Genomic DNA, 55,885 nt, shown 5'->3' with positions numbered 1-55,885 from the left:
ATGCGTCCCGTCGGGTCACGCGCCGTCACCCGGTCATTGCCTCGCCGGCCCGTTGCTGCAGCGCGCGGAGCACGACCATCGCCTCGTCGGCCGCCGCCGCCGGTACGAACACATGATCGTGATGGAACGCCGCGACCATGTTGCACGGAATATCGCGCGCGGCGAGCGCCGACGCGACGGCCGCCGTCAGGCCCACCCCGTCCAGGGCCGAATAGACCCTCAACGAGATGCAGCGCATCGGCTGGTCGATCGCAAAACCCAGGTCGCTCGCTGCATCCGCCGTCAGGATGAAGGAGCACCCCTCCGGCTCCATGAACATGCCGATAGCGACGGGGGCGGCTCGCGCGCTCAAGCCGGGATCGGTCGAGGTCGCAAAGACGAACACGCGTTCATCGAGCCACGGGTCCATGCCCGCGACCATTGCTGCGGCGTCGCGTACCACCTCGATCATGCCGGGTCCCGTCAGCGCGCCGGATAGCGCAGCCGGCCGATGAAGCGCGACAGGCTGGGCCGGTATTCGGCCTGCGCCAGCCATTTCGCCTTGGCCTTTTCAAAACGCATGATCCCGTCGATCCGCCGCGCCAGGAAGGCGCGGGTGTCGGCCTGCCCCTCGCTTTCGTCGTCGAGGAACACGGTGATCGTCGCGGCATAGACGCCGCCCAGGATCGCGCGCTTGGTATAGTGGTTGTAATCGGTCGCGGTGTCCCCGGCGCGCCGCCACATCATGTCGGCCGACCGCCAGCCGAGCTTCGCCGCGGTCGCCAGATTGGTCGGCAGCGCCAGGATGGCGAGCGCGCGGCGCAACGCCTCGCGCTCGGGGGCGAGCAGATCGAGTCGCGCCTCGACCAGCGCTGCGATCCGCGCGCGGATCTTCATCGCCGCCAGCGTCTCGGCGGGCAGGCGCGCGGTCATCTCGGCATCGATCCACGCGAACCAGGCGTCGATCATGTCGACCGCGCCGCCGGGAAAGGCCAGCCGGGCGACGTCCGGATCGATCCCGAGCCCTTCGGCCGCCGCGGTCACCGCCTGCGGCGTCCAGCCGTCGAACGCGGCATTGCCCGGCAGCGCGGGCGCCAGCGCGGCGCGAATCTCGTCGAGCGTGGCGTCGGGGGACAGGGTGGGTGCCATCGGGTGCTGCTCCATGAATGACGTCGAGACTTAGGGGCTGTGCGAACGAGCGCAAGCCGCACCTTGGCCGTGGCGCGCGATCACCGCTCGCGCCGGACGAGCACGAGCGCGGCGGCGACCAGCGTCGCACCGACCAGGTCGAGTGCACCCAGCCGCTCGCCATAGGCCAGCCAGCCGATCGTCGCGCCGACCGCGGGCTGAATTAGCAGGCCGATGCCGATGACCAGCGGGCTGAGATGACCGAGCGCATAGATCATCAGGCCCTGGCCGACGATCTGGCTGCACAGCGCCAGCAGGATCAGGGGCGTCCAGTCGCCAGGCAGGATACGCTCGCCGAGCACGAGCGCGAAGGCGAGAAGCGGGACGACGCTGGCAACGCCGGACAGCGCCAGCGCCGGCACCGCGTCGAGCCGCGCGCGCACCCCCGACATGGCGATGAAATAGACGGCGTAGAGCACCCCGGCCAGCACGCACAGCAGGTCGCCGATCAGATTGTCCGGCGACAATTCCGCCGACCGACCCATCAGCAGCGCGCCCCCCGCCAGGGCGAGGCCAAGCGCGATCGCCTGGCCCCGCGCGGGCAAGGCGCGCGCGACGACGAATCCATAGATGGGAAAGATCAGCGAGGCCGAATTGCCGAACAGCGTGGCGTTGGCGATCGTCGTGCGCAGGATGCCGACATGCCAGGCAGCAAGGTCGGCGGCAAAGGCCACGCCCGACACCAGCAGCGTGAGCCAGAGCATCGCCGGCAGGCGCAGGATCGCCGCGCGGTGCCGCCCGATCGCCACCGCGAGCAGCAGCGGAGTCGCGATCGCGATCCGCCAGAACGCCGACGCCACTGGCCCGGTGTCGGCGAGGCGGACGAGCCACGGACCGAACGCCAGCGCGCCGTTCGCGACGACGAGCGCGAGGACGGCGCCGAACACCGGATTGCGGCTTGGCGGTGAAACAGTATTTCTTGGCGGCGGCGGCGGATGCATCGCGGCCCTTAGTCGACTATCTCCCGCAGCGTGCAACGGGAAATCGAAAGGACGATTTAAGATGCCCAGCCTGTTTGACCCGATCGATCTCGGCGCGGTGCGCGCACCCAACCGGGTGCTGATGGCGCCGCTGACCCGCGGCCGCGCGACGCGCGAACACGTGCCCACCGCGATCATGGGCGACTATTATGCCCAGCGCGCCGGTGCCGGCCTGATCATCACCGAAGCGACCGGCATCAGCCGCGAAGGGCTCGGCTGGGCCTATGCGCCGGGCCTGTGGACCGACGCGCAGACCGAAGGATGGAAGCCGGTGGTCGAACAGGTCCACCGCGCCGGCGGGCGCATCTTCGCGCAATTGTGGCACATGGGCCGGCTGGTCCATCCCGATTTTCTCGATGGCGCGGCGCCCTTGTCCTCGTCCGCGACCCAGGCGCCCGGCGCGGTGCGCACCTATCTCAGCCTCGAGGAAAGCGAGAAGGCGAAGCGCGGCTATGGCATGGCGCGCGCCGCGACGCTGGACGACATCGCCCGCGTCCTCGACGATTATGCGCGCGCGGCGCGCAACGCGCGTGCCGCCGGGTTCGACGGAGTCCAGCTCCATGCCGCGAATGGCTATCTGATCGACCAGTTCCTGCGCGACGGCGCCAACCTGCGCGACGACGATTATGGCGGCAGCCCGGAAAACCGCGCACGCCTGTTGCGCGAGGCGGTCGCGCGGCTGATCGACGCGGTCGGCGCGGACCGGGTGGCGGTGCGCTTCAGCCCCAATGGCGATACGCAGGGCGTGATCGACAGCGACCCCGAATCGGTGTTCGTCCCCGCCGCCAAATGGCTCGACGATCAGGGCATCGCGTTCCTCGAGCTGCGCGAGGTCGGCCAGGAGGGCACGTTCGGCAGCACCGACCAGCCCAAGGTCGGCCCGGCGATCCGCCGCGTCTTCACGCGCCCGCTGATCCTCAATCAGGATTATCGCGGCGACAACGCGCAGGCCGCGCTCGACGCCGGGCTGGCGGACGGCATCGCGTTCGGACGGCCCTTCATTTCCAACCCCGATCTGGTCGATCGGCTGCGCACGGGCGCGGCACTGACGCCCGACGTGATGGCGCACTGGTACAGCCGCGGCACCGAAGGCTATACCGACTATCCGGTGCTGGCGGAGGCGGCTTGAGCGCTCGGAAGTTGCTGATCCGGTCTCTCCGATCCAGTTTCTGCACCGCCCGTTCGTTTCGAGCGAAGTCGAGAAACGCGAGCCTGATCCACCCTATCTCTCGTCACCCCGGCCTTGCGCCGGGGTCCCGCTCTCGCTCGTTTGCGCGTGAAGGCGCGGGGCCCCGGTCGAGCCCGGGGCGACAATCTGGCTGAGATCGAGGCTATGCCCGCCCGTCACGCATCGGGGCGCGACCAGATCCACAACCCGCTGATCACCGCCACGCTGATCGGCACGAATCGCCAATATCCGGGCAGCAGGAAAAGGCCGATGACCCCGCTGCCCCCAAGCATCGCGGTCGACATCCATTTGCCATAGCGCGGGATGGCGCCGTTGCGCCGCCACGCATGAATGGGCGGGCCGAAATGGCGGTGGTCGAGCAGCCACGCCTCGAAGCGGGGGCTCGACCGCGCGAAGCAAAAGGCCGCCAGGATGACGAACGGCACCGTCGGCAGCAGTGGCAGGAACACGCCGATAAAGCCCAGGGTCAGCGCGATGATGCCCGCAGTCAGGTAAAGGATGCGAACCATTCGCAACCCGTGCCACGAAGCGCGGGGCAAAGCGAGCGTTTAGCGCCCCGGGGTCATGCCGCGCGGCGGGCCCGCCACTGCGCCGCGCTCTGCCCCCACGCATCGACGCGGAACCGGTCAAGCGGCGGCGGCAGCGTCACCGGGCCGCCATTCTCGGACCCAAGGCGCCGCGCGAGCGCGATCGACCGCGCATTGTCGGGATCGATAGTGTGGATGATGTGATCCCACCCGAGGATGTCGACCGCATAATCCATGCACGCGACCGCCGCCTCATGCGCATAGCCGCGCCCGGCGACCTCCGGAGTTACGCCCCAGCCGACTTCGGTGCCCGGCCACCCCTCGGGCTGCCACGGCCCGATCCGGCCGATCCAGCGCCCGGTCGCCCGCTCGACGACCGAAAACATCGCAAAGCCGCGGATCGACCAAGCGCCACGCATTGCCGCCAGCTCGCGCCATGCCTCCGCGCGCGACTTGGTGCCGCCCAGGAAGCGCATCGTCGCCTCGTCCGCCGCGAACGCGGCCCAGCCGTCCAGGTCGGATGCTTGCGGCAGGCGCAGCACCAGCCGCTGCGTGAACAGGATCGGCTCGCTCACGCGAACCGCTGGCGCAGTTCCAGCATCGCCAGCGCGGCCTTGGCGGCCTCGCCGCCCTTGTCCTTCTGGTCGGGGCGGGCGCGGACCAGCGCCTGTGCCTCGTTCTCGACGGTCAGGATGCCGTTGCCGATCGCGACGCCGTCCATGCTGAGCGCCATCAGCCCGCGCGCGCTTTCACCCGCGACGATCTCGAAATGATAGGTCTCGCCGCGGATGACGACGCCGAGCGCGACGAACGCGTCGTAGCGCCCGCTTTCGACCGCCAGCGCCACCGCGCCGGGCACTTCCAGCGCGCCGGGCACCGTCACCGTCTCATGCGCGTGCCCCGCCCCGTCGATCGCGGCGCGCGCGCCCGCAAGCAGCAGGTCGTTCAGATGGTCGTAGAATCGCGCCTCAACGATCAGCAGCCTCGCCATTTACCTCACTCCCCCGTGCCGCAATCGATCGGCCGTTCGCCGACGATCGACAGGCCATAACCGTCCAGCCCGACCATCGTGTGGTGCGTATTGGTCAGCAGGATCATCTCGCGCACGCCCAGTTCGGTCAGGATGGTCGCGCCGACGCCATAGTCGCGCAGCTCCTCCATGTCGCGCGGCGCGAGCGCCCCTATGCGGGCCTGAAGCGCGACCGAGAAGGAATCGACCCGGGTCGGGCTGATGACGACGACGATGCCCGCACCGGCTTCGCCGATCATCTCCATCGACCGGCGCAAAAGGCCGGCGCGGTCGCCTTCCTCGCCAAAAATGTCGCCGAACGGGTTGAGCGCGTGCATGCGGACCAGCACCGGCTGCGACGGATCGATCCGCCCCTTGACCAGCGCGACCTGTTCGCTGCCGGTCGCCTTGTTCCAGAAGGTCATCGCGGTCCATTCGCCGCCCCACTGGCTGACGAACCTGGCCTCCGCGCGGCGCTCGACCAGATGGTCGTGGCGGCGACGATAGGCGATCAGGTCGCGGATCGTTCCGATCTTGAGGTTGTGGAGCTGGGCGAAGGCGACCAGGTCGTCCATCCGCGCCATCGTGCCGTCGTCCTTCATGATCTCGCAGATCACGCCCGCCGGGTTGAGCCCGGCCAGCCGCGACACGTCGACGGCGGCTTCGGTATGGCCGGCGCGCACCAGCACCCCGCCCTCGCGCGCGACCAGCGGAAAGACATGGCCGGGCGTCACTATCTCGTCCCGGCCCTTCGACGCGTCGATCGCGACCGAGATGGTGCGCGCGCGGTCGCCCGCCGAAATGCCGGTCGTGACGCCGTCGCGCGCCTCGATCGACACGGTGAAGGCGGTTTCGTGCCGCGTGCCGTTGTTGCGGCTCATCAGGTCGAGGCCGAGCTCGTCGATCCGCGACTTGGTCATCGCCAGGCAGATCAGGCCGCGGCCGTAGCGCGCCATGAAATTGATCGCATCGGGCGTCGCCATCTGCGCCGGGATGACCAGGTCGCCCTCATTCTCGCGATCCTCGTCATCGACCAGGATGAACATGCGTCCGTTGCGCGCCTCGTCGATGATTTCCTCGGGCGTCGAAAGAAAGGCGTGGCGCAGCCGCGACAGTTCAGCCTCTTGCACGATAATGCTCCATGCGTTGCAGGTAGCGGGCGAGCACGTCGATCTCCAGGTTGACGGGCCGGCCGGCTGCGAAATCCCCGATCGTGGTGACGGCGGCGGTGTGCGGGATGATGTTCAGGCCAAAGCGCGTGCCGTCGGCCACATCCTCGACCGCATTGACGGTCAGCGACACGCCGTCGACGGTAATCGATCCCTTCGCGGCGATGAACGGGGCGAGTTCGGCGGGCGCATGGATGACGATGCGGTGCGATCCGCCCTCGGGCGTGACCGACACGATCTCGCCCACGCCGTCGACATGGCCCGTGACGATATGCCCGCCCAGCTCGTCGCCCAGCTTCATCGCGCGCTCCAGGTTGAGCCGCGCGCCCGCGCGCCACTGGTGCGCGGCAGTGCGCGACACCGTTTCGCCCGACACGTCGACCGCGAACCAGCCGCCGATGCCCTGCGCCCCCGTCGCCGGCGCGCCCTTGTCGACGACGGTCAGGCACACGCCCGAACATGCGATCGACGCGCCCAGATCGACCGACGACATATCGTAGCCGGTGTCGATGACGAGGCGCAGGTCGCCGCGATCCTCCGCCGTGCGGACCGTGCCGATATCGGTGATGATGCCGGTGAACATCGCTTCCCTCAATTCCTGACGCGCTCGTAGACCTCGACCCGGTCGCTGCCAAGCATCCGCGTGTCGTGCGCCTGCCAGCAGCCGTGCGCGGCATTCAGGTCGGTCAGGCCGATGTCGGGCAGGCCGCGTGCTCCGCCGATCACGATCGGCGCGCGATAGATCAGCAGCCGGTCGACCCGGTCGGCGGCGAGGAACGCCGCCGCCGTCACCGCGCCGCCCTCGACCATCAGATGATTGCCGGGCAATGCGTCGATCCGCTCGACCGCGTCGATCGCGGTCCAGCCAGCCGCATCATCGGGCAAGGGATGGCGGGTCAGCACGATGCGCGCCGGCGATCGCGACGCCAGCCCGGGCAGCCGTACGTCGAGGCGCGGGCGATCGGCGTCAAAGGTGCCGCGCCCGACCAGGATGGCGTCATGGCGGCTGCGCTCGACCTGCGCGTGCGCGCGCGCCGCCTCGCCGGTGATCCACTGGCTGCGTCCGTCCGCCATCGCCACCCCGCCATCGAGCGACAGCGCGAGCTTGAGCGTGACGTGCGGACGACCCAGCTGCTGGCGGGTGAGAAACCCGGCCAGCGAGCGCCGCGAGGCGGAATCGTCAAACAGGACGACGTCGACCCCGGCGTCGCGCAGCCGCGCCGCCCCCCTGCCGTCGGTGCGCGGATCGGGGTCGCGGACACCGATGACGACGCGGACGATGCCCGCCGCGGGGATCAGGTCGGCGCAGGCCGGACCGCGCGGCGACGCATGCGCGCACGGCTCCAGCGTCGTGTAAAGCGTCGCCCCCCTCGCCCGTGCGCCCGCCCGCTCGATCGCCCGCGCTTCGGCATGGGGGCGACCGCCCGGTTGGGTCCAGCCGCGCCCGACGACCACGCCGTCGCGCACGATCACACAGCCGACCGCCGGGTTGGGTGCGCTTCGCACCCGCGCGCGTTCGGCCAGCGCCGCCGCTGCGGCCAGCCAGCGCCGATCGTCGCCTGCGTTCAGATGCCGAGCCGCTCGAGCCGGTCGTCGAGCCGCTTGAACTCGGCCTGGCGCTTCAGCTGGCGGGCGCGCAGCTCGGCCGCTCGCTTCTTCTCGGCGATCAGATCGGCCTTCTGCTGGTCGATGATCTCGCGGTCGGTGCGGCTGAGCGGCCAGCTTTCGACATACAGCACGTCGCGCTTGTACGTCGGCGGGATCGCCGCATCCTTGTAGAGGGCGAACAGGATCGTGCCGGTCACCGCGAAAGAGATCACCATGAACCCGATTTCGTGCGGCTTGCGCAACGCCAGGAAGCGACGAAGGTCGCGCCAGGCGCGCAACGGCGAAAGGGAGCGGAGAAACGACATCGCGCACCAAGATAGGGTGGCGGAGCCGGTGAGGCCAGCCCCGCGCAACTGCACCCCCGGCAAGCTCAGCTTTCGAGCTGGAAACGCACGGTCATCTCGCGCCACGCCTCCACCGCGACGCCGTCGCGTGTCGCCGGGCGGAACCGCCAGTATCTGAGCGCGCGGTCGCGCGTCGCGTCGAAGAACGCATCGCTGGTCGCAAAGCTGCGCTCCACCGCCTTGACCCGTCCGTCGGTGCCGATCAGCACGCGCACCGTGACCCGTCCCTCGTTTTCCGCGAAGCGTTCGCGCGACGGATAGATCGGCTGGAAGGCGTCGGCATAGCGGGGATCCACCCGCGCATCGACGAACACCGGCGCCGGCTTGACCGGTTCGATCGCGGTGCCCGCGCCGGTGCCGGTGCCGCCTTCGATCCCGCTGCCCGGAAAGACATCGCCCGTCGGCGTCACCACGTCGGTGTCGAGCAGATTGGGGCTGGGCTCGATTGGCTTGACGATTGGCTCGCGGACCATCGGTTTGGCGGGCGGCGCGGGCGTCTCGATCTTGCGCTCCACCGGCTTGGGCAGCGGTTCGGGCGGCACCGGGTCGAGCGGCACGAAGATCGTCTTCGTTGTGCGATCGATGATCTTCGTCGCGTCGACTGCACCGATCGCGATCATCACCATGACCATGCCGCTACTCAGCGCGAACGCGCCGGCCAGCGCGACCGGATCGATCCGCTTCCTGCCCAGATAGCCTGCACCCATCTTGCATCTCCCACGCCTCAAGGAAGTGCAATGTTACATCATCTCGTCATCCGATGATATAGAATTACATGACGCACTGCAGCGTGGCAGTGGCGGTGCCCCCGGTTCGACCAGGGTTACGCGGTGCGCGGCCGTACGCCGGGTCTAGCCGGCAGCGGCGGCGAGCCGCGCGATCGCGCGGTCACGACCGATCAGCGGCAGCAATTCGGCCATGTCCGGGCCGTGCTCGCGCCCGGTCAGCGCCAGTCGCAGCGGCAGGAACAGTGCGCGCCCCTTGCGCTCGGTTGCCGCCTTCAGCCCGGCGGTGAGCGCCGCCCAGGGCGCATTCGACCAGTCGATCTCCCCCGCCATTTCGGCGGCGCGGCGAAGAAAGTCGCGGTCTGCGTCAGCCACCGCGCCGATCGCCGGCGCCGATTCGATCACGCGCCACCAGTCGGCGGCGTCGGCCACCCTTTCCAGATTGGGGCGGATCGCCTGCCACGCGGCTGCGTCCATCCCGTCGGGCAACCGATGGCGGACGGCGGCATAGTCGAGCTGATGGATCAGCCGGGCGTTGAGCTGCGCCAGCTCCGCCTCGTCGAAGCGCGCGGGTGCACGTCCGAAGTGCGACAGGTCGAACTGCTCCGCCAGCGCCTCTGCACTGGCAAAGGGCCTGACCGGATCGCTGGTGCCAATCCGCGCGAGCAGCGACAGGATCGCCATCGGTTCGATGCCGTCCAGCCGGAACTGGTCGCAGCCCAGCGAGCCCAGCCGCTTGGACAATTTGCCCTCCGCGCCGGTCAGCAGCGCGACATGCGCAAAGCGCGGGGGCGCGGTGCCCAGCGCGGCGAACATCTGCAGTTGCGCGGCGGTGTTGGTCACGTGATCCTCGCCGCGCACCACGTCGGTGATGCCCATGTCGATGTCGTCGATCACCGAAGGGAGCAGGTAGAGCCACGACCCGTCGGCGCGGCGGACCACCGGATCGCTCATCAGCGCGGGGTCGAAACGCTGCGGCCCGCGCACGCCGTCATCCCAGACGATCGGGCCGTCATGATTCATCCGGAACCGCCAGTGCGGACGCACGCCCTCGCCCTCCAGCCGCGCGCGATCGTCATCGCTCAGCTTCAGCGCGGCGCGATCATAGACGGGCGGCAGCCCTCGCCCGAGCTGCACCTTGCGCTTGAGGTCGAGTTCCTCGGGCGTTTCATAGGCGGGATAGACGTGCCCGGCCGCCGCGAGCTCGCGGAATCGCCGCTCGTAAAGCGCGAAGCGGTCCGACTGACGCACTTCGGCATCCGGACGCATGCCCAGCCAGGCCAGGTCGTCGCGGATCGCCACGACATGGCCCTCGCGCGACCGTTCGGCGTCGGTATCGTCGATGCGCAGCAGAAAGCGCCCGCCCGCACGGCGCGCCGCCATCCAGTTGAGCAGCGCGGTGCGCAGGTTACCGACATGCAGCTGCCCGGTCGGGCTGGGCGCGAAACGCGTGATGATCGTCATGGGGGTGCGCTCTATGCCGCGGCTGGCGGCGCGGCAATTCGCAATTCAGCGCGCCGGGTGCACAGTCCGTTCGCAGACCCGCCGCCCTCGGCCTTCCCTTGTTCTGTCCCCCCTTCGTCACCCCGGCACGAGTCCGGGGTGACGAGGAGATACAGGTCGGGCTTCGCGTGCCGAGCAAGGTCGCTCCCTGCCGCGCCCCCTTCCCGTCGCGTGAAAGCACGCTAAAGGGGGCGCAGACCCCAAACTGTCATGGAGACGCGTCGGCATGAAGCTGCTGGCCGGCAATTCGAACCCGCCCCTTGCCGAGGCGATCGCGGGCTATCTGGAACTGCCGTTGACCGCGGCCAATGTGCGCCGTTTCGCCGACGAGGAAATCTTCGTCGAAGTGCTGGAAAATGTGCGTGGCGAGGATGTGTTCGTCCTCCAGTCCACTGCCTATCCCGCCAACGACAATCTGATGGAGATGCTGATCATGATCGACGCGCTGAAACGCGCGTCGGCCAAGCGGATCACCGCGGTCATCCCCTATTTCGGCTACGCCCGCCAGGACCGGAAGCCGGGGCCGCGCACCCCGATCTCGGCCAAGCTGGTCGCCAATCTCATCACCGTCGCCGGCGCCGATCGCGTGCTGTCGGTCGACCTCCATGCCGGCCAGATCCAGGGCTTTTTCGACATCCCGACCGACAATCTCTACAGCGCGCCGGTGATGTCCGCCGACATCGAGACGCGCTTCGGCGACAAGAACCTGATGGTCGTCTCCCCCGATGTCGGCGGCGTGGTGCGTGCCCGCGCGCTCGCCAAGCGGCTCGGCAACGCGCCGCTCGCCATCGTCGACAAGCGCCGCGAGCGACCCGGCGAATCGGAGGTGATGAACATCATTGGCGACGTCGCGGGACGGTTCTGCGTCCTGATCGACGACATCGTCGATTCGGCCGGCACGCTCTGCAACGCCGCGGCGGCGCTGAAGGCGGCGGGCGCGGAAGGGGTCGTCGCCTATTGCACGCACGGCGTCCTGTCGGGCGGCGCGGTGGCGCGCGTCGATGCCTCGGCGCTCGAGGAGTTGGTCATCACCGATTCGATCGGCAACCATGCGATCGTCACCGGCGCGCAGCGGATCCGCCATCTGACCATCGCGCCGCTGCTTGCCGAGGCGATCCGCCGCATCGCCGAGGAAGCGTCGGTCTCCAGCCTGTTCGATTAGCCGCGGCCGGCGGTCAGCCGCAGCAGCACCAGCACGCCCGCCGCCACGAACCCGGTCAAAGCCAGCACGGCATAAGTCAGCGTTTCCAGCAGGCGCGCGATCCGCTCGATCGCGCCGTCGCGTGCGGCACCCGACATCGCGACGGGCCGCTCGCCCGGCGACGGCGGCGTCGGCGCTGCATCTTCGTCCCCGGCACGCCCGTCGGTCAGCAGTGGCGCGTCGGGTGCGGAGGGTACCGGCATCGACACACTGTTGCCGGTGGCGCCTTCCCCGGCACCGACGGGTGTCGTCGCCGACAGCGACGCGATCGCCTGGATCAACGCAAAGGTGGCGAGCCCGCTGACGATCAGGAACAGCGTGCGCCCCAGCCAGTCGGCGATGCTCACGCCTCGACTTCGTCCAGCACCGCCGGATTGACGCGCACCGGCGCGCGGACACCCGCGCGGCCACGCCGCTTCAGCTCGGCCTTCAGCGCCTCGGGCTTCGGCGCCCACAGGAATCCGAAGCTGACCGTGCCGTGCTTGGTCTCGACCGCATGGTGCAGCCGGTGGGCGGAGATGATCCGCTTCATATAGGCCGACTTCGGCAGATAGCGGTGGTTCAGCCGACGATGGACGATGATGTCGTGAAAGCCGAGATAGATCGCGCCATAGCCCGCGATTCCCGCACCGACCCATAGCGTCCATTCCGGCCAGCCGGCATAGACGCCACCCACCAGCAGCGTGATCGACGGGGTCGCGAACAGCACGAAATACAGGTCGTTCAGCTCCCAGTTGCCGGTGCGCGGGCGGTGATGGCTTTCGTGCAGGAACCAGCCCGGCCCGTGCATCAGCCAGCGATGCGCGACATAGGCGAATCCCTCCATACCCAGGATGGTCGCGACGAAGATAAGAAGGCCGGTTGCGAGCTGCATGAGCGCGATATAGCGATGCCGTCCGATGAACGCGAGACGTCCTGAAGCCCGGGTGATGCGTGTTGCCACGCTTGCGGCCGCGTTGCTCGCCCTGACCGGCTGTGCCGTCCCGGAGGCCCGGCTGCGCAGCGGGCTGCAACGCGCCGGGGTGCGGCCGGCGCTCGCCGCCTGCATGGCCGAACGGATGGTCGACCGGCTGTCGCTCGCCCAGCTCGCGCGGCTCGGCGACCTGCCCGATGCTGACGAGTCGCGCGACGTCGGCGAATTTCTTCGCCGGGTGCGCGCATTGCGCGACCCCGAAATCCTTGCCGTTACGTCAAGCTCGGCGGCGCTGTGCGCCACCGGCATCGCGCGCTGATCGGGCCGGCGGACGCATGCGTCTTTCCCCCGGCACGGGTTTGATTCACGCCCGCCACTGTGCTTTAGGCCACCGCAATCACCCGCGCTGATCGAGGAAGGCCGCACCCCATGAACATCCATGAATATCAGGCCAAGGAACTGCTGGCGAAGTTCGGTGTGCCCGTGCCCGCCGGTCGTGCCGCGATGAGCGTCGAGGAGGCCGTGGCGGCATCGAAGAAGCTGCCGGGGCCGCTTTATGTGGTGAAGGCCCAGATCCATGCCGGTGGGCGCGGCAAGGGCAAGTTCAAGGAATTGCCGCCCGAGGCCAAGGGTGGCGTCCGCCTCGCCCGCACCGAGGACGAGGTGCGCGCGGCAGCGAGCGAGATGCTCGGCAACACGCTGGTCACGATCCAGACGGGCGAGGCCGGCAAGCAGGTCAACCGCCTCTACGTCACCGACGGCGTCGACATCGATCGCGAATTCTACCTCGCGCTGCTCGTTAACCGCGCCAGCGGCCGGATCGGCATGGTCGTTTCGACCGAGGGCGGCATGGACATCGAAACCGTCGCCCATGACACGCCGGAGAAAATCCACACGATCGACATCGATCCCGCGACCGGCTTCATGCCGCATCACGGCCGCGCCGTCGCCGCCGCGCTCGGCCTGACCGACGACCTCGCCAAGCAGGCCGCGTCGACCGCATCGAAGCTCTACGACGCGTTTCTGGGCACCGACGCCGCGCAGATCGAGATCAACCCGCTCGCCGTCACCAAGGACGGCAAGCTGATGGTGCTCGATGCCAAGGTCGGCTTCGATTCGAACGCGATGTTCCGTCACAAGGACCTGATGGACCTGCGCGACGAGACCGAGGAGGACCCGGCGGAGCTCGAAGCCTCGAAATACGACCTCGCCTATATCAAGCTCGACGGCGACATCGGTTGCATGGTCAACGGCGCGGGCCTCGCCATGGCGACGATGGACATCATCAAGCTCAACGGCATGTTCCCGGCCAACTTCCTCGACGTCGGCGGCGGCGCATCGAAGGAGAAGGTGACGGCCGCGTTCAAGATCATCCTGAGCGATCCGGCGGTGAAGGGCATCCTGGTCAACATCTTCGGCGGCATCATGCGTTGCGACATCATCGCCGAAGGGATCGTCGCCGCGGCCAAGGAAGTGAACCTGTCGGTGCCGCTGGTCGTCCGCCTCGAAGGCACCAATGTCGAACAGGGCAAGGCGATCCTGGCCAATTCGGGCCTGGCGATCGTGCCCGCCAACGACCTGGGCGATGCGGCACAGAAGATCGTGGCGGAAGTGAAGCGGGCGGCGTGAATGGGAATGGTCAGTGGCATTGCGTCCCTACTACTATTGACCGTCGCCATCATCGGCCCGATCGTCGTGTTGATTTTTGGCGCTCGTCTCGTGAAGTGGTTGCTCATCGCATTGTTCGTGGCAGGAACTGTCGGAATACCGCTGGCCGCCGCGAGTGAACCCGTTGAATTTCGAGGATCGGCACTCATCATAAGCGTGCTGATTTTCACTTTTGGACTTGTTGCAATTAACATCGCTGGCGCGTTGAAAGCGCCGAGGAGAGTGCAATGAAGGTGCTGGTGCCCGTCAAGCGCGTGCTTGACTATAACGTAAAGCCCCGAGTGAAGGCCGACGGGTCGGGCGTCGACCTCGCCAACGTCAAGATGAGCATGAACCCCTTCGACGAGATCGCGGTCGAGGAAGCCATCCGCCTGAAGGAAAAGGGCGTGGCGACCGAGATCGTCGTCGTTTCGGTGGGCGAAGCCAAGGCCCAGGAAACGCTGCGCACCGCGCTCGCCATGGGCGCCGACCGCGCGATCCTGGTCACGCATGACGGCCCGGTCGAGCCGCTGGGCGTCGCCAAGCTGCTCGCCAAGATCGCGGCCGAGGAGGCGCCCGGCCTGATCATCCTGGGCAAGCAGGCGATCGACGACGACAACAACCAGACCGGCCAGATGCTGGGCGCACTGCTCGGCTGGGCGCAGGGCACCTTTGCCAGCAAGGTCGAGGTGAGCGGCGAGACCGTGGCCGTCACGCGCGAGATCGACGGTGGCCTCGAAACCGTATCGCTCAAGCTGCCGGCGATCGTTACCACCGACTTGCGGCTCAACGAACCGCGCTACGCCTCGCTGCCCAACATCATGAAGGCGAAGTCAAAGCCGCTCGCGCAGAAGACCCCGGCCGATTACGGCGTCGACCTGACCCCGCGGCTGACCGTCGTGTCGGTCGCCGAGCCGCCCAAGCGTCAGGCAGGCGTCAAGGTTGCCGATGTCGATGAGCTGGTGACGAAGCTGAAGGCGATGGGAGTGGCGAAGTGAAGACTCTGGTTCTGGTCGAACATGACGGTCAGTCCGTCAAGGATGCCACGCTCGCCGCGGTGACCGCTGCGGGCAAGCTGGGCGAAGTCCATCTGCTCGTCGCGGGTGAAAATGTCGGCGCGGTTGCCGGCGAAGCCGCGAAGATCGCGGGCGTCAGCAAGGTGCACGTCGCCGACGATGCGGCCTTTGGCCATGGGCTGGCGGAAAACGTCGCGCCGCTCGCCGCCGAGCTGATGGGCCATCACGACGTGTTCGTGGCTCCCGCCACCACCAGCGGCAAAAACATCGCGCCGCGCGTCGCCGCGCTGCTCGACGTCATGCAGATCTCCGAGATCCTGTCGGTCGAGGGGCCCGACACCTTCACCCGCCCGATCTATGCCGGCGCGGCGATCGCGACGGTGAAGTCGTCGGACGCCAAGAAGGTCATCACCGTGCGCGGCACCGCGTTCGACAAGGCCGCGCGCGAAGGCGGCAGCGCGGAGATCGAGAATGTCGCCTCCACCGGCGACAAGGGCCTGTCGAACTTCGTCTCCGCCGAGCTCGCCCAGTCGGCGCGGCCCGAGCTGACCAGCGCCAAGGTGATCGTCTCGGGCGGTCGCGCGCTGGGGTCGGAAGAGCAGTTCCACGCGCTGATCGATCCGCTCGCCGACAAGCTCGGCGCCGGCGTCGGTGCCAGCCGCGCGGCGGTCGACGCGGGCTATGCCCCCAACGACTATCAGGTCGGCCAGACCGGCAAGATCGTCGCCCCCGAAGTCTATGTCGCGGTCGGCATCTCGGGTGCGATCCAGCATCTGGCCGGCATGAAGGATTCAAAGACGATCGTCGCGATCAACAAGGACGAGGACGCCCCGATCTTCCAGGTCGCGGACCTCGGCCTGGTCGGCGACCTGTTCAAGCTCGTCCCGGAGCTGACGGAGAAGCTGTGATTGCAATCGTGAGTGCCGACGCGCTCACCTTCGATCGCGATGGGGCGGTGCGACATTCTCGCGCCGCCCTTTCGATTCTTGATCACCTCGCGCACCTTGCCAGCCAGCTTCCGCAGGACTGCGCGGGCACTCGGATCGCAAAGGTGCCGCTGCTCGCGACCTTGATCCAGCCGGGCGGCGTCGCTGACGGGATCGCGAAAGCCTATCTCGGCCGCGGGGCCAGACCGGTTCGCGCGATCCTGTTCGACAAAACCGCGCGGCAGAACTGGGCGCTCGGATGGCATCAGGACCGGACGATCTGGGTTCAGTCCCGGCATGACAAATCCGGCTTCGCGCCCTGGACCGTCAAGCAGGGACTAGTCCATGTCGAACCGCCCTTCGCACTGATCGAACGGATGATCACGCTGCGTCTCCACCTCGATCCTGTCCCGGTCGACAACGCGCCGCTGCTGATCGCACCGGGCTCACATCGGATGGGTCGGATTGCCGAGCGCGACATAGACGGGGTCGTTGCGCGATGCGGCGCGCACGCCTGCCTCGCCGAACCTGGCGATATCTGGGTCTATGCGACGCCCATTCTGCATGCGTCGCATCCCGCACAGGGCGCGCGGCGGCGAGTGCTCCAACTCGACTATTCGACCGATCGGCTGCCCGCGCCGCTGCAATGGGGCATGTCCGGCACCGAACATGGTCGTGCCGCCACATGAACCGCCCGACCCCCGACCCCGTCGGCCCGGGCCAGGAAAGCGTATGGGATTATCCCCGCCCGCCAATCGTTGCGCCGGCGCGCGGGCATGTGGTCATCCAACATCGCGGCGTGACCGTCGCCGATACCCGCGCGGCGCTGCGCACGCTTGAGACCAGCCACCCGCCGACCTATTACCTGCCGCCCGACAGCGTTGCGCCGGGCCTGCTGCGCACCGCGGCAGGGTCGAGTTTCTGCGAGTGGAAGGGCTGGGCGCGCTATTTCGACCTGGTGTTGCCCGACGAAACAGTCGCCGGCGTGGCATGGAGCTATCCCGATCCGACGCGCGGCTTCGCGGCATTGCGCGATCACCTCGCCTTCTACGCCGCGCCGCTCGACGCGGTGACGATCGACGGGGAGCAGGTGACCCCCCAGCCCGGCGGTTTTTATGGTGGCTGGATCACCCGCAACCTCGCCGGCCCGTTCAAGGGCGTGCCGGGCAGCCGCTTCTGGTGAACGGGCGGCACCGTGAATTCCCCTGATGTCGCGCGCGGCGGGCTGCTATGCGACGCGAGCCACACACCATGACCGTAGGAGACGAGCAATCCCCACGCACCGCATCGCCGTCGTCCAGGCAGGCAGTACCCTGTTCGACACCCCCGCCACGCTCGACCGCATGGCGCGGCATGTCGCTGCGCTGAAGGATGCGGGGGTCGAGCTTGCCGTCTTCCCGGAAGCCTATGTCGGCGGGTATCCCAAGGGGCTCGATTTCGGTGCGCGGGTCGGGTCGCGCACCCCGGCGGGCCGCGATGATTTCGCGCGCTATCATGCCGCCGCCATCACCGTACCCGGACCCGAAACCGCACGGATTGGTGAAATGGTGGCCGCCGCCGGGCTGACGCTCGTTACCGGCGTCATCGAACGCGATGACGGCACGCTCTATTGCACCGCGCTCACCTTCGGCCCCGACGGCACGCTGATCGCCCGCCACCGCAAGCTGATGCCGACCGCCAGCGAGCGGCTGATCTGGGGTCAGGGCGACGGGTCGACGCTGCCGGTGGTCGACACGCCGGTGGGTCGCGTCGCGGCCGCGATCTGCTGGGAAAACTATATGCCCGCGCTCCGCCAATATTATCACGCCGCGGGCGTTCAGTTCTATTGTGCGCCGACCGTCGACGATCGCGACATGTGGCCCGTGTCGATGCGCCACATCGCCTATGAAGGCCGCTGTTTCGTGCTCAGCGCCTGCCAGTTCATGACCCGCGCCGATGCCCCCGCCGACTATGACTGCATCCAGGGCAACGACCCCGCAACCGTGCTCATCCGCGGCGGCAGCATGATCGTCTCGCCGTTGGGGGAGGTCCTGGCCGGCCCGGTCTATGGCGCGGAGGCGGTACTGGTCGCCGATATCGACCCGGGCGACATCGCGCGCGGCAAGTACGACCTCGACGTTGCCGGCCATTATGCGCGACCCGACATCTTCGAGCTGCGCGTCGACACCCGCGCCCGCCCGCCGGTCCGCGCAACCGACGGATAGCCGCGCGGTCGGGGGTGTTTCAGCGGGGCTGAAAACGAGTCTAGAACCCGCTCAGGAAGCTCGCGACGTTCGCGCCCAGCGCGTCGACGGCATAGCCGCCCTCCATCACGATCACCGTCGGCCACCCGCACGCGGCGATGTCGCGTGCAATCGGGGCATAGTCGGCGGTGGCCAGCCGGAAATGGCTGATCGGATCGCCGACGAACGTATCCGCGCCGAAGCTGACCACGAGCAGCCCTGGCGCGAAACGGGCGATCGCATCGAGCGCGGTCGCCTGCGCCGCGCGGAAGGCGTCGATCCCGGTGCCCTGCGGCAGCGGCAGGTTGAGCGTCGCGCCCTCGCCCGCGCCCGCGCCGACCTCGTCGCCGTGCCCCCAGTAGAAGGGATAGTCGGTCGCCGGATCGGCATGGACGCTGGCGTAGAACACATCGCCGCGTTCCCAGAAGATGTCCTGGGTGCCATTGCCGTGGTGATAGTCGATGTCGAGGATCGCCACCCGCGCCACGCCGGCATCGCGCGCCGCCTGGGCCGCGACGGCGGCATGGTTGAGGTAGCAATAGCCGCCGCAATAGTCCGCACCCGCATGGTGGCCGGGCGGACGCGACAGGGCAAAGGCCGTGCGCTCGCCCGCCAGCACCGCGTCGAGCGCCGACAAGGCCGACTGGGTCGCGCCATAGCTGGCGGCATAGGTCGCCGCCATGATCGGGGTCGACGCATCGAAGCTGAACTGGCCGATCCGCGCGTCGATGCGGCTGAGCTTCAGCGACCGCCGGCCGACCACCGGCCAGACATAGCCGATCACATCGCCGCCGCGCCCCGCCGCCGCCCACTCGGCCGCCGCACCCTGCAGGAAATCCAGATAGTCGCCGCCATGCACCGCGCGGATCGCGTCGTCGCCATGATCGACCGGCGGTGCCGCCCCGCCGATTGCATCCAGGATGGCGCGGGCACGCGCGGGAACCTCGGCATAGGGCGTCCAGCCGCCATTGTGCAGTTCCTGCACGGGCGCGTGGGCAAGCTGGGCGGGATCAAAGAAGGCGCGCATGCGATCAGAGCCCCGCCACTTCGCGCAATGCTGCTTCCTGCTTGGCTGCGCGCTCGGCCGCGGTGTCCGCGCCGCGCAGGATCAGGTAGCCCGCGACCGCCGACAGGATCGACCCGAGCAGCACGCCGATCTTGACCTCGTCGATCAGCAGTTCGTTGCCGGGAAAGGCGAGGCCGCCGATGAACAGGCTCATCGTGAAACCGATGCCGGCCAGCATCGCGACGCCATAAATCTGGGTCCAGCTGGCCCCGCCCGGACGTTCGGCGATGCCCAGCTTCACCGCGCCCCAGATCGCCGCGAAAATCCCGAACTGCTTGCCCAGGAACAGGCCGAGCAGCACCGCGAGCGGCAGCGGTTCGAAGATGATCGCGGGGCTCAGTCCGGAAAGCGAGACCCCGGCATTGGCAAAGCCGAACACGGGGACGACCAGATAGGCGACCCAGCCGTGCAGCGCATGCTCCAGCCGGTGGAGCGGCGACTCATGCGCGTCGGGCGTGCCGGGCGTCTTGACGATCGGGATCATCATCGCGGTCAGCACGCCCGCGATCGTCGCGTGGACGCCTGACAGGAAGACGAAGTACCACAGGACCAAGCCGAGCAGCAGATAGGGCCAGAGCCGCAGCACGTTCGACTTGTTGAGCGCGTACATCACCGCCATCACCACCGCCGCGCCGAGCAGCGCCAGCGACTTCAACCCCGCCGTATAGGCAAGCGCGATGATCAGCACCGCGCCCATGTCGTCGACGATCGCGACCGTGGTCAGGAACAGCTTGAGCGACGCGGGGGCGCGCTTGCCCAGGATCGCGAGCACGCCGATGGCGAACGCGATGTCGGTCGCCGCCGGGATCGCCCAGCCCTGCGCCAGCGCCGCGTCGCCGCGGGTCACCGCCAGATAGACCAGCGCGGGCACGACCATGCCGGCGGCCGCCGCGATGAAGGGCAGGCGGCGGCGCTCCCAGGTGGCGAGCCGCCCGTCGACGAACTCGCGCTTGATCTCGAGCCCGACGAGCAGGAAGAACACCGCCATCAGCGCGTCGTTGACCCACAGGTGGATGGTCATCGGCCCGTATTTCGGACTGATCACCGGCCCGGTTTCCAGGTGGAGCAGGTGGAAATACGCTTCCGACATCGCGTCCAGATTGGCGATCACCATCGCCAGCGCCGCCGCCGCGATCAGGATGATCCCGCCGGCCGCCTCGCTTTTCAGGAACTGACGCAATGCCGAATTGCCGCCCCGGCGTGCCGTCATCCCGCTTCCCCCGTCCATTGCCTTGTCCGACCCTCGTAGATGCTGGCCCCGGTCGAGAAAACCCCTTACCGAGCGCAAGATGGAGTTGCCCCACATGGTCGCCCGGCTCAACCCGATGTTCCGTTGGTGGCTCGACCATGTCGTGACCAGCGTCGACCACAACCGCGTCATGGACCGGGTGCGCGACGATGCGGGGTGGAGCGGCCGATACGCCTTCATGGTGCTGATGTCGGCGGGCATCGCGGTGCTCGGGCTGCTGCTGTCGTCGCCGGCGGTGGTGATCGGCGCGATGCTGATCTCGCCGCTGATGGGGCCGATCATCGGGCTGGGCTTCGGCCTGGCCACCTTCGATTCGGACGAGATCCGGACTTCGGCGAGTGCGCTGGCGCTCGGCACGGTGCTCGCGATCCTGTTCACCGCCGCGCTCGTCCTCATCTCGCCGCTCCAGAACGTGACCGACGAGATCGCGGCGAGGACCAGGCCCAACCTGTTCGATCTGATGGTCGCGCTGTTTTCCGCGCTCGCCGGCGCCTATGCGATGGTGCGCGGACGCGAGGGCACGGTGGTGGGCGTGGCGATCGCCACCGCGTTGATGCCGCCGCTCGCGGTCGTCGGCTTCGGCCTGGCGACGACCAACTGGACGGTGTTCGGCGGCGCGTTGCTGCTGTTCCTCACCAACCTGATGACGATCGCGCTCGCCGCCGCGGTGATGGCGCGGCTCTATGGCTTCGGCTCGCACCTGACGCCGCAGCACACCCTGTTGCAGACGGTGCTGGTCATCGGCAGCTTCGTCGCGCTGGCGATCCCGCTCGGGCTGTCGCTGCGCCAGATCGCTTGGGAGACCGCGTCGTCACGGACCGCGCGCGAGGTTGTTGCGGCGCAATTCGCCGGCGACGCGCGGCTGAGCCAGATCGAGATCAACTATGCCCGCGATCCGATCAGCGTCGCCGCCGTGGTGCTGACCCCCAAGATCGAGCCGCAGGCCGAGCGCGCGGCGGCGGCCCGGCTGACCGACCTGCTCGACCGGCCGGTGCGCGTCAGCCTGGAACAATATCGCGTCGGCACCAGCGCGCAGGCGGAGGCCGCGCAGATCGCGGCGGCGCGCGGCGGGCCGGCCGGGGCCGCGGGGGACCGCGTCACCCAGCGCATCGTTGCCCAGCTGGCGGTCGCCGCCGGCGTGGCGAGCGACCAGATCCTGGTCGATCCGGCCAATCACCGCATCCTCGTCAACGCGACCCCGTTGCCCGGCGCGACGATGGCGGCCTATCGCACGCTGGAGGCGCGCGTCGGCAGCGGCGCCAGCGGCTGGTCGGTCGAGCTTGTGCCGCCGATGGTCGCGCTGGGGCCCGTCGGCTTTGACGGCGACGAACCCGATACGGCGGGTGCAGATGCGATCGCCACCGCGATCTGGGCGGGGCAGCGGCTGAAGCTGCCCGTCACCGTCACTGGCCCCGCCGAGCCCGCCGGGCTGGTCGCCGAGCGGCTGACCGCAGCGGGGGTCGCCGCGACGGTCGAGCCGGCGGGCGGCGAGGTGCGGCTCGCCTGGGCGCTGCCGGTGGAGTGAGCCGGTCCTGATAAATCCGTCACCCGGGTCGAGCCCGGGGCGACGAACAGGGTTCAGCCGTCCGCGCCCGCTTTCGCCAGCGCGTCGGCGATCAGCCTGCGGCTGTTCTCGATGCCGTAGAGCGCGATGAAGCTGCCCATGCGCGGGCCCTGCGCACTGCCGAGCAGCGTTTCATAGAGCGCGCGGAACCAGTCGCGGAGATTGTCGAACCCGGCGGTCTTGCCGATCTCGTACACCTCGTTCTGGATCGCTTCGGCATCGGCACCGGCGGGCAGCGCGGCGAGCACCGCGTCGAGACGGCGCAGCGCCTCGATCTCGACTCCTTCGGGCGCGCGGCGGACCAGGGTGGGGGCGACGACATCGCGGTTATAGGCAAGCGCCCGGTCGATCAGCGCGTCGAGCGCGGGATGGCTCTCCGGCGTCGCATCGGCGACATAGTTGCCGAGATAACCCCACACCTGCGCACGCGTCGCCGCCGCACCCATCACCCCGACCAGGTTGAGCAGCAGGCCGAACGTCACCGGCAGTCCGGCGACCGGCGGCGGGCCGTTGTGGATGTGGTGGACCGGATTGCCGAGCCGTTGTTCGACCGGCTGGTCGGCATAGTTGCCCGCGAACTGCCAATAGTCGTCGACCGCACGCGGGATGACGCCCATGTGCAGCGCCTTCGCCTTTTTCGGCTCGCGATAGATGTAGAAGGCCAGGCTCTCGTCGGTGCCATAGGTCAGCCATTGGTCGAGGCTGAGCCCGTTGCCCTTGGACTTCGAGATCTTCTCGCCCTTCTCGTCCAGGAACATCTCGTAATTGAAGCCCTCGGGCGGGCGGCCGCCGAGCACGCGGGCGATCTTGCCCGACTGAATGACCGAATCGATCAGGTCCTTGCCCGCCATTTCGTAATCGACGCCGAGCGCCACCCAGCGCATCGCCCAGTCGACCTTCCACTGCAGCTTGGCCCCGCCCGACAGGATCGACTGCTCGATCACGTCGCCGTCGTCGGTGAAGCGCACGATCCCCGCATCGGCGTCGACGACCTCGACCGGGACCTGGAGCACCACGCCCGACTTCGGGCTGATCGGCAGGACGGGCGAATAGGTCGCCCGGCGCTCGGCGCGCAGCGTCGGCAGCATCACGTCCATGATCGCCTGATAGTGGCGCAGCACCGCGCGCAGCGCGTCGTCGAAGCGGCCGGACGTGTAGTAATCGGTCGAAGACGCGAAGACATAGTCGAAGCCGAAGCGGTCGAGAAATTCGCGCAGCATGGCATTATTGTGCGCAGCAAAACTTTCGAACCGGCCGAACGGGTCGGGCACCCGTGTCAGCGGATGTCCCAGATATTGCTGCAGCATTTCGGGGTTGGGGACATTGTCGGGCACCTTGCGCAGGCCGTCCATATCGTCGGAAAAGGCGATCAGCCGGGTGGGCTGATCCGACAGGGTTTCAAATGCCCGCCGCACCATCGTTGTGCGCAGCACTTCGTTGAAGGTGCCGATATGCGGCAGCCCCGAGGGGCCGTAGCCGGTTTCGAACAGCACCGCGTCGACCCGTCCATCCTTGGCCGGCTTGCCGTCGGGGTAGCGCTTCAAAAGCTTGCGCGCCTCCTCAAAGGGCCAGGCCTTGGAATCGAGCGCGGCGGCGCGGAGTGCGGAATCAATCTTGGTCATGGTGCGATGCCCTTGGCGCGAAGCGGCGCGAATCGCAAATCCGGGTGTGCGGGCGGATGCGCCGGGGCAAGCGAAGTTGCGGAAGTTGCGGGCTGTGACAGCTTTTGCACCCCCCGCGCCGCGGGCCGTGCGGAAAGGCGGCGGGGCGAGCGTTTGGCGGTGCGCATGACGCGACGCTGGCACGTCGCACCGATGCAGGACAGCCGGTCCCGTCAGCAGGCGGATTGCGGCGAAATGCCGCGTGTGGGCGCATCGTCAAAGGTGCGCGCGAGCAGCGGGCCGAGCGCAAAGGGTTCGACGACGTAGGCCTGCCGCCAGTCGGGCGCGAAGCGATCGAGCATCTCCGCCTCCGCCGCGCCGAGCGCGTAGAAGGCACCGCGTTTCCAGATGCCCAGCCCCTGCGCGCGCGCCGATTTCAGGCTGACGCTGAGCCAAAGGCGACGGTCGCGCGCGGCGCGGCGCAGCTTGGATGATTGCGCACCCGCGACCCGCGCGAACTGAAGCTCGGTCCAGCGCGCCACCCCCTCCTGCCCCAGCTGGAATTCGAGATAGCAGCGGTCGCGGGCGTCGAGGCGGCCAGTCACCTCGCCCCTTGCAGCGACATAGGCCGTGGCGGCCGCGCGCGCGGCATCGGGCGTGGTCGCGGACAGAAATTCCCCGGCCAGATCGTTCAGCCGGGCAATGCCCGCCGCCACCGCCGGATCGGCGTAGGGAAAGGGATGATCGAGCATCCACGCCGCATCGGACGCCGTGCCGCGCAGCCGTGCGTCGGCGCGGTCGCGCGCGGCGGCAAAGCCCGGCAGAACCTGCTGATACTGGTGGAACTGCTCGTGCAGCAGGGTGAGCAGCCAGTCGGTGCCGGTGCGGCCCGTGGCCCTGGGCAGGCCGATGACGACCAGCGGCACGCCGTCCTCGTCCAGCGTGGCCTCGCTATCGACATCATAGCGGCGCGGACGGACCTGCATCGCACAGCCGCTGACGGCATCGTCGCCGATCGCGATGAAACCCGGTGTGGGCGCCGCACAGAACAGCGTCTCGCGCGCTGCCTCGACCAGCAGGATACGTTGCGGCGCGCGCGACAGGCCGGGCCACACCGCGTCGCCGTGCCGCGCGATGAGGAGGCGCGCATCGCGGATGATGGCGCGCACGTCGCGCGGCGGCGGCGGCTCGGTGGGCGGCGGTGCGAACCAGGCGAGCGTGAGCATGAGAGCAAGGTGGATCAAGTCAACTCCCCTGATTGGCAGGCTCGCCCGAACGGCAGGCCGCGCGAGCGACACCGCGCCCGCAATCCTTCCTTAAGCACCATCGCCGCATGTTGCGAGAATGAGCGCGAAGTTCGTCGCCCTGACCGCGATCCTGTCCACGCTCACCTTTGGCGGGGTGTGGTTCGGCATGGGCCAATTCAGCGACCCCAGCGCTGCCGTCACCGCATCAACGGCGGACGCGTCGGCCGCCATCGAACAGTCGGTCTATTATGCCGGCTGCAATTCGGTCCGCGCGGCGGGTTCCGCCCCGCTCTATCGCGGCACGCCCGGCTATCGCGAGGAGATGGACGGCGACGGCGATGGGGTGGCGTGCGAACCCCATCGCGGTGACAGTGGTGGCGGCGGCTATAGCAGGCGGCGCGGACGGCGGCGCTGAGCGGAAGCAAGCTCGCCCGAACTGGTGGCGCTGCAACTTTGTTCATTCAGGATCGATCGGATTGCTGAAGCCGGCAAACGGCGGCAACTTGTGTGGATGAAGCGATACGCGCTGCTGCTGATTGCGTTTGTCGCTGCCTGCTCGAATGAGCAGGAGCAAGGTCAGTCGTCCAAGGCGCAGGCTGACCCGCCCACATCGGTGGTCAAGGCGCGAATCCCCTTGGCGGGCCGCGTGACGGATGCCGCCGACATCATCGATCCAGGCACAGAGGCAGCGCTCACCGGCCAACTGGCCGCACTCGAACAGGCGACGGGTCATCAGATGGTGGTCGTGACCGTCACGTCGCTTGCTGGACAGGATGTCGCCGACTTTACGCGCGACCTGGGCAATGCGTGGGGCATCGGCCGCAGGAACCATGACGACGGCGTGGTCGTCCTGATCGCACCGAATGAACGACAGGTTCGGATTGCGGTCGCACGCGGTCTGGAGAAAGCGCTGCCAGATGCGCTTTGCAAGGCGATCATCGACGCGCAGATGCTGCCACACTTTCGTGCCGGCCAACTGCAACGCGGGATTGAGGCGGGGGTCAGCGTATTGATCCAGACGCTGATGAAAACGACGAGAACTCGGCCGTAAATCGAATATCGGAAAAGCCATTCGATCGACATTTTTGGCGAAGGCGCCGTTGCAAAGAAGTGCCACCTGCATCAATCAAACTTATATGAAAGCATACGGCATTTTCCCGCTGATTGAGATCGCTGGAGATAACGACCTCCAAGTGGGGAAATGCGTCTCGATGATCTCCGACTTGGTTTGCCGCTCCCTCCGAGCAGGAGGCGATACATTCCACGTCGCCATCGATTGGCGCGATCCGAATGGCAAGGCTTGGAGCATCTGCACCGAGGGGGTTGCTCAGCCGCATATTGTTCAGCTTCGCTCGAACGATGAACTGCTCGATCTTGTTCGCCAATCTAGCGACCCGTTTTCGGGAAGAGGCGCGCACATCATTCGATCCATGGCGACCTGCCGTGCAGCAACGTTTGGATACGACGGCCAAGTATTTCTCTGCTTGCGGCATGAGGACAGCGTACCGACATCTCCAGATCCAAAGTTGATCGAAGTTGTTGAACGACCCGAGTTGTTAAGCGACGCCGACTATTTCGACGGTATTATCGTCAGCCCGCTGAATTCTTCAAGCAGCGGGTAGCGGAAAGAGCTGGCCTTCGACAGCTCAGGCCGAACGGCAGTGCGCGGAACAGCATTCCAAAATCGCCAGTTACCACCCCGTTGCCATTTCGTTCCGCAGCGGCGATACCCGCGCGCATGCTCCCCCACCCTTCCCTGCACGCCAGCCATGGCGGCGTCTGGATCGCCGATGGCGATGGCACGCGGGCGATCGGGCGGGGGGAGGCGATCCGGATTGCGGCGGACACGCCGGTCATCCTGCTGAACGCGCCGCTGGTCGCGCAGCGGCTGGGCTATGGCGAGCTGTCGGGGTTGGACGTGCTGGAGCTGTTCGCGTTCCTGCACCCGGCGCGCTTCATGGTGCCGACGCCGCGCGGGCTGGCGCGGACGATCGGGCTGGACGAGCCGGCGGACGATGCGGGCGTGCCGGCGTTGCTGCGCGCGGCGACCGCGCGGCTGCTGGCGACGTGCGAGGGCGACTGGCCAGAGCGCGAGGGCGCGTGGACCGCCGCGCAGAGCCTGGCGCGGCTGCGCTGGCCCTGGGCGGCGCTGGTGACGCAGCGGCTGGCGCGGCCGGACAAGGCCGAACGCTGGCTGTTTTCCAAACTGCCCGAATGGGACGAATCAGCCCCCCGCCCCGCCCCGCGCACCGTGACGCTGGACGACGCCGATGTGGCCGCACGGCTGGCGCGGCTGACCGGCGACGGGGCGGAGCAGCGGCCGGGCCAGCGCGCCTATGCGAGCGCGGCGGCCGCCGCGTTCCAGCCGCGCGCGATGCGCGACGCGCCCAATCTGGTGCTGGCCGAAGCCGGAACGGGGATCGGCAAGACGCTGGGCTACCTCGCCCCCGCCGGGCTGTGGGCGGAGCAGGCGGGCGGCGCGGTATGGGTGTCGACATTCACCAAGGCGCTGCAACGCCAGCTGAACCATGAGGGCGCGCGGCTGATCGCCGATCCGGCGGCGCGGCGGCGGCGGATCGTGACGCGAAAGGGGCGCGAGAATTATCTGTGCCTGCTCAACCTGGAGGATGCGCTGCAGGGCGGGTTTCAGGGGCGGGCAGCGGTGCTGGCGCAGCTGGTCGCGCGCTGGGCCGCCTATAGCGCCGATGGCGACATGGTCGGCGGCGACCTGCCCGGATGGCTGCCCACCTTGTTCCGCCGCAACGGATCGACCGCGCTGACCGACCGGCGCGGCGAGTGCGTCTATGCCGGCTGCCCGCATTACCGGAAGTGCTTCATCGAACATGCCGCGCGTGCATCCGCACAGGCGGACATCGTCATCGCCAACCATGCGCTCGTCATGGTCAACGCCGCGCGCGGGCGCGAGACGGGGACGCGGCCGACCCGCTATGTCTTCGACGAGGGGCATCACCTGTTCGACGCGGCGGATGCGATGTTCGCGGTGGCGCTGACCGGGGCCGAGACGATCGAGCTGCGCCGCTGGATCATGGGGCCGGAGGGCACGTCGCGCGGGCGCAGGCGCGGGCTGGCGGCGCGATTGTCGGATGTCGCCAGCTATGACGAGGCCGGGGGCGCGGCGATCAACGACGCGGTCGATGCCGCCCGCGCGCTGCCCGGCGAGGGCTGGCTGCAAAGGTTGAGCGAGGGCGCGCCGTTCGGGCCGGTCGAGGCGCTGCTGGGGGCGGTGCGCGGGCTGGTCTATGCGCGCGATACCGGGGCGGCGGACGCGGGCTATGGGCTGGAGACCGAGCTGGCCGAGCCGGATGCGGCATTGGTCGAGGCGGCGGGGCCGGCGGCGGATGCGCTGGATGCGCTGCTCCGCCCGCTGGTCGCGCTCGGGCGGCGACTGGAAGCGGTGCTGGCGGATGCGCCCGACTGGATGGACGCGCCGGCGCGCGCGCGGATCGAGGGGGCGATCGCGTCGCTCGGCTGGCGCGCCGACATGGTCGCGGCCTGGCTGGCGCTGATCGCGCGGATCGGCGGCCCGGCGGACGCGGACTTCGTCGACTGGCTGGCGATCGACCGCATCGAGGGCCGCGAGGTCGATGTCGGACTGCACCGCCACTGGCTGGACCCCAGCCGGCCGTTTGCGCGCACCGTGCTGGAGCCCGCGCATGGCGTGCTGGTGACGTCGGCGACGTTGCGCGCGGGCGGCGACTGGGCGGTTGCGGAGGCGCAGAGCGGGGCCGGCCACCTGATCCGCCCGGCGGCGCGCTTCGAGGCGGCGAGCCCGTTCGACTATGCGACCCAGGCCGAGGTGCTGATCGTGACCGATGTCGCGCGCGGCGACCTGGCGGCGCTGGCCAATGCCTATGGCCGGTTGATCGTCGCGTCGGGCGGCGGCGTGCTGGGGCTGTTCACCGCGATCCGGCGGCTGCGCGGCGTCCATGCCCGCATCGCCGACCGGCTGGCGCGCGAGGGGCTGGCGCTCTACGCCCAGCATGTCGACCCGATCGACACCGGGACCCTGGTGGACATTTTCCGCGACGATCCGCGCGCCAGCCTGATCGGCACCGATGCGCTGCGCGACGGGGTGGACGTGCCGGGCCGCTCGCTGCGGCTGGTGGTGATGGAGGGCGTGCCGTGGCCGCGCCCCGGCGTGCTGCACGCGGCACGGCGGCTGGCGGGCGGCGGGGCAGCCTATGACGACCGCATCGTCCGCGCGCGGCTGGCGCAGGCGTTCGGGCGGCTGATCCGTCGCGCCGACGATTCGGGCGCGTTCATCCTGTTGTCGGCGGCGATGCCGTCGCGGCTGCTGGGTGCCTTTCCCGAGGGTACGCCGGTCCGGCGGGTGACGCTGGAAGAGGCGGTCGCACGCGCGCGGCACCTTTCCACGCGCGCGGCGATCGGGCATGACGCGGAGCAGACCGCCTGACGGGGACTCCATGAAGACGCTTACCCTGCTTCGCCACGCCAAGTCCGGCTGGGACGACCCCGTCGCCCGCGATTTCGACCGGCCGCTGAATGCCAAGGGCGAGCGCGCGGCGACGACGATGGGGCGGCACGTCCGGGCGCTCGGGCTCGGCTTCGACCATGTCGTCGCCTCCCCCGCCCGCCGGGTCGAGGAAACGATCGCGGGGTTCGAGGCTGGTTATGGCGCGACGCTGGGCGCGGTCCCCGACCGGCGCATCTACCTCGCCTCGGCGGTGACGCTGCTCGATCTGGTGCGCGAGCTGCCCGCCGATGTCGAGCGCGCGCTGCTGATCGGGCACAATCCGGGGCTCGAGGACCTGGTGCTCATGCTGGTGCCGGCCAGCGACGACGATGCGCTGCGCGCGCGCGTCGAGGACAAGTTCCCGACCGCCAGCCTGGCCGTGATCGCGTTCGACGGCGCGTGGGCGGACCTGAAGATGAATGGCGGGCGGCTCGAAAACTTCGTCAGGCCGCGCGACCTCGACCCCGCGCTCGGCCCCGATCAGGCCTGATCGGCACCCAGCGCGTCGGCGAGCAGCGCGCGAATCCGGCGCAGCGCGTCGGGCACGGGCTCGGCGGCCGTCGCGGCCCCCCCACGCTCCCCCGCGAGCAGGCGCTGCACCCCGGCGATCGTATAACCTTCCTGACCCAGCAGGCGATGGATGCGGCGGACCAGCGCGACGTCGGCGGGCCGGTAATAGCGACGCTGCCCGGCGCGCTGCATCGGCCGCAGCTGCGGAAAGCGGGTTTCCCAATAGCGCAGCCGATGCTGCGGCAAACCAAGCTCGCGCGCCAGATCGCTGATCGTCACGAAGGCGCCGGGTGTGCTGTCCGACCGGCCGGACACCCCGTTCAGTCGGCGCGCACGATGCGGTCGCGCATCATCTGGCTGGCGCGGAAGGTAAGGACGCGGCGCGGCGCGATCGGCACCTCGACCCCCGTCTTGGGATTGCGGCCGATCCGTTCGCCCTTGTCGCGCAGGATGAAGCTGCCGAAGCCGGAAATCTTCACATTCTCGCCGCGGGCGAGCGCGTCGCACATATGGTCGAGGACCTGTTCGACCAGGCGCGCCGAATCCGCGCGGGACAAACCCATCTGGCGATGGAGCGATTCCGCCAGGTCGGCGCGGGTCAAGGTTCCAACTGTCGACATTCGATGTTCTTTCGTCCCCCCTGTTCAGCCGCGCGGTGTAACACACTGTGGCGCGGGTGCAATATTGGACCATTCCGGAGCTAATTGCCGATGTGCTAGAGTTGGACGACGCTGGCGCCCCAGGTGAAGCCGCCGCCCATCGCCTCCAGCACGATCAGGTGACCCGGCCGGATGCGCCCGTCGCGAATCGCCGCGTCGAGCGCCAGCGGCACCGACGCCGCCGAGGTATTGGCGTGCTGGTCGACGGTGACCACCACCTTTTCCGGGGCGAGGCCCAGCTTGCGCGCGGTCGCATCGAGGATGCGGGCATTGGCCTGGTGCGGCACGACCCAGTCGACCCGGTCCGCCGCCATGCCCGCCGCGTCGAGCGCCTCGCTCATCACCGCCGCCAAATTGGTGACGGCATGGCGGAACACCTCGCGCCCCTTCATCCGCAGCTTGCCGACGGTGCCGGTGGTCGACGGCCCGCCATCGACATAGAGCAGCTGGTTGTGGCGCCCGTCGGCGTGCAGCCGGGTTGCGAGCACGCCGCGCGTGCCGTCGCCTTCGTCGGCCTCGAGCACGATCGCGCCCGCCCCGTCGCCGAACAGGACGCAGGTCGCGCGGTCCTCCCAGTCGAGGATGCGGCTGAAGGTTTCCGATCCGATCACCAGCGCGCGCGTCGCCGCGCTGGCGCGGATCATCGAATCGGCCACCTGGAGCGCGTAGAGAAAGCCCGAGCAGACCGCCGCCACGTCGAAGGCGACGCAGTCGTCGATGCCCAGCGCGGCCTGCACCAGCGTGGCGCTGGCCGGAAAGGTCTGGTCGGGCGTGGCGGTCGCAAGCACGATCAGGTCGATGTCGGCGGGTACGCGACCGGCGGCGGCGAGCGCGGTGCGTGCAGCGGCGGTCGCGAGCGTCGAGGTCGTCTCGTCGGCTTCGGCGATGTGGCGGAAACGGATGCCGGTACGCTCGACGATCCATTCGTCGGAGGTATCGACGCGCGCCGCCAGATCGGCATTGCTGACCCGCGTGCGCGGCAGGGCGGAGCCGGTCCCGGTAACGACGGCGCGACGAATGGTCATGTCAGGAACCTTCAGGCAGCCTTGGCTTCGAAATTTCCGAGATCTTCGGCGATCCGGCGCGTGAGGTCGTCGCGCACCATCTTGGCGGCGACGGCGATGGCGTGGGCGACGCCGGCTTCGTTGGCGCCGCCATGGCTCTTCACGACCAGGCCGTTGAGCCCCAGAAACACCGCGCCATTGTGGTTGTTGGGATCGAGATGATGGCGAAGCAGGTCGGTCGCCGGACGCGAGATCAGGAACCCGATCTTCGACCGCACGGAGCTCTGGAACGCGCGGCGCAGCAGGTCGGCGACGAAGCGCGCCGTTCCCTCCGCCGTCTTGAGCGCGATATTGCCGGAAAAGCCGTCGCACACCACGACGTCGACTTCGCCGCGCGAGATCCGGTCGCCCTCGATAAAGCCGGCGAAGTGCAGCGGCAGGTGGTTCGCGCCGCGCAGCTGGGCGGCGGCGTCGCGCACCGCATCGGTGCCCTTCAGTTCCTCGGTCCCGATGTTGAGCAGCGCGACGCGCGGATTGTCGAGGTCGAGCGCGGTGCGCGCATAGGCCGCGCCCATGACCGCAAACTGGACGAGGTTGCGGGCGTCGCATTCGGCATTGGCGCCGAGATCGAGCATCACCGTGTCGGTTTCGCCCAGGCTGGGCAGCAGCGCGGCGAGCGCGGGGCGGTCGATGCCGGGCATGGTGCGCAGCGCCAGCTTCGCCATCGCCATCAGCGCGCCGGTATTGCCGCAGGAGATGGCGGCATCCGCCTCGCCCCGCTTCACCAGGTCGATCGCGATCCCCATCGACGTGGTACGCGCGCGCCGGATCGCCTGGCTGGGCTTGTCGTCGGCACCGACGGTTTCGGCGGCATGGACGATGCGGACCGCATCGGCCAGTTCGGCATAGGCAGCAAGCCCGCCGGCGACCTGCGCCTCGTCGCCGACCAGGGTGAAGGCAAGCGCCGGATCATGGCGATGTGCGCGGGCGACACCCGCCAGCATGGTCGAAAGCCCCTTGTCGCCGCCCATCGCATCGACGGCGATCCTCGAGCCCCTGGCCATGACGGCGACGTACTCCTGTCCGTGCGCGGGCCTCAGCCCTCGACCGAAACGATTTCCCGGCCGTTATAGTGGCCGCAAGCCATGCACAGATTGTGCGGGCGCTTCAACTCGCCGCAATTCGGGCATTCCTGGAACGACTCGACCGAGAGCGAGTCGTGCGCGCGGCGCATGCCACGGCGGGAGGGCGAGGTCTTTCTCTTCGGAACTGCCATTTCGGCACCTTATCCATCTGCAATCTGGGTGTTCGGGGTCGCGATACGCCACACCCTGGTTCCAGGCAAGCCGCGCCGCAAGCGCGCGACCCGCCCGACCGGCGGGCTGGCAGGTCACGAAGCGAGCGAGCGCCTATAGCCGATTTCCGCCACGTTGCAAGTATCGCCCGGCCGTGGCAGCCCAGGCGACACCAATATCCGGGGGAACGCTATACATGGACACCATCATCCTGCCCGTCACGCTGGCGACCGCGGCCGCAGCGGCGCTGATCAACGTCTGGCTGGGCGCGCGGATCATCCGCGTCCGCTTTGCCGAGAAGATCGCGATGGGCGACGGCGGCAATGCGACGATGCAGTGCCGGATGCGCGCCCAGGCGAACTTCATCGAATATACCCCGATCATCGTGATCCTGATCGCGCTGATCGAGCTGGCACTGGGAACGAGCGGGTGGCTGTGGCTGGCCGCGGCAGCCTATATCGGCGCGCGCGTGCTCCATCCTTTCGGCATGGACGGGTGGATGCTGGGGCGCCAGATCGGCACGATCGTGACGCTGACCACGACCATCCTGCTGGCCGCGACCGCGCTGGCGATCCCGTTCCTGAGCTTCGGGTGAGGGGCGGCATCGATTAGCGAGCTCTGACCCTCCGCTGATCCGGTGAGGCTGACCGGGACAGGGCCTTATCGGAAAGCCCAGCCACTCCTCGCTCGTCACCCCGGCCTCGAGCCGGGTTCCCGCTGCCTGATCCGGCGCGCGAAGAAGCGGGACCCCGGGTCAAGCCCGGGGTGACGACAAGATTCAAAATCACATCGATGCAATGCGCGTTCCGGGGCAGTCTCCCCGGATGGAGGTCCGAAGCGCTTCTCTCAAGATCTTCCGCCCCTCAACGCCCCGCGAGCGCACGGTCGCCGACCAGCGGATTGGTGCGGCGTTCATGGCCGAAGCTGCTCGTCTCGCCATGCCCCGGCACGAAATGGGTGTCGTCGCCGAGCGGCCACAGTCGCCCGGTGATCGAGGCGATCAGGTCGTCGTGATTGCCCATCGGAAAGTCCCAGCGCCCGATCGAACCGCGGAACAGCACATCGCCGACCACCGCGAATCTTGACGGCGCGTGGTGAAAGACGACGTGACCCGGCGTATGGCCGGGGCAGTGATAGACGTCGAGCACCAGATCGCCGACCGTGACCTGGTCGCCATTTTCGAGCCAGCGATCGGGCTCGAACACTTCGCCGCGCACGCCATAGTTGCGGCCGTCATCGGCCAGCCGGGCGATCCAGAACCGGTCGGCCTCGTGCGGCCCCTCGATCGGCACGCCCAGCTGGCGGGCGAGGACGCCCGCCTGGCCGCAATGGTCGATATGGCCGTGGGTGATCAGAATCTTCTCGATCGTCACGCCCAGCTGCGCCGCCGCCCCGGTCAGCCGGTCGAGATCGCCGCCGGGATCGGTGAAGGCGCCGCGCATCGTGGCGGTGCACCACAGGATCGTCGCATTCTGCTGAAGCGGCGTCACCGGAACGATCGCGGCGCGCAACGGCGGTTCGCCGGCGGAAGGGGCTTGGGTCATGGCCAGCGGAGATAGGCAAGGCGACGGGCGGCGGCAACACGCACTTGCCCCGGCGGCGCGCGCGCTGCATGGCCGGGCGGCCATGATGTCCGGCACGTCCCCGCCCTTCGTCCTCGTCGACGACGCCCGCACCCCCGGCACGCCGGCACGGCTTTATCGCGACCCCGTCCGCATCCTGCGCGCCGACCGGCTCGACGCGGTCGCGCCGCTGCTCGACGCGATCGACGCCGCGGTGGCGCAGGGCGCGCATGTCGCCGGGTTCCTGGGCTATGAGGCCGGCTTTGCGCTCGAACCCCGGCTGACGCGCCACGCCCGCATGCTTGTCCCCGACGGCGACGACCGGCTGCCGGTCGGCTGGTTCGGCGTGTTCGACGCGGTGACGCCGATCGATGCCGATGCGTTGCACGCCGCGCTGCCGCCCGGCGACGGCGCCTATGTCGGCGCGGCGGTGCCCGAGATCGATCCGGCGGGCTATGCCGCCCGCTTTGCCACGGTGCACGACGCGATCCTGGCCGGCGACATCTATCAGGCCAACCTGACCTTTGCGGCGCGCGCGCCGGTCGCGGGCCACCCGCTGGCGCTGTACGCCGCGATCCGCGCGCGCGCCGCCGCCGGCTATGGCGGGGTGGTGTGGACGGGCGAGGACTGGCTGCTCAGCTTCTCGCCCGAACTGTTCTTTGCCGCCGCCGACCGCCGCATCGCGGTGCGTCCGATGAAGGGCACCGCCGCGCGCGGCGACACGCCGGAGCAGGATCGCCAGGCCGCGGCGGCATTGCGCAACGACCCCAAGCAGCGGGCCGAAAACCTGATGATCGTCGACCTGATGCGCAACGACCTGTCGCGCATCGCCCGGCCGGGCAGCGTGACCGTGCCCGAAGCCTTTGCGATCGAGAGCTATCCGAGCGTGCACCAGATGGTGTCGACCGTCGCCGCCGAGCTGCCCGACCGATGCCCGCCATCGACGATACTGCGCGCGCTGTTCCCGTGCGGATCGATCACCGGCGCGCCCAAGCTGCGCGCGATGGAAATCCTGGCCGAGGTCGAGGGCGGGCCGCGCGGCGCCTATACCGGCGCGATCGGTACGGTGACGCCGCAGGGCAGCGCGCAGTTCAACGTCGCGATCCGCACCCTGCATCTGAAGCCCGGCGCATTGCAGGCGCGCATCGGGCTGGGATCGGGGGTGGTCGCCGATTCGGTCGCCGAGCAGGAATGGGCCGAATGCCTGACCAAGGCCGCGTTCCTGACGACGGGGGCGCGGCCGATCGACCTGGTCGAGACGATCGCCTTCGACCCGCTGGAGGGAATGCCGCTGCTCGAGCGCCATCTGGAGCGGATGCGCGCAAGCGCCGCCGCGCTCGGCTTTCGCTTCGACCGGCATGGCGCGCGCAACGAACTGCAGGCCGCGACCTTCCGGCTGCGTGCGGCCGCGCGGGTCCGGCTGTTGCTCGCGCGCGGCGGCACCGTTGCGATCGAGGTCGCGCCGATGCCCGCCACGCTCGCGCTGCCGGTGCCGGTCGACGTCCGGCCGTTGCCCGTCGATGCCGACGATTTCCGGCTGGCGCACAAGACGAGCGACCGGCGCCACTGGGCGGCGGCGCGGGCCGGGGCGACGACGTTCGACACGCTGTTCACCGACGCTGCTGGCCTGCTGACCGAGGGCAGCTTCACCTCGATCTTCGTCGAGCGGTCCGACGGCATGCTGATGACGCCGCGGTTGCGCCCCGGCATGCTGCCGGGCGTGCTGCGCGCGCACCTGATCGCGGAGGGCCGCGCGGTCGAGGCGGACCTGACCCCGGCCGATTGCGCGCAAGGATTGTTCGTCGGCAATGCGCTGCGCGGACTGATTGCTGCGCGGCTGGTTGCGGATGACGAGGGACGCGGCTAAGGCCCGCGACGATTTCCCAAGCCCGCAAAGGTCCCGCCCCATGAAGCCCTCCGCCGCGCTCGGCCGCATCCAGCCCTCCGCCACGCTCGCGATGACCGCGCGCGTGTTCGAGCTGAAGCGCCAGGGCATCGACGTGATCGGGCTGGGCGCGGGCGAGCCTGATTTCGACACCCCGGATTTCGTCAAGGATGCCGCGATCGAGGCGATCCGCGCGGGCAAGACCAAATATACCAATGTCGACGGCACGCCCGAATTGAAGCAGGCGATCGTCGCCAAGTTCGCGCGCGACAACGCGCTGACCTATGGCATCGACCAGGTGACGGCGAATGTCGGCGGCAAGCACACGCTGTTCAACGCGATGGTCGCGACGATCGATGCGGGCGACGAGGTGGTGATCCCCGCCCCCTATTGGGTCAGCTATCCCGACGTCGTCCAGTTCGCCGGCGGCGTGCCGGTCTATATCGAAGCCGGGGCCGACCAGGCGTACAAGATCACCCCTGAACAGCTCGACGCCGCGATCACGCCGCGGACCAAGTGGGTGATCCTCAATTCGCCGTCCAACCCGACGGGTGCGGCCTATTCGGCGGCAGAGCTCAAGGCGCTGGGCGAGGTGATCGAGCGCCACCCGCATGTCTGGGTGTTCGCCGATGATATGTACGAGCACATCCTGTACGACGGATTCGAGTTCGCGACGATCGCGCAGGTGTGCCCGTCGCTCTACGAGCGCACGCTGACCGTCAACGGCTGTTCCAAGGCCTATGCGATGACCGGCTGGCGGATCGGGTTCGCGGGCGGGGCGGCGTGGCTGATCAAGGCGATGGCCAAGCTTCAGTCGCAATCGACCAGCAATCCGTGCTCGATCGCCCAGGCCGCCGCCACCGCCGCGCTGACCGGCGACCAGTCGTTCCTGAAGGACCGCGCCGCCGCGTTCCAGCAGCGGCGCGACCTGGTCGTCGCTGCGCTCAACGCCATTCCCGGCATGACGTGTCCGACACCCGAAGGCGCCTTCTACGTCTATCCCGAATTCAGCGCGCTGATCGGCAAGACGACGCCCAAGGGCCAGGTGATCGACAGCGACGAGGCGATGATCGGCTATCTGCTCGACGAGGCGCGGGTGGCGGCGGTGCACGGCGCGGCGTTCGGCCTCTCCCCCGCGATGCGAATCAGCTATGCGACGTCAGAAGCGCTGCTGCGCGAGGCCATGGCGCGGATTGCGCAGGCGTGTGTAAACTTGCGCTGAACGGCACGGCCAGCCGTCGTTCATCGATGCGCGGCCAGAACGATCTTGCGATCCGGCAGCGGCTCCCCATCTGACGCTCAGCGTCGACGGCGACGCCCCCGCCGAATCGCGGCGACAGAAATTGTTTCGGACCAGATGTGATGCGGATTTTTCCACGCGGCAGCTTCGCGCGCCCCTTTGTCAGCGGCTTCGTGTTGGGCACGATGGGCCTGATCGCGATCCAGTCCGCCGACGCGCGGCGCGACGGCATCGGCAGGATCGTGCCCCAGGCGGCTGTAACCGAAACCACTCGCTGATCGAACCCGTGCACGACTATAACGGTCGTCATGGACAAGGATCACGCGATGAACTGGACTCTCCCCTCCCTCGCCATCATCGGACTGGCCGGCGCCTTCGCGCTGCTGACCCCGGTCGCGGGGCATGCCGAACGTGCGGTCGTGATTCCGGCCGCCGCGCGCGACGTGCCCGCGAGCGCGGGGCTGCAGACCGCGGTCTTCGCCGGCGGCTGCTTCTGGGGCATGGAAGCGGTGTTCGAGGAAGTGAAGGGCGTGAAGTCGGTGGTCAGCGGCTATGCCGGCGGCACCCGCGAAACCGCGACCTATGACCAGGTGACGACCGAGCGCACCGGCCATGCCGAGGCGATCCGCATCACCTATGACCCGCGCCAGGTCAGCTACGGCACGCTGATGCGCGTCTTCTTCTCGGTGGCGCACGACCCCACCCAGCTCAACCGTCAGGGCCCCGACCGCGGCCCGAGCTATCGTTCGGCGATCTTTCCGCAGAACGCCGCCCAGAAGGCGGCAGCGGTGGCCTATATCGCCCAGCTGGGCCAGACCAAGGCCTATGCCAGCCCGATCGTGACCAAGGTCGAGAACGGCGCGTTCTACGAGGCCGAGGCCTATCACCAGGATTTCGCACGGCGGAACCCCGGGCACGGCTATATCGTGCGCTGGGACAAGCCCAAGGTGGCGGCGTTCCGCACCGCATTCCCGACGCTGCTGAAGAGCTGAGCATCGGCGGCTGACGGCACTGGTGCGCGCGCCCCTTGCGAAGGGGGCGCGCGCGCTCCTATGAGCGCGGTCGCATGGGCATTTCCGATCCCCGACCGCTGCACTGGTGGCAGACGCGCTGGTTCGTCGTGCTCGCCGCGATCGTCGCCGCCATTCCGCTGGTCTGGCCCGACATTCCGCCGCTGGTCGACCTGCCCGGCCATATGGGCCGCTATCGCGTTCAGCAGGCATGGGACGCCGCGCCGCACCTGCACGAATGGTATCGGTTTGAATGGGCGCTGATCGGCAATCTTGGCCTCGACCTGCTGATGGTCGTGCTCGAGCCGCTGATCGGGCTGGAACCCGCGGTCAAGCTGGTGGTGCTGACCATCCCGCCGCTGACCGTGCTTGGTCTGCTGTGGATCGCGCGCGAGGTGCATGGCCGCATCCCGGCGACCGCGCTGTTCGCGCTCCCGCTCGCCTACAGCTTCCCCTTCCATTTCGGCTTCGTCAATTTCGCGCTGTCGATGGCGCTGGCGCTCAACGCCTTCGCGCTGTGGCTGCGCCTGGCGCGGCTGGAGCAGACCAGGCTGCGCGCGGTGGTGTTTGTGCCGATCGGGCTGGTGATCTGGGTCACGCATACCTTCGGCTGGGGGACGCTGGGGCTGCTCGCCTTTTCGGCCGAGCTGATCCGCCAGCACGACAAACGCGGCGGCTGGATCGCGCCGTGGTTTCACGCGGGGGTGCACTGTATCGCGCTGCTCCCCCCCGCCATCCTGATGCTGGCGTGGCGCGCGTCGGGCGATGCCACCGGCCAGACGGGCGACTGGTTCGACTGGCGGCTGAAGATGCAGTGGGTGACGATGGTGCTGCGCGACCGCTGGCAGCTGTTCGACCTCGCTTCGGTCGGCATCCTCTATCTCATCCTGTTCAAGGGCTTTCGCGATCCCAACATCCAGTATTCGCGCCATTTGAGCGCGTCGGTGGTCTTCCTGCTCGCGATCTTCATCCTGCTGCCGCGCGTGGTGTTCGGATCGGCCTATGCCGACATGCGGCTGGCACCCTATCTGTTCGCGATCGCGCTGATCGCGCTCAGGCCAAAGCCGGGGCTGACGATCCGCGGCGCGACGCTGCTGGCGGCGGCGGGGCTGGCGTTTTTCGGCGCGCGTATCGCGGGCACGACGTACAGCTTCTGGCTTTACGACCGCGATTATGACCGCGAGCTCGCCGCGCTCGACCGGTTGCCGATGCAGTCACGACTGGTGACCTTTGTCGGCGAGACGTGCTTCAACGAATGGCGGATGACCCGGCTGGAGCATTTGCCGGGCATCGCGCTGGCGCGGCGGCTGGCCTATGCCAACGACCAATGGTCGATGGCGGGCGGCCAGTTGCTGACCACCCGCTACAAGATCGCGGGGCGGTTCGCGCACGATCCGTCGGAGCTGGTGACGGATGTCCAGTGTCCGCGCCAATATTGGCGGCCGGTCGCGCGCGCGCTGACCCGCTTTCCGCGCGAGGCGTTCGACCATGTGTGGATGATCCAGCCTCCCCCGTATGACGAGCGGCTGCACCAGGGATTGCAGCCGCTATGGCGCAACGGGCGCAGCGGCCTCTATCGCGTCGACCCGCGCATTCCACCGGCCGAGCTGCGGCCGGAAGATACGCCGCGCCACTGGCTCATGCGGACTTCCTGAACGGCGTCAGCTCGCCCAGATATTCCTGCTCGACCGCGACCGCGGCACGCTCGCGCACCAGGAAATCGTCGACGGCGCGACGAAAACCGGGGTCGGGCAGATAATGGGCGGACCACGTCGTCACCGGCACATAGCCGCGCGCCAGCTTGTGCTCGCCCTGTGCGCCCGCCTCCACTGTTGCCAGGCCGCGCGCGATGGCGGCGTCGATCGCCTGATAATAGCACAGTTCGAAATGGAGGAAGGGCACGTCCTCCACGCAGCCCCAGTAGCGGCCATAGAGCGTGTCGCCTCCGATCAGGTTGAGCGCGCCCGCGATCGGCCGGTCGCCGCGCAACGCGAACATCAGCAGCACGCGGTCGCCCATGCGTTCGCCGAGCAGCGAGAAGAAGCTGCGGGTCAGATAGGGCTGCCCCCATTTGCGCGCGCCGGTATCCTGGTAGAAGTCCCAGAACGCATCCCAATGCGCTTCGGTGATCTCGCCGCCGGTCAGGTGCTCGACGCGCAGCCCGTCGAGCGCGGCGGCGCGCTCCTTGCGGATCGCCTTGCGCTTGCGGCTGGCGAGATCGCCGAGAAAGGCGTCGAAGTCGTCATAGCCGTGATTGTGCCAGTGGAACTGCACGCCCGCGCGGGTCAGCCAGCCGGCGCGCTCGAACACCGGCAGCTGGCCGGGCGCGACGAAGGTCGCGTGCGCCGAGGACAGGCCGTTCTGAACCGCGACCGATTCGATCGCGGCGATCAGCTCGCCCGCGCGGCGATCGCCCGCATCGGGCCGGATGAGCAGCCGCGGCCCCGGCACCGGGGTGAAGGGCACCGCGAGCTGGAGCTTGGGATAATAACGGCCGCCGGCGCGGTGCCACGCGTCGGCCCAGCCATGGTCGAAGACATATTCGCCCTGGCTGTGCCCCTTGAGATAGGCGGGCGCGATCGCGGCGGGTGCCCCGTCGGCACCGTCGATGATGATCGGCGCGGGTTGCCAGCCGGTACCCGGCCCGACCGACCCCGATTCCTCCAGGATCGTCAGAAAAGCATGGGCGAGGAACGGGTTGTCCGCGCCCGCGCACGCATCCCACTGCGCGGCCGGGATCGCACTGACGCCTTCGGCAATACGGGCGATGAGCGGCGGAGACGTCACGGCGCCAGATGTAGAGGCTGTCGGCGACGGTGCAATGCCGCCCCCGGGGCAGGGCGCGCCGGGTTCACGCCGGCGGGGCGGCGCCGGGCCAGCTTTTCACGTGCACGTCGCGTTGCGGGAACGGGATTTCGACGCCATGTTCCTTGAACAGCCACCACACCCGGTTGAGCACGTCGGAGCGCACATTACCGACGCCGCCTTCGGGATCGCTGATCCACGCCAGGATTTCATGATCGACCGAGCTGTCGCCGAACTGGGTCAGCCAGACATTGGGCGGCGGCGATTTGAGCACGCGGGGGCTTTCCTCGGCAGCGCGCAGCATCAGTTGCTGCGCGAGCCGCAGGTCGCAACCATAGGCGACACCGAGCGGGATGCGCACGCGCACGTTGCGATCCGAATAGGACCAGTTTTCGACCCGCTCGGTCATCAGGATCTCGTTCGGGATCAGATGCTCCTTGCCGTCGCGGGTGATGACCGACACCGCGCGCACCCCGATCTTCTTGACCCAGCCGGCATCGTCGCCGACGACGATGACGTCGCCCGGCTTGATCGACCGGTCCATCAGCAGGATGATCCCGGCGATCAGGTTGCCCACCGTCTTTTGCAGGCCGAAGCCGACCGCCAGCCCGAGCGCGCCCGAAAACACCGCGAAGGTGGTGAGGTCGATGCCGAGCAGGTCGACGCCCACGAAGAAGGCGACGACGATGATCGCGATGCCCGCGAGCTTCTGGAACAGCACGCGCTGGGCGGGATCGAAGCCGGCCGACTGGCCGATGGCATGATTGATCACCCGGCTGGCGAGCCGGGCGGCGGCGAACAGCACGATCCCGGCGATCAGCACGGTGGTGACCGACCACAGACTGACGCGCCGCGCGCCGACATCGATGCCGACGCGGTCGAGCGTGGTCGCGACCGGCGTCAGGCCGCCGACCGCCGAACTGAACAGCGCGACGAAGACGAAGCCGGCGACGCCCCAGGCCGCAAAGGGCGGGAGGCGTACGCCGCGCAGCAGCGCCAGCGCCGCCAGTGCCGCCGCCGCGCTCCAGGCAAAGCCGATCGGCAGCGACGCCAGCGGTCGCCAGGGCCACGCCGCGAAGATCAGCGCGAGCAGCAGCGCGGCACCGGCATGGCGGACGATGGCGCCGATGCGCGGCGCAAACGCCCCGTGCAGCCCGGCGCGCTCCTCCGCCAGCCGGGTGAGCCGGGGGGCGACCGCGCGGCCGATCAGAACGCCGGCCGCCAGCGCCGCCAGCGTCAGGCCGCTCGCGGCGGCGAGCTCGACGAGTTCGGGCGTGGTCGGCACCGCGACGTCGAGGCCGCCGAACCAGGCCGTCACCCGCTTCATGTCGCCGCGCGGAACCGGTCGAGCCCGGCGGCGAGGTCGGCGATCAGGTCGGCGGGATCCTCCAGCCCGATCTGGAGCCGGACGACCGGCCCCTCGGCCTGCCAGCGGGTGGCGGTGCGATAGCGCGCCGGATCGACCGGCAGCGCGAGGCTTTCGAACCCGCCCCAGCTATAGCCGATGCCGAACAGGTCGAGCCCGTCGATCAACGCCGCCCGCGCCGCGTCGTCGCCGCCGGCGAGCACGAAGGCGAACAGCCCGCTCGACCCGCGAAAGTCGCGCGCGAACAGGTCGTGCCCCGGACAGCCGGGCAGCGCGGGGTGGAGCACCCGCGCCACCTCGGGCCGCGATTCGAGCCAGCGGGCAATGGCGAGGGCGCTGGCGCCGTGCTGGCGCATCCGCACGCCCAGGGTGCGCAGGCCGCGGCTGGCGAGCCAGGCGTCGTCGGGGCTGACGCACTGGCCGAGCTGGTGGCTGGTCTCGCGCAGCGCCGCGAAGCGGCCGGGCGCAGCGGTGACCGATCCCAGCATGACGTCGGAATGGCCGACGACATATTTGGTGCAGGCCAGGATGGCATAGTCGACCCCCATCGCGATCACGGGGAGCAGCAGCGGGGTTGCCCAGGTATTGTCTATCAGCGTCGTCACCCCGCGCGCCTTTGCCGCCGCGACGATGGCGGGCACGTCCTGCACCTCGAAGGTCAGGCTGCCCGGGCTTTCCATGAAGATCGCGCGCGTCGCCGGGCCGATCAGGTCGGCGATCCCCGCGCCGATCAGCGGGTCGTAGAAGCACGTGGCGATGCCCATGCGCCGGAGCAGCCCCGTCGCCAGGCTGCGCGTCGGATCATAGGCGCTGTCGGTCAGCAGCAGCTCGTCGCCGGGCGACAGCACCGCAAGCAACGCGGCGGCGATCGCCGCGACGCCGGAGGGGTAGAGGAAGGTCGCCTCCGCCCCAGGCTCGAGCGCGGTCAGCGCGTCGGCGAGCGCCCACTGGGTCGGTGTGCCGCGTCGGCCGTAGAACAGCGTGTGGTGGGTATCGCTGCGCGCGGTGGCGCGCAGGTCGGCGACCGAATCGTACAGGATCGTCGACGCGCGCCAGACCGGCGGGTTGACGATGCCCGTCGTCCATTCCGGGCGGCGGCCGGCCGTGACCAGGCGCGTATCGTCGCCCCGGTCGCGGTCGCCGCCCCCCGCCATTCAGGCCGCGCCCATCGCCTTCGGCGTCGAGCGGTCCGCGCCCCATTCCGACCACGCGCCGTCATAGAGCGCCGCCGAATTGCCGAGCAGGTGGAGACCGAACAGCAGCACTGCCGCCGTGATCCCCGAACCGCAGGTGGTGACCACCGGCTTCGTCACGTCGATACCCGCGTCCGCAAATGCGGCTTTCAGCGCGTCGCCCTGCTTGTAGGTGCCGTCATCGTTGAACAGCTCGCCATAGGGCAGGTTCTTCGACCCCGGAATATGGCCGGCATGCGTCGCAGGACGCGGATCGGGCTCTTCCCCGGTGAAGCGCGCGGCCGAACGCGCGTCGACCACCTGTTCGGCACCGCTGTCGACATTGGCCTTCATCTGGTCGAGCGTGCGCACGCTCTTGTCGTCGGCCCACACCGTGAAGTGGCGATGGCGCAGCGTTTCCTTGCCCGACTTCACCTCGCGCCCCTCGGCCTGCCACTTGGCAAGGCCGCCGTCGAGGATCGCGACGTCGTGCGCGCCGAAATGGCGCAGCATCCACCAGGCGCGCGCCGCGGTCTTGAGCGGCGAATTGTCGTAAAGGACGATGCGGCTGCCATCGCCCAGCCCCAGCGACTGCATGCGGCTGGCGAATTTTTCGGGCGGGGGCAGCATCGACGGCAGGCTGGTATTGGCGTCGGCGATGTCGGCCAAGTCCATGAACACCGCGCCCGGAATATGCGCGGCCTCATATTCCGCGGCGGCGTTGCGGCCGTGCTCCGCCAGGAAATAGGTCGCATCGACGACACGCAGGTCGTTCGCGCCAAGCTCACCCGCCAGCCATTCGGTCGTCACCAGCGATTGCATGTCGATCGTCTCCTGAATTGTGCCCTGTGCCGCTGGCGCGCGGCCCCTGTCGCTTCCGCTTTAGGAATAACCGCCGCCCGCGTCGAGATGGTCCAGAAACCCTTTGGCCTGCGCGCGTATCCCGGCTTGCGTCTTTTCGTCCATGCGGTCCCAGTTGCGATAGGGCATGGCAAGGCGCTGATTCTTCCCGAGGCGCGGGCGGTTGCGCGCCAGGAAGTCCCAGTAGAGCGCGTTGAACGGACACGCATCCGGGCCGGTGCGCTGCTTCACGTCATAGCGGCAATGACCGCAATAATCCGACATCCGGTCGATATATGCCCCCGACGACGCATAGGGTTTGGACGCCAGCAACCCGCCGTCGCCGAACTGGCTCATGCCGAGCACATTGGGCGCCTCCACCCATTCATAGGCGTCGGCATAGACTTCGAGGTACCAGCGCTGCACCTCGACCGGATCGGCCCCGATCAGCATGGCGAAATTGCCGGTCACCATCAGCCGCTGGATGTGGTGGGCATAGGCATGGTCGAGCGTCTGGCCGATTGCCTGGGCAAGGCAGTGCAGGTCGGTCTCGCCGGTCCAGTACCAGCCGGGCAGCGGGCGTTTGGCGTCGAGGAAATTGCGCTGCGGATAGTCCGGCCCCTCACGCCAATAAATGCCGCGGACATATTCGCGCCAGCCGATGATCTGGCGGATGAAGCCTTCGGCCGCGTTGAGCGGCACCCGTCCGGCGCGGTAGCGCGCCTCGACCTCGCGGCACAGGTCGAGCGGGTCGAGCAGCCCGCAATTGAGATAGGGCGACAGGATCGAGTGCCACAGGAACGGCTGGTCGGTCAGCATCGCGTCCTGATAATCGCCGAAGCTGGCGAGCGCGTGGTCGAGGAAGTGCCCTTGCTGGCGCAGCGCATCGGCGCGGGTGACGGCGAAGTCGAAGCCGTCGAGGCGGCCGGGATGATTGCCGAAGCGCGCCGCCACCAGAGCGAGCACCTCGCGCGTCACGGCGTCGGGCGCGAACGACAAGGGGCGCGGCATCATCAGGTCGCGCGGCGCAGGCTTGCGGTTCTCCTTGTCGTAATTCCACGCGCCGCCTTCGGGCTGGTCGCCGTTCATCAACAGGCCGGTCTTGCGCCGCATCTCGCGATAGAAGAACTCCATGCGCAGCTGCTTGCGCCCCGCCGCCCAGGCGTCGAAATCGGCATGGCTGGCGATGAAGCGCGTGTCGGGGCGGACATCGACCGGGCGACCGAACCGGGTCTGCCACTGGTCGATCATCGCCATGACGCGCCATTCGCCGGCCTCCGTCACGACGATGCGCGCGGGATCGTGGCGGGCGACCGCGCGGGCGACTTCGCCGGTGAAGCTGCCGCTGTTTTCGGGATCGTCGATCGTCACATAGTCGACCGTCCAGCCCGCGGCGCGCAGCGCGTCGGCATGGTGGCGCATCGCGGCGAACAGGAGCGCGATCTTCTTGGGATGATGGCGGACATAGCTTGCCTCGTCCGCCACCTCCATCATCAGCACGCGCGCGGTGGCGGGGTCGGCGGCGGCAAGCGACGAGAGGTCCAGGCTCAACTGGTCACCCAGCACCGGGATCAGCGTGTCGATCGGCCGTTCCAATTTGTCGCCCCGCCCCTATATCCGCGCCGATGACCCCGAAATTCCTTGGCCAGTCCAGCGCGCTCCCGCAATCGCCAGAAGAAGCGACGCTCGATTATGTTCCCAATCCGCGCCCTGGCCAGCTTTATCTGGTCCGCTTCGCCGCGCCCGAGTTCACGTCGCTGTGCCCGGTGACCGCGCAGCCCGATTTCGCGCATCTGGTGATCGACTACGCGCCGGACGCCACCATCGTCGAATCGAAGTCGCTCAAGCTGTTCCTGGGCAGCTTCCGCAACCATCAGGCCTTCCACGAAGATTGCACCGTCGGGATCGGCGCGCGGCTGTTCGACGAGATGAAGCCGAAATGGCTGCGCATCGGCGGTTATTGGTATCCGCGCGGCGGCATCCCGATCGACGTGTTCTGGCAATCCGGGCCGGCGCCGGAGGGGCTGTGGGTGCCCGATCAGGGCGTGGCCGGCTATCGCGGCCGCGGCTGAGCGCGACAGGCGACGCAACCCGGCGACCCGTGCCCGTGCGCGCCAATTTTGCGATTCAATCTTGCTGCATCGCAGCATTCATGCAACTATCTTTGATAGGCTCGGTTTTGACGAATGAGGCGGAGCGAAGAGTCGATCCGCCTCGCACGCGCGAGGAACTGGGAACATGCGGGACGGAGCGACGGTGGCCGCACAGGCCAACACGGTCAATCACATTGCACTCATCGGGAATTTCCTGCCGCGCAAATGCGGTCTGGCGACGTTCACCACGCATGTCCACGCCGCGCTCACCCAACGCTTCCCCGACCTGACCGTCGACGTCTATGCGATGGACGACCATCCCGGCCGCTACGACTATCCCGCCGCCGTCACCGCCGCGATCGACCAGCATGACCGCGCCGCCTATCTCGACGCGGCGCGCCGGATCGAGGCGAGCGGTGCGCGCGCGCTGTTCGTTCAGCACGAATATGGCATCTATGGCGGGCCGGCGGGCGAATATCTGCTGAGCCTGCTCGACCAGCTGAGCATCCCCGTCATCGTCATGCTCCACACCGTGCTCGAACGGCCGAGCGCCGACGAACGGCGGGTGATGGACGCACTGCTGCGCCGCGCGGCGCGCGTGGTCGTGATGGCTGAGCGCGGGCGCGAGATCCTGGCGCAGGTGCACGACCTACCGGCCGACCGGATTGCCGTGATCCCGCATGGCGTGCCCGACCGCGCGCTGATCGACACCGCAGTGATGAAGCCGCGTTTCGGGTGGGAGGACCGCCCTGTTGTCCTCACCTTCGGCCTGCTCGCGCCCAGCAAGGGGATCGAGACGGTGATCGCGGCGCTGCCCGAAATCGTGCGCGCGCACCCCCGCATGCTCTATGTCGTGCTGGGCGCCACCCACCCCAATCTGGTCGCGCACGAAGGCGAGGCGTATCGCGACGGCCTGATCGCGGAGGCTGCGCGGCTGGGGGTCGCCGACAACATCCAGTTCGTCGACGCCTTTGTCGAGGAAGACGACCTGCTCGATTATCTCCAGGCCGCCGACCTCTACGTCACGCCCTATGTCAATCCGGCGCAGATCACGTCGGGCACGCTGTCCTATGCCGTCGCGATGGGCAAGCCGGTGATCGCCACCCCCTATGTCCACGCCAACGAAATCCTGGCCGATGGCCATGGCGTGATCGTCCCGTTCGGCGACAGCGCCGCATTTGCGCGCGCGATCGCGGGCCTGCTCGCCGACCCGGTCCGGCGCGACACGATCGCGCGGCGCGCCTATGCGCGCGGCCGCACGATGCTGTGGCCGTGCCTGGCGGAGGCGAGCATGGCGTTGATCGCCCCGATGGTCGCCGGGCATCCGCGCCGGCTGCAGCGCAATACGCTGGGCGACGTCCCGATCACGCCGCTCCGCCCCGACCTGGCCGCGATCGAACGGATGAGCGACGCGACCGGCATGCTTCAGCATTCGATCTATTCGGTGCCCGATCGTGCGCACGGCTATTGCATCGACGACAATGCCCGCGCGCTGATCTTGATGAGCCGGATGCCCGGCCTCGATGCCGAGACCCGCGACCGTTGGACCACCATCTACGCGGCCTTTGTCCAATACGCCTGGAATCCCGATGCGCGGCGGTTCCGCAATTTCATGCGGTTCGACCGCAGCTGGTGCGAGGATGCCGGATCGGAGGATTCGAACGGCCGCGCCTTGTGGGCGCTGGGCGTGACCGCCGCGGAGGCGCATCTCGCCAAGCATCGCGACTGGGCGCGCATCCTGTTCGACCAGGCGGGCGAGATCGCGTGGGAACTGGGCAGCCCGCGCGCGCGCGCCTTTGCGATGCTGGGTGCGGCGGCGATCGTCTCCGCGCATCCCGGACATGCCCTTGCGACCCGCATCCTTTCGCGCTTCGGTGAAGAGCTGATCGCGTTGCTCGATCAGGCGCGGCGGCCGGAATGGCAGTGGTTCGAGATCGTGCTGGCCTATGACAATGCGCGCCTGCCCGAGGCGCTGATCCGCGCCGGCATCGCGCTGGATCGTCAGAATTTCGTCAAGGTCGGGCTGCAGACGCTGGAGTGGATCGTCGCGCGCCAGACGTCGCCCGAGGGCCGGTTCCGTGCGGTCGGCACCGAGAGCTTCGGGCGCGCTTATGCCGACCCGATGCAGTTCGACCAACAGCCGCTGGAGGCGCAGGCGACGATCGATGCCTGTGCCGCCGCGCACGCCGCGACCGGGGATGCGCGCTGGATCGACGAGGCGATGCGCGCCTATCGCTGGTATCTCGGCCACAACGACCTGGGCCTGCCGCTGGCGAGCGTGCAGGATGGCGGCTGTTTCGACGGGCTGATGCCGACCGGGCTCAACCGCAACCAGGGCGCCGAATCTATCCTGGCGCTGCAACTTGCCTCGTCGGCGATTTACGCGCTTTCAAATCAGGCCGGAAACGTGGCAGATCGGCATCGCGTCGTCGCTTGACCGACAATGCCCATGGCGGCGCGTGATGGGCGTGGGGGGCCGGATGCTCGATCTGTTTAACCACCCGGTGCGTCTGCGCGCCGATCCGTCGCGTGTGGTGGTACGTCCGTTTCACATCGGCTGGCAGCGCAACGGCAATTCACCGAGCCGCACCGAACGCCTGGTCCGCGAGGTGCTCGACATGTCCCCGCGCGAGGCGCGGGCGCAGCTTCAGGACGTGCTCAAGGATTTCGAGGCGCGCCATTGGCAGACGCGGCGCGTGTTCATGACCCGCTATGACGAGATCGAAGCCGTGCTGGGGCTGGACGGATCGCAGATCGGCGACGACAAGCGCCAGCTGATCGGCGCCTATTTCTGCCACGAATACAGCTATGCCGCCGCCGCGCTGATGAACCCGAGCGCGGTCCCCCACCCCGACCAGTCGGGCATGCCGCCGGGCAGCATGCGCATCCTGATGTCGATGCGCGCGGTCGGCGAGGGCCACATCTCGTCGATCGCGTTCCGCGAAGGCGTGCTGAGCACCGGCAACCAGCTCGAACTGGCGCCCCAGCCACCCTTTGCCACCTCCGCCGACGCGGTGTGCCTTGAGGATTGCGTGCCCGAAGGCGCGGTGACCGTTCACCGCCACCGCGACAGCACCCTGTCGGGCACGGTCCTGTTCCCGATCACCCACGCCCAGTCGAACGGGCTGGAGGACCTGCGCCTCACCCGCTTCATACACGCCGACGGGTCGTTTGAATGGATCGGCACCTATACCGCCTACAACGGCTCGATGATCCAGTCGGAGCTGCTGCGCACCCGCGATTTCCGCGCGTTCGACATGGTACCGATGTCGGGATCGGCGGCGCGCAACAAGGGGATGGCGCTGTTCCCGCGCCAGATCGACGGCGAGTATCTGATGATCGGGCGCCAGGACGGCGAGAACCTGTTCCTGATCCGCTCGCACAACCTGACCCACTGGAACGAGGGCACGCGCCTGCTTGAACCGCATTATCCGTGGGAGCTGGTCCAGATCGGCAATTGCGGCCCGCCGATCGAGCTCGACGAGGGCTGGCTGCTGCTCACCCACGGCGTCGGCGCGATGCGCAAATATTCGATCGGCGCGGTGCTGCTCGACAAGGCCGATCCGTCAAAGGTGCTCGGCCGCACGCGCGAGCCGATCCTGGCGGCGGCCGATCAGGACCGTGAAGGCTATGTGCCCAACGTCGTCTACAGCTGCGGCGCGATCCGCTACGATCACACGCTGTTCATTCCCTATGGCGTCGCGGACAGCTCGATCGCGTTCGCCTTCGTGCCGATTCAGTCGCTGCTCAAGGTGATGTAGCGGCCCCGGCGGCTCAGCCCCGGAACAGGCCGCCCAGCACCCCGCGGACCAGCTTGGCACCCAGGCTCTGCTTGCCGCGCGACGTGCCGCCAAAGATCGCCTTGGTCACTTCATTGGCGACGGTGCGCCCGACGGTCGACGCCGCCGATCGCGTTGCCGACGTCGCTGCCTTGTTCCATGGCGATGCGGCGGCAGCCCGATCGGCCTCGCGCTGGCGCTTGGCTTCCTCGCGTTCGGCGGCGATCCGCGCGCGCTCGGCTTCCTTGGCAACGCGGGCGGCTTCCTTCGCCTCGGCCGCCGCCTGCTTTTCGGCCTCGACCTCGGCTTTCGCCGCTTCGGCGGCAGCGGCGGCCTCGGCTGCCTTGGCCCCCAGCAGCTCCTCCGCCGATTCGCGATCGATGCGGGTGTCGTATTTGTCGCCGACGGCGTCGGTCTCGATCAGCACGCCGCGTTCGACCGGGGTGAGCACGCCCACCCGCGAGCGCGGCGGCGCGATCAGCGTGCGTTCGACCGGGCTGGGCGAGCCATCGGCCTGGAGCAGCGAGACCAGCGCCTCGCCGACCTTGAGCTCGGTGATCGCGCTGCCGACCTCGATCGCCGGATTCGGGCGAAAGGTCTCCGCCGCCGCCTTGATCGCGCGCTGCTCCTTGGGCGTGAAGGCGCGCAGCGCATGCTGGACGCGGTTGCCGAGCTGGCCCGCCACGGCATCGGGAATATCGACCGGGTTCTGGGTGACGAAATAGACGCCCACCCCCTTTGATCGGATCAGGCGCACCACCTGCTCGATCTTCTCGGTCAGCGCCTCTGGCGCATCGTCGAACAACAAGTGAGCTTCGTCGAAGAAGAAGACGAGCTTGGGCTTGTCCGGGTCGCCGACCTCGGGAAGCGTCTCGAACAGTTCGGAGAGCATCCACAGCAGGAAGGTGGCGTAGAGCCGGGGGCTGGCCATCAGCTTGTCGGCGGCAAGGATGTTGATGACGCCGTGACCATTGTCATCCGTGCGGATGAAGTCGGCCAGGTCGAGCGCGGGCTCGCCGAAGAAATGGTCGCCGCCCTGGCTGCGCAGTTGCAGCAGCTGGCGCTGGATCGCCCCCACGCTCGCGTTGGTCACATTGCCGTAGCGGGTCGACAGCTCGTCCGCGCGTTCGGCGCAATGGACCAGCATCGCCTGGACATCGTCGAGATCGAGCAGCAGCAGCCCCTCCTCGTCCGCGAGGTGGAAGGCGATGGTCAGCACGCCTTCCTGGGTGTCGTTGAGGTTGAGCAGGCGCGACAGGAGCAGCGGCCCCATCTCCGACGCGGTCGCGCGGATCGGATGGCCCTGTTCGCCGAACAGGTCCCACAGCTGCACCGGGGCGGCGGCATAGCTCCAGCCTTCATAGCCGATGTCGGCGACGCGCTGCGCGAACGGCGCGTGGACCTTCGCCGTCGGCGACCCCGCCATGCCCAGGCCGGCGATGTCGCCCTTCACGTCCGCGACGAACACCGGCACGCCGGCGCGGCTGAACCCCTCGGCCATGCCCTGCAGCGTCACCGTCTTGCCGGTGCCGGTCGCGCCGGCGATCAGCCCGTGGCGATTGGCACGTTTCAGCACCAATGCCTGCGGGGCGACGCCGCCCATGCCTGCACCGATGTAAAGGGTCGCCGCGTCCGTCATGCCATCCTCCCGATCAGGCGGATGGCATAGCCGGATTGTGGCGCGCGGTCAGCCGTTCGTCATCACGATCCGAATTTGACCGCCACGAACTGCGACACGCCGCCGCGGCGCGTGACCAGCATCAGCACCGAATCGCGGTTGGCGGTGCGCGCCTGGCCGACCAGGCGCTCGAAATCGGCCGGGCTGGTGACGGGCGTGCGGTTGACCGCGGTCACCACGTCACCGCGCCGCAGCCCCTTGGCCGCCGCGTCGCTCGACGGATCGACCGCGGCGACGACCACGCCGCGCGTGTCCTGGGGCACGCCGACAGTCTGCGCGATCTGGGGGGTCAGCGCCTGGACCGACATGCCGATCGCGGACGAGGCGGGCACCGCATCGGGCTCATCGGGCTGGCCTTCGTCCATCTGGAACCCGGCCAGTTCCTCTTCCGGCGGGCGGGTGCCGACCGCGACGTTCAGCGTCTGGCGACGGCCGTCGCGGATCAGTTCCAGCGGCACGCGCGTGCCCGGCGGCACCGCGGCGATCAGGTTGCTGAGCGTCTGTTCGGGGGTAACGTCCTTGCCGCCGACGCGGACGATGACGTCGCCGACACGGATGCCGGCCTTTTCGGCGGCCTGGCCCGGCTCGATACGGCTGATGATCTCGCCGCGATCCTTGGGGAGGTCGAGCGCCGAGGCGATATCGTCGGTCAGCGGCTGGATGCCGACGCCCAGATAGCCGCGCTGGACCGACTGGCCCTTCATCAGCGTGTCGACGATCGGCTTGGCCTGCTCGGCGGGGATCGCGAAGCCGATGCCGACATTGCCGCCGCTGGGCGACAGGATCTGGCTGTTGATGCCGATCACGTTGCCCTGCAGGTCGAACATCGGCCCGCCCGAATTGCCGCGATTGATCGAGGCGTCGGTCTGGATGAACTTGTCATAGGGGCCAGTGACGCGGTTGACCGCGGAGATGATGCCGGCGCTGACCGAGCCGCTGAGCCCGAACGGGTTGCCGATCGCGACCACCCAGTCGCCGACGCGCGCCTGGCGCGAATCGCCGAACTTGACGAAGGGCAGGTTGTCACCCTCGATCTTCAGCACCGCCAGGTCGGACCGGACGTCGCGCCCGACCACGGTCGCCTTGAATTCGCGCCGGTCGGCGAGCGTCACGGTGATCGATTCGACCATTGCGCCGCGCGCGCCGGCGGAGATCACGTGGTTGTTGGTGACGACGTAGCCGTCTTCGGAGATCAGGAAGCCCGATCCGAGCGATTCGGCTTCGCGCGTGACGGGGCGGCCGCCCTGCTGGCCCCCGAAGAAGTTTTCGAACGGCGTGCCCTGGAACGGGTTGGCGCTGACCTGGACGCGCTGGGTGGTCGAAATGTTGACCACCGCCGGCTGGAGCCGGGCGACCATGTCGGCAAAGCTCATCGGCGCGCCGCCGCGCGGGCTGGCGGCGTTGATCGCGCCGGGTTCGTTCTGGGCGGTCTGCGCCCCGGCCGGCGGCTGGAGCGCGAGCGTGGCGGCGGTGCCGCCGAGCAGCAGGGCGGAAGTGATGGCGTAAGCGTAGCGCACGATGGAGCTTTCCTCTCTTAGGTCCGGTCGCCGGGAAATAACCCGGCTATCTGGCCAATTCTTGCTGAACCCTGTTTGAATATCCGCGCGGGAACGGCGTCTGTCCGGTCATCGCCCGCCGCCCTCGAACTGCCGCAGATAGGCGTTGTTGGGCGACAGGATGATCGAGGTTTCGCCGGTGGTCGTCGAACCGTCGGCGCCGAAGGTCCGGCGATAGGACTGCATCGCCCGCCAGAACTCATAGAAATCGGCATCCTTGCCAAAGCTCTGGGCATAGATCTGGGCGGCCTGCGCCTGGGCGTTGGCCTGGACGATCTGCGCCTCGCGCCGGCCCTGCGCCTGGATGGTCAGCGCCTCCTGATTGCGCGCGGTGCGCATCCGCTGCAGCGCGCTGTCGAGCGGGCTGCCGGTCGGCAGGTCGGCATGCTTGATCCGGACGTCGACGATCTGCGCGCCATATTGGCCCGCGATCTTGTTGAGCTCGAACTGGATATTCTCCATCACCTGGCCGCGTTCGGGGCTGAGCAGCGCGGCGAAGGGCCGCTTGCCCAGCTCGTTGCGCAGCGTCGATCCCAGGATCGGCTGGAGCCGGTCGGCGATCAGCTGTTCGGTGTTGCCCGCCGAGCCGGTCGAGACGACGGCGCGCAGCGGATTGGTGATGCGGAAGCGCGCGAACGCGTCGACCTGAAGCCGCAGCTGGTCGATCGACAGCACCTGCTGGTTGTCGAGCTCGACATCGAGCACGCGCTTGTCGACGAACACGACGCGGTCGAGGAACGGGATGCGTCCGACGATCCCCGCCCCGGTGCTGCCGAACCGCTCGCCCGGCTGATACTGGTTGACGACGCCCTGCGGCTGCTGGAGCCGCAGGATCACCGCCTGCTTGGTTTCGGGGACGATCGCGACTGAATTGACCAGCAGGATGACGGCGGCGAGGATCAGCAGCCCGATCGCCAGCGGATTGCGCAGCGCGAGATTCATCGCCCGCCCTCCGGCGTCGCAGGGGCGTCGGCCTGGGCGGCGGGCGGCGGCGCATTATTGCGGCGCTGGATCTCGGGCAGCGGCAGATAAGGCGTCACGCCGGGGGTTTCGACGATCGTCTTGTTCGAACGCGCCAGCACTTCCTCCATCGTCTCGTAATAAAGCCGCCGGCGCGTCACGTCGGGCGCCAGGCGATATTGCTCGTAGATCTTGTCGAACTCGGCCGCGTCGCCCTGGGCACGCGCGATCACCTGTTGCGCATAGGCGCGTGCGCGGTTGAGGTTGGACTGGGCCTCCTGCTGCGCGGCGGTCACCGCCTTGAAATCCTCGTCCACCGCCGCGGGGGGATTGGCCTGCTTGATCGCGACGCCGAGCACCTCGACCCCCGAACCATATTCGTCGAGCATCGCCTGCATCCGGCGCTGGACGTCGACCTCGATCGCGGCGCGGCCCGCGCCGATCGCCTGGTTGAGGCTGACCGTCGCTACCGATGCGCGCATCGCGCTCTCCGCGGTCGCGCGCACCGTCTCCTCGGGCCGCGCGATCTGGAAGACATAGGCTTCGGGATCCTTGATGTTCCAGCGCACCTGATAGGACAGATCGACGATGTTCTGGTCGCCGGTCAGCATCAGATTCTCGGTCGCGTTGGTCGGGAACACTTCCTCGCGGTTGCGTTCGACATCGACCAGCTCGACCTGCATCAGCGGCGCGGGCAGCGTGAACTGCACCCCGGGCGTCAGCGTCGAATAATAGCGGCCGAACAGCGTCGCGACGCCGCGCTGCTGCGGGCCGACCGAATGAACCGACGACAGCAGGATCCACAGGCCGACGATCAGCGCGCCGCCGATCCACCACAGCGCCGGGCCGCCCGGCGTCTTCAACCCGCCGCCGCCGTTGCGCCGCGCGCGCTTCAGGAATTCGTCGAGCGAGGTCGCGCCGCTCTTCGGCCGCCGGCCCTCCGGCGGGAACGCCCAGGGATTGCGCGGCCCCGACCCGTCGCCGCCCGAACCGCCGCCGGAGCCATTGCCCCACGGGCCCTTGGGATTGTCGTTCCGCAAAATCCCGGCACCGGGCAGCCAGCCAATCATCTTTCGCATGTCCTCTTTATAGGAGGCTCGCCT

At 68.6% G+C, this 55,885-nt stretch carries 58 protein-coding genes; 25 read left to right on the top strand and 33 right to left on the bottom strand.

Going from position 1 to position 55,885, the window contains the following annotated elements; all coding sequences use genetic code 11:
- Positions 1 to 25: 25 nt before the first annotated feature.
- The 3 genes from GO308_RS12255 to GO308_RS12245 form a co-directional block, all read right to left on the bottom strand.
- Positions 26 to 451: an ACT domain-containing protein gene (locus GO308_RS12255; RefSeq protein ID WP_066480736.1), complete on the bottom strand. Its 426-nt coding sequence runs from the start codon at positions 449 to 451 to the stop codon at positions 26 to 28.
- Between the two features lie 11 nt (positions 452 to 462).
- Positions 463 to 1,128, bottom strand: coding sequence for a COQ9 family protein (locus GO308_RS12250; protein ID WP_156437768.1), 666 nt, complete (start codon positions 1,126 to 1,128; stop codon positions 463 to 465).
- An 80-nt stretch (positions 1,129 to 1,208) separates the two neighbouring features.
- Positions 1,209 to 2,108: a DMT family transporter gene (locus GO308_RS12245; protein ID WP_240885624.1), complete on the bottom strand. Its 900-nt coding sequence runs from the start codon at positions 2,106 to 2,108 to the stop codon at positions 1,209 to 1,211.
- Positions 2,109 to 2,169: 61 nt separating this feature from the next.
- Between GO308_RS12245 and GO308_RS12240 the strand changes: the two genes are divergently transcribed.
- Complete coding sequence (locus tag GO308_RS12240) at positions 2,170 to 3,276, top strand: alkene reductase (RefSeq protein WP_240885623.1); 1,107 nt, start codon at positions 2,170 to 2,172, stop codon at positions 3,274 to 3,276.
- 215 nt (positions 3,277 to 3,491) lie between these two features.
- On the opposite strand, the gene GO308_RS12235 is transcribed toward GO308_RS12240, so the two are convergent.
- The 9 genes from GO308_RS12235 to gltX all read right to left on the bottom strand — a co-directional run bounded on the left by GO308_RS12235 (position 3,492) and on the right by gltX (position 10,182).
- Positions 3,492 to 3,845: a YbaN family protein gene (locus GO308_RS12235; protein WP_240885622.1), complete on the bottom strand. Its 354-nt coding sequence runs from the start codon at positions 3,843 to 3,845 to the stop codon at positions 3,492 to 3,494.
- A gap of 53 nt (positions 3,846 to 3,898) precedes the next feature.
- A complete protein-coding gene (locus GO308_RS12230; RefSeq protein ID WP_066549868.1) occupies positions 3,899 to 4,438 on the bottom strand; it encodes a GNAT family N-acetyltransferase in 540 nt (179 codons plus the stop codon).
- Entirely contained in the window at positions 4,435 to 4,854 is a 420-nt protein-coding gene (gene ribH, locus GO308_RS12225; protein ID WP_240885621.1) for a 6,7-dimethyl-8-ribityllumazine synthase, read from the bottom strand. The genes GO308_RS12230 and ribH overlap by 4 nt, the downstream gene beginning before the upstream one ends.
- A gap of 5 nt (positions 4,855 to 4,859) precedes the next feature.
- Positions 4,860 to 6,002 (bottom strand): 3,4-dihydroxy-2-butanone-4-phosphate synthase, encoded by a 1,143-nt coding sequence (gene ribB / locus GO308_RS12220; RefSeq protein ID WP_240885620.1) that lies wholly within the window; start codon positions 6,000 to 6,002, stop codon positions 4,860 to 4,862.
- Entirely contained in the window at positions 5,989 to 6,624 is a 636-nt protein-coding gene (locus GO308_RS12215) for a riboflavin synthase (protein WP_240885619.1), read from the bottom strand. Before GO308_RS12215 ends, ribB begins: the two co-directional genes overlap by 14 nt.
- Before the next feature lie 8 nt (positions 6,625 to 6,632).
- Entirely contained in the window at positions 6,633 to 7,610 is a 978-nt protein-coding gene (ribD, locus tag GO308_RS12210; RefSeq protein WP_276616571.1) for a bifunctional diaminohydroxyphosphoribosylaminopyrimidine deaminase/5-amino-6-(5-phosphoribosylamino)uracil reductase RibD, read from the bottom strand.
- Positions 7,607 to 7,954, bottom strand: a complete 348-nt coding sequence (locus GO308_RS12205) for a dimethyl sulfoxide reductase anchor subunit (protein WP_240885617.1) — start codon at positions 7,952 to 7,954, stop codon at positions 7,607 to 7,609. Before GO308_RS12205 ends, ribD begins: the two co-directional genes overlap by 4 nt.
- Before the next feature lie 65 nt (positions 7,955 to 8,019).
- On the bottom strand, positions 8,020 to 8,700 hold the full coding sequence (locus tag GO308_RS12200) for a TonB family protein (RefSeq protein ID WP_240885616.1): 681 nt from the start codon (positions 8,698 to 8,700) through the stop codon (positions 8,020 to 8,022).
- A gap of 144 nt (positions 8,701 to 8,844) precedes the next feature.
- A complete protein-coding gene (gene gltX / locus GO308_RS12195; protein WP_240885615.1) occupies positions 8,845 to 10,182 on the bottom strand; it encodes a glutamate--tRNA ligase in 1,338 nt (445 codons plus the stop codon).
- Between the two features lie 265 nt (positions 10,183 to 10,447).
- On the opposite strand from gltX, the gene GO308_RS12190 reads away from it, so the two are divergent.
- A complete protein-coding gene (locus tag GO308_RS12190) occupies positions 10,448 to 11,383 on the top strand; it encodes a ribose-phosphate pyrophosphokinase (protein ID WP_066480713.1) in 936 nt (311 codons plus the stop codon).
- Here the strand turns inward: GO308_RS12190 and GO308_RS12185 are convergent.
- Positions 11,380 to 11,769 (bottom strand): hypothetical protein, encoded by a 390-nt coding sequence (locus tag GO308_RS12185; RefSeq protein ID WP_240885614.1) that lies wholly within the window; start codon positions 11,767 to 11,769, stop codon positions 11,380 to 11,382. The genes GO308_RS12190 and GO308_RS12185 overlap by 4 nt on opposite strands.
- Positions 11,766 to 12,296: a sterol desaturase family protein gene (locus tag GO308_RS12180; RefSeq protein WP_066480709.1), complete on the bottom strand. Its 531-nt coding sequence runs from the start codon at positions 12,294 to 12,296 to the stop codon at positions 11,766 to 11,768. Before GO308_RS12180 ends, GO308_RS12185 begins: the two co-directional genes overlap by 4 nt.
- Positions 12,297 to 12,351: 55 nt before the next feature.
- Between GO308_RS12180 and GO308_RS12175 the strand changes: the two genes are divergently transcribed.
- The 8 genes from GO308_RS12175 to GO308_RS12140 all read left to right on the top strand — a co-directional run bounded on the left by GO308_RS12175 (position 12,352) and on the right by GO308_RS12140 (position 18,128).
- Positions 12,352 to 12,654: a hypothetical protein gene (locus GO308_RS12175; RefSeq protein WP_066480707.1), complete on the top strand. Its 303-nt coding sequence runs from the start codon at positions 12,352 to 12,354 to the stop codon at positions 12,652 to 12,654.
- Positions 12,655 to 12,764: 110 nt separating this feature from the next.
- The gene (gene sucC / locus GO308_RS12170; RefSeq protein WP_240885613.1) at positions 12,765 to 13,964 is read left to right on the top strand and encodes an ADP-forming succinate--CoA ligase subunit beta; all 1,200 of its coding nucleotides are present in this window, start codon (positions 12,765 to 12,767) and stop codon (positions 13,962 to 13,964) included.
- Between the two features lie 36 nt (positions 13,965 to 14,000).
- Positions 14,001 to 14,234 (top strand): hypothetical protein, encoded by a 234-nt coding sequence (locus GO308_RS12165; protein WP_240885612.1) that lies wholly within the window; start codon positions 14,001 to 14,003, stop codon positions 14,232 to 14,234.
- Complete coding sequence (locus tag GO308_RS12160; RefSeq protein ID WP_066480702.1) at positions 14,231 to 14,980, top strand: electron transfer flavoprotein subunit beta/FixA family protein; 750 nt, start codon at positions 14,231 to 14,233, stop codon at positions 14,978 to 14,980. Before GO308_RS12165 ends, GO308_RS12160 begins: the two co-directional genes overlap by 4 nt.
- Positions 14,977 to 15,906, top strand: a complete 930-nt coding sequence (locus GO308_RS12155) for an electron transfer flavoprotein subunit alpha/FixB family protein (RefSeq protein ID WP_240885611.1) — start codon at positions 14,977 to 14,979, stop codon at positions 15,904 to 15,906. Before GO308_RS12160 ends, GO308_RS12155 begins: the two co-directional genes overlap by 4 nt.
- A 143-nt stretch (positions 15,907 to 16,049) precedes the next feature.
- Positions 16,050 to 16,613 carry a phytanoyl-CoA dioxygenase family protein gene (locus tag GO308_RS12150; RefSeq protein WP_240885610.1) on the top strand — a complete coding sequence of 188 codons (564 nt, stop codon included), beginning with the start codon at positions 16,050 to 16,052 and terminating at the stop codon, positions 16,611 to 16,613.
- The gene (locus GO308_RS12145; protein WP_240885609.1) at positions 16,610 to 17,107 is read left to right on the top strand and encodes a DUF427 domain-containing protein; all 498 of its coding nucleotides are present in this window, start codon (positions 16,610 to 16,612) and stop codon (positions 17,105 to 17,107) included. The genes GO308_RS12150 and GO308_RS12145 overlap by 4 nt, the downstream gene beginning before the upstream one ends.
- A 25-nt stretch (positions 17,108 to 17,132) precedes the next feature.
- The gene (locus GO308_RS12140) at positions 17,133 to 18,128 is read left to right on the top strand and encodes a carbon-nitrogen hydrolase family protein (protein WP_240885608.1); all 996 of its coding nucleotides are present in this window, start codon (positions 17,133 to 17,135) and stop codon (positions 18,126 to 18,128) included.
- A gap of 40 nt (positions 18,129 to 18,168) precedes the next feature.
- Here the strand turns inward: GO308_RS12140 and GO308_RS12135 are convergent, their stop codons facing one another.
- Both GO308_RS12135 and nhaA read right to left on the bottom strand, forming a co-directional pair.
- On the bottom strand, positions 18,169 to 19,173 hold the full coding sequence (locus tag GO308_RS12135) for a histone deacetylase family protein (protein WP_240885607.1): 1,005 nt from the start codon (positions 19,171 to 19,173) through the stop codon (positions 18,169 to 18,171).
- Between the two features lie 4 nt (positions 19,174 to 19,177).
- On the bottom strand, positions 19,178 to 20,422 hold the full coding sequence (gene nhaA / locus GO308_RS12130; RefSeq protein ID WP_240885606.1) for a Na+/H+ antiporter NhaA: 1,245 nt from the start codon (positions 20,420 to 20,422) through the stop codon (positions 19,178 to 19,180).
- 79 nt (positions 20,423 to 20,501) lie between these two features.
- Here nhaA and GO308_RS12125 point away from each other — a divergent pair, with 79 nt between their 5' ends.
- Positions 20,502 to 21,986, top strand: coding sequence for a DUF389 domain-containing protein (locus tag GO308_RS12125; RefSeq protein WP_240885605.1), 1,485 nt, complete (start codon positions 20,502 to 20,504; stop codon positions 21,984 to 21,986).
- Positions 21,987 to 22,039: 53 nt separating this feature from the next.
- On the opposite strand, the gene GO308_RS12120 is transcribed toward GO308_RS12125, so the two are convergent.
- Complete coding sequence (locus GO308_RS12120) at positions 22,040 to 23,647, bottom strand: lysine--tRNA ligase (protein ID WP_240885604.1); 1,608 nt, start codon at positions 23,645 to 23,647, stop codon at positions 22,040 to 22,042.
- 212 nt (positions 23,648 to 23,859) lie between these two features.
- On the bottom strand, positions 23,860 to 24,870 hold the full coding sequence (locus tag GO308_RS12115) for a hypothetical protein (protein WP_240885603.1): 1,011 nt from the start codon (positions 24,868 to 24,870) through the stop codon (positions 23,860 to 23,862).
- A 100-nt stretch (positions 24,871 to 24,970) separates the two neighbouring features.
- Here GO308_RS12115 and GO308_RS12110 point away from each other — a divergent pair, with 100 nt between their 5' ends.
- The 5 genes from GO308_RS12110 to GO308_RS12090 all read left to right on the top strand — a co-directional run bounded on the left by GO308_RS12110 (position 24,971) and on the right by GO308_RS12090 (position 29,858).
- On the top strand, positions 24,971 to 25,288 hold the full coding sequence (locus GO308_RS12110) for an excalibur calcium-binding domain-containing protein (RefSeq protein WP_240885602.1): 318 nt from the start codon (positions 24,971 to 24,973) through the stop codon (positions 25,286 to 25,288).
- A gap of 24 nt (positions 25,289 to 25,312) precedes the next feature.
- Positions 25,313 to 25,924 (top strand): TPM domain-containing protein, encoded by a 612-nt coding sequence (locus GO308_RS12105; RefSeq protein WP_240885601.1) that lies wholly within the window; start codon positions 25,313 to 25,315, stop codon positions 25,922 to 25,924.
- A 34-nt stretch (positions 25,925 to 25,958) separates the two neighbouring features.
- The gene (locus GO308_RS12100; protein WP_156454269.1) at positions 25,959 to 26,495 is read left to right on the top strand and encodes a hypothetical protein; all 537 of its coding nucleotides are present in this window, start codon (positions 25,959 to 25,961) and stop codon (positions 26,493 to 26,495) included.
- Between the two features lie 116 nt (positions 26,496 to 26,611).
- Positions 26,612 to 29,308 (top strand): ATP-dependent DNA helicase, encoded by a 2,697-nt coding sequence (locus GO308_RS12095; RefSeq protein WP_240885600.1) that lies wholly within the window; start codon positions 26,612 to 26,614, stop codon positions 29,306 to 29,308.
- A gap of 10 nt (positions 29,309 to 29,318) precedes the next feature.
- A complete protein-coding gene (locus GO308_RS12090) occupies positions 29,319 to 29,858 on the top strand; it encodes a histidine phosphatase family protein (RefSeq protein ID WP_066674392.1) in 540 nt (179 codons plus the stop codon).
- Here GO308_RS12090 and GO308_RS12085 read toward each other — a convergent pair.
- From GO308_RS12085 to rpmF, 5 genes are all read right to left on the bottom strand, one after another.
- Positions 29,849 to 30,193, bottom strand: coding sequence for a MerR family transcriptional regulator (locus tag GO308_RS12085; RefSeq protein ID WP_066480687.1), 345 nt, complete (start codon positions 30,191 to 30,193; stop codon positions 29,849 to 29,851). The genes GO308_RS12090 and GO308_RS12085 overlap by 10 nt on opposite strands.
- A 5-nt stretch (positions 30,194 to 30,198) precedes the next feature.
- A complete protein-coding gene (locus GO308_RS12080; protein WP_066480686.1) occupies positions 30,199 to 30,498 on the bottom strand; it encodes an integration host factor subunit alpha in 300 nt (99 codons plus the stop codon).
- 95 nt (positions 30,499 to 30,593) lie between these two features.
- A complete protein-coding gene (locus tag GO308_RS12075; RefSeq protein WP_240885599.1) occupies positions 30,594 to 31,562 on the bottom strand; it encodes a beta-ketoacyl-ACP synthase III in 969 nt (322 codons plus the stop codon).
- A gap of 11 nt (positions 31,563 to 31,573) precedes the next feature.
- Positions 31,574 to 32,605: a phosphate acyltransferase PlsX gene (gene plsX, locus GO308_RS12070; RefSeq protein ID WP_240885598.1), complete on the bottom strand. Its 1,032-nt coding sequence runs from the start codon at positions 32,603 to 32,605 to the stop codon at positions 31,574 to 31,576.
- Between the two features lie 32 nt (positions 32,606 to 32,637).
- On the bottom strand, positions 32,638 to 32,817 hold the full coding sequence (gene rpmF, locus GO308_RS12065; protein ID WP_066480682.1) for a 50S ribosomal protein L32: 180 nt from the start codon (positions 32,815 to 32,817) through the stop codon (positions 32,638 to 32,640).
- A gap of 215 nt (positions 32,818 to 33,032) precedes the next feature.
- Here rpmF and GO308_RS12060 point away from each other — a divergent pair, with 215 nt between their 5' ends.
- A complete protein-coding gene (locus tag GO308_RS12060; RefSeq protein ID WP_066549925.1) occupies positions 33,033 to 33,431 on the top strand; it encodes an MAPEG family protein in 399 nt (132 codons plus the stop codon).
- 268 nt (positions 33,432 to 33,699) lie between these two features.
- Here the strand turns inward: GO308_RS12060 and GO308_RS12055 are convergent, their stop codons facing one another.
- Complete coding sequence (locus GO308_RS12055) at positions 33,700 to 34,380, bottom strand: MBL fold metallo-hydrolase (RefSeq protein WP_066674406.1); 681 nt, start codon at positions 34,378 to 34,380, stop codon at positions 33,700 to 33,702.
- Between the two features lie 82 nt (positions 34,381 to 34,462).
- Between GO308_RS12055 and pabB the strand changes: the two genes are divergently transcribed.
- The 5 genes from pabB to GO308_RS12030 all read left to right on the top strand — a co-directional run bounded on the left by pabB (position 34,463) and on the right by GO308_RS12030 (position 40,188).
- A complete protein-coding gene (pabB, locus tag GO308_RS12050) occupies positions 34,463 to 36,265 on the top strand; it encodes an aminodeoxychorismate synthase component I (protein ID WP_240885822.1) in 1,803 nt (600 codons plus the stop codon).
- A 40-nt stretch (positions 36,266 to 36,305) separates the two neighbouring features.
- Positions 36,306 to 37,505 (top strand): pyridoxal phosphate-dependent aminotransferase, encoded by a 1,200-nt coding sequence (locus GO308_RS12045; RefSeq protein WP_066480678.1) that lies wholly within the window; start codon positions 36,306 to 36,308, stop codon positions 37,503 to 37,505.
- 140 nt (positions 37,506 to 37,645) lie between these two features.
- A complete protein-coding gene (locus tag GO308_RS12040; protein ID WP_156437767.1) occupies positions 37,646 to 37,801 on the top strand; it encodes a hypothetical protein in 156 nt (51 codons plus the stop codon).
- Positions 37,802 to 37,849: 48 nt separating this feature from the next.
- Complete coding sequence (msrA, locus tag GO308_RS12035) at positions 37,850 to 38,515, top strand: peptide-methionine (S)-S-oxide reductase MsrA (protein ID WP_240885597.1); 666 nt, start codon at positions 37,850 to 37,852, stop codon at positions 38,513 to 38,515.
- 74 nt (positions 38,516 to 38,589) lie between these two features.
- Complete coding sequence (locus tag GO308_RS12030; protein WP_066480677.1) at positions 38,590 to 40,188, top strand: hypothetical protein; 1,599 nt, start codon at positions 38,590 to 38,592, stop codon at positions 40,186 to 40,188.
- On the opposite strand, the gene GO308_RS12025 is transcribed toward GO308_RS12030, so the two are convergent.
- The 5 genes from GO308_RS12025 to GO308_RS12005 form a co-directional block, all read right to left on the bottom strand.
- Positions 40,172 to 41,320, bottom strand: coding sequence for a GNAT family N-acetyltransferase (locus GO308_RS12025; RefSeq protein WP_240885596.1), 1,149 nt, complete (start codon positions 41,318 to 41,320; stop codon positions 40,172 to 40,174). The two genes, GO308_RS12030 and GO308_RS12025, sit on opposite strands and share 17 nt — an antisense overlap.
- A 64-nt stretch (positions 41,321 to 41,384) precedes the next feature.
- Positions 41,385 to 42,665, bottom strand: coding sequence for a mechanosensitive ion channel domain-containing protein (locus GO308_RS12020; RefSeq protein WP_066480674.1), 1,281 nt, complete (start codon positions 42,663 to 42,665; stop codon positions 41,385 to 41,387).
- Positions 42,662 to 43,858 carry a cystathionine beta-lyase gene (gene metC, locus GO308_RS12015; protein ID WP_240885595.1) on the bottom strand — a complete coding sequence of 399 codons (1,197 nt, stop codon included), beginning with the start codon at positions 43,856 to 43,858 and terminating at the stop codon, positions 42,662 to 42,664. The genes GO308_RS12020 and metC overlap by 4 nt, the downstream gene beginning before the upstream one ends.
- A complete protein-coding gene (gene sseA / locus GO308_RS12010; RefSeq protein WP_066480672.1) occupies positions 43,859 to 44,698 on the bottom strand; it encodes a 3-mercaptopyruvate sulfurtransferase in 840 nt (279 codons plus the stop codon).
- 60 nt (positions 44,699 to 44,758) lie between these two features.
- A complete protein-coding gene (locus GO308_RS12005; protein ID WP_276616526.1) occupies positions 44,759 to 46,312 on the bottom strand; it encodes a cryptochrome/photolyase family protein in 1,554 nt (517 codons plus the stop codon).
- Between the two features lie 29 nt (positions 46,313 to 46,341).
- Here GO308_RS12005 and queF point away from each other — a divergent pair, with 29 nt between their 5' ends.
- From queF to GO308_RS11990, 3 genes are all read left to right on the top strand, one after another.
- Entirely contained in the window at positions 46,342 to 46,788 is a 447-nt protein-coding gene (gene queF, locus GO308_RS12000) for a preQ(1) synthase (protein ID WP_240885594.1), read from the top strand.
- A 166-nt stretch (positions 46,789 to 46,954) separates the two neighbouring features.
- Entirely contained in the window at positions 46,955 to 49,246 is a 2,292-nt protein-coding gene (locus tag GO308_RS11995; RefSeq protein ID WP_066674417.1) for a glycosyltransferase family 4 protein, read from the top strand.
- Between the two features lie 43 nt (positions 49,247 to 49,289).
- Positions 49,290 to 50,570 (top strand): glycoside hydrolase family 130 protein, encoded by a 1,281-nt coding sequence (locus tag GO308_RS11990; RefSeq protein ID WP_240885593.1) that lies wholly within the window; start codon positions 49,290 to 49,292, stop codon positions 50,568 to 50,570.
- 13 nt (positions 50,571 to 50,583) lie between these two features.
- On the opposite strand, the gene GO308_RS11985 is transcribed toward GO308_RS11990, so the two are convergent.
- From GO308_RS11985 to GO308_RS11970, 4 genes are all read right to left on the bottom strand, one after another.
- Positions 50,584 to 52,227: a helicase HerA-like domain-containing protein gene (locus GO308_RS11985; RefSeq protein ID WP_240885592.1), complete on the bottom strand. Its 1,644-nt coding sequence runs from the start codon at positions 52,225 to 52,227 to the stop codon at positions 50,584 to 50,586.
- A 62-nt stretch (positions 52,228 to 52,289) separates the two neighbouring features.
- Positions 52,290 to 53,783 (bottom strand): Do family serine endopeptidase, encoded by a 1,494-nt coding sequence (locus GO308_RS11980; protein ID WP_240885591.1) that lies wholly within the window; start codon positions 53,781 to 53,783, stop codon positions 52,290 to 52,292.
- A gap of 108 nt (positions 53,784 to 53,891) precedes the next feature.
- The gene (locus tag GO308_RS11975; protein ID WP_066480662.1) at positions 53,892 to 54,764 is read right to left on the bottom strand and encodes a protease modulator HflC; all 873 of its coding nucleotides are present in this window, start codon (positions 54,762 to 54,764) and stop codon (positions 53,892 to 53,894) included.
- The gene (locus GO308_RS11970; protein WP_066674425.1) at positions 54,761 to 55,861 is read right to left on the bottom strand and encodes a protease modulator HflK; all 1,101 of its coding nucleotides are present in this window, start codon (positions 55,859 to 55,861) and stop codon (positions 54,761 to 54,763) included. The genes GO308_RS11975 and GO308_RS11970 overlap by 4 nt, the downstream gene beginning before the upstream one ends.
- Positions 55,862 to 55,885 lie beyond the last annotated feature (24 nt).

Source organism: Sphingomonas sp. SFZ2018-12 (genome assembly GCF_022496715.1).
In the GTDB taxonomy this organism is placed as follows: Bacteria; Pseudomonadota; Alphaproteobacteria; order Sphingomonadales; family Sphingomonadaceae; genus Sphingomonas.
This window is presented reverse-complemented; position numbering and strand designations above follow the sequence as displayed.

Bases quoted from the DNA above. Each gene is read 5' to 3' on its own strand.
- GO308_RS12175 (WP_066480707.1), top strand. From the start codon at position 12,352: ATGCGTGTTGCCACGCTTGCGGCCGCGTTGCTCGCCCTGACCGGCTGT.
- GO308_RS12140 (WP_240885608.1), top strand. From the start codon at position 17,133: ATGTCGCGCGCGGCGGGCTGCTATGCGACGCGAGCCACACACCATGAC.
- GO308_RS11985 (WP_240885592.1), bottom strand. From the start codon at position 52,227: ATGACGGACGCGGCGACCCTTTACATCGGTGCAGGCATGGGCGGCGTC.
- GO308_RS12240 (WP_240885623.1), top strand. From the start codon at position 2,170: ATGCCCAGCCTGTTTGACCCGATCGATCTCGGCGCGGTGCGCGCACCC.
- GO308_RS12060 (WP_066549925.1), top strand. From the start codon at position 33,033: ATGGACACCATCATCCTGCCCGTCACGCTGGCGACCGCGGCCGCAGCG.
- GO308_RS11995 (WP_066674417.1), top strand. From the start codon at position 46,955: ATGCGGGACGGAGCGACGGTGGCCGCACAGGCCAACACGGTCAATCAC.
- GO308_RS11970 (WP_066674425.1), bottom strand. From the start codon at position 55,861: ATGCGAAAGATGATTGGCTGGCTGCCCGGTGCCGGGATTTTGCGGAAC.
- gltX (WP_240885615.1), bottom strand. From the start codon at position 10,182: ATGACGATCATCACGCGTTTCGCGCCCAGCCCGACCGGGCAGCTGCAT.
- GO308_RS12040 (WP_156437767.1), top strand. From the start codon at position 37,646: ATGCGGATTTTTCCACGCGGCAGCTTCGCGCGCCCCTTTGTCAGCGGC.
- GO308_RS12135 (WP_240885607.1), bottom strand. From the start codon at position 19,173: ATGCGCGCCTTCTTTGATCCCGCCCAGCTTGCCCACGCGCCCGTGCAG.
- pabB (WP_240885822.1), top strand. From the start codon at position 34,463: ATGATGTCCGGCACGTCCCCGCCCTTCGTCCTCGTCGACGACGCCCGC.
- GO308_RS12095 (WP_240885600.1), top strand. From the start codon at position 26,612: ATGCTCCCCCACCCTTCCCTGCACGCCAGCCATGGCGGCGTCTGGATC.
- sucC (WP_240885613.1), top strand. From the start codon at position 12,765: ATGAACATCCATGAATATCAGGCCAAGGAACTGCTGGCGAAGTTCGGT.
- GO308_RS12160 (WP_066480702.1), top strand. From the start codon at position 14,231: ATGAAGGTGCTGGTGCCCGTCAAGCGCGTGCTTGACTATAACGTAAAG.
- GO308_RS12250 (WP_156437768.1), bottom strand. From the start codon at position 1,128: ATGGCACCCACCCTGTCCCCCGACGCCACGCTCGACGAGATTCGCGCC.
- GO308_RS12045 (WP_066480678.1), top strand. From the start codon at position 36,306: ATGAAGCCCTCCGCCGCGCTCGGCCGCATCCAGCCCTCCGCCACGCTC.
- GO308_RS12255 (WP_066480736.1), bottom strand. From the start codon at position 451: ATGATCGAGGTGGTACGCGACGCCGCAGCAATGGTCGCGGGCATGGAC.
- GO308_RS11990 (WP_240885593.1), top strand. From the start codon at position 49,290: ATGCTCGATCTGTTTAACCACCCGGTGCGTCTGCGCGCCGATCCGTCG.
- sseA (WP_066480672.1), bottom strand. From the start codon at position 44,698: ATGCAATCGCTGGTGACGACCGAATGGCTGGCGGGTGAGCTTGGCGCG.
- rpmF (WP_066480682.1), bottom strand. From the start codon at position 32,817: ATGGCAGTTCCGAAGAGAAAGACCTCGCCCTCCCGCCGTGGCATGCGC.
- GO308_RS12205 (WP_240885617.1), bottom strand. From the start codon at position 7,954: ATGTCGTTTCTCCGCTCCCTTTCGCCGTTGCGCGCCTGGCGCGACCTT.
- GO308_RS12120 (WP_240885604.1), bottom strand. From the start codon at position 23,647: ATGACCAAGATTGATTCCGCACTCCGCGCCGCCGCGCTCGATTCCAAG.
- msrA (WP_240885597.1), top strand. From the start codon at position 37,850: ATGAACTGGACTCTCCCCTCCCTCGCCATCATCGGACTGGCCGGCGCC.
- GO308_RS12200 (WP_240885616.1), bottom strand. From the start codon at position 8,700: ATGGGTGCAGGCTATCTGGGCAGGAAGCGGATCGATCCGGTCGCGCTG.
- GO308_RS12090 (WP_066674392.1), top strand. From the start codon at position 29,319: ATGAAGACGCTTACCCTGCTTCGCCACGCCAAGTCCGGCTGGGACGAC.
- GO308_RS12125 (WP_240885605.1), top strand. From the start codon at position 20,502: ATGGAGTTGCCCCACATGGTCGCCCGGCTCAACCCGATGTTCCGTTGG.
- GO308_RS11975 (WP_066480662.1), bottom strand. From the start codon at position 54,764: ATGAATCTCGCGCTGCGCAATCCGCTGGCGATCGGGCTGCTGATCCTC.
- GO308_RS12030 (WP_066480677.1), top strand. From the start codon at position 38,590: ATGGGCATTTCCGATCCCCGACCGCTGCACTGGTGGCAGACGCGCTGG.
- GO308_RS12080 (WP_066480686.1), bottom strand. From the start codon at position 30,498: ATGTCGACAGTTGGAACCTTGACCCGCGCCGACCTGGCGGAATCGCTC.
- GO308_RS12145 (WP_240885609.1), top strand. From the start codon at position 16,610: ATGAACCGCCCGACCCCCGACCCCGTCGGCCCGGGCCAGGAAAGCGTA.
- nhaA (WP_240885606.1), bottom strand. From the start codon at position 20,422: ATGACGGCACGCCGGGGCGGCAATTCGGCATTGCGTCAGTTCCTGAAA.
- GO308_RS12180 (WP_066480709.1), bottom strand. From the start codon at position 12,296: ATGCAGCTCGCAACCGGCCTTCTTATCTTCGTCGCGACCATCCTGGGT.
- GO308_RS12190 (WP_066480713.1), top strand. From the start codon at position 10,448: ATGAAGCTGCTGGCCGGCAATTCGAACCCGCCCCTTGCCGAGGCGATC.
- GO308_RS12020 (WP_066480674.1), bottom strand. From the start codon at position 42,665: ATGAAGCGGGTGACGGCCTGGTTCGGCGGCCTCGACGTCGCGGTGCCG.
- plsX (WP_240885598.1), bottom strand. From the start codon at position 32,605: ATGGCCAGGGGCTCGAGGATCGCCGTCGATGCGATGGGCGGCGACAAG.
- ribH (WP_240885621.1), bottom strand. From the start codon at position 4,854: ATGGCGAGGCTGCTGATCGTTGAGGCGCGATTCTACGACCATCTGAAC.
- GO308_RS12235 (WP_240885622.1), bottom strand. From the start codon at position 3,845: ATGGTTCGCATCCTTTACCTGACTGCGGGCATCATCGCGCTGACCCTG.
- GO308_RS12055 (WP_066674406.1), bottom strand. From the start codon at position 34,380: ATGACCCAAGCCCCTTCCGCCGGCGAACCGCCGTTGCGCGCCGCGATC.
- queF (WP_240885594.1), top strand. From the start codon at position 46,342: ATGACCCCGAAATTCCTTGGCCAGTCCAGCGCGCTCCCGCAATCGCCA.
- GO308_RS12245 (WP_240885624.1), bottom strand. From the start codon at position 2,108: ATGCATCCGCCGCCGCCGCCAAGAAATACTGTTTCACCGCCAAGCCGC.
- GO308_RS12110 (WP_240885602.1), top strand. From the start codon at position 24,971: ATGAGCGCGAAGTTCGTCGCCCTGACCGCGATCCTGTCCACGCTCACC.
- GO308_RS12215 (WP_240885619.1), bottom strand. From the start codon at position 6,624: ATGTTCACCGGCATCATCACCGATATCGGCACGGTCCGCACGGCGGAG.
- GO308_RS12075 (WP_240885599.1), bottom strand. From the start codon at position 31,562: ATGACCATTCGTCGCGCCGTCGTTACCGGGACCGGCTCCGCCCTGCCG.
- metC (WP_240885595.1), bottom strand. From the start codon at position 43,858: ATGGCGGGGGGCGGCGACCGCGACCGGGGCGACGATACGCGCCTGGTC.